Here is a 55,881-nt window from a genome sequence, read left to right as displayed (position 1 = left end):
CGTTCGACCTCGGTCACGACGAGATGGTGCTGGTCAAGGACATCGAGGTGTTCAGCACCTGTGAGCACCACCTGGTGCCTTTCCACGGTGTCGCGCACGTCGGCTACATCCCGGCGACCAGCGGCAAGATCACGGGGCTGTCGAAGCTGGCCCGTCTGGTCGACGTGTACGCCCGGCGGCCGCAGGTCCAGGAGCGACTGACCACGCAGATCGCCGACTCGCTCATGTCGATCCTGGAGCCCCGTGGTGTCATCGTCGTCGTCGAGTGCGAGCACATGTGCATGTCGATGCGAGGTATCCGTAAGCCCGGAGCCAAGACGATCACGTCCGCGGTCCGTGGCCAGCTGCGTGATTCGGCCACTCGTGCCGAGGCGATGAGCCTCATCATGGCGCGTTAGCCGACGCCGGAACGGGGCTGGGAGGGCCCGGCCCCGGCGCGGCGGCGACGAGTCCGGACAGCGGGGGAGTGCGACCCCGGTGAACACATGAACGCTGCCGTCCGGGCGGATTCACCAGGAGCGTCGCCGCGCGCCGGTCCGATGCGCGCGGGAGACCTTCAGGCGGCCTGGGCCCTGTTCCGATCGTCGTCGCCGTCGTCCGGGAGCTTGCAGACCCGCTCGAGGAAGAACGCCGCGGCGACGACCGCGATGCCGGCCAGGACCGCGAAGCCGGCGTAGATGGCCTGATCCCGCCGGGGCGGTACGTCGAGGGAGCCGAGCAGGAAGACGCCCGTGCCGCCGTACATCCCCGCGACCAGGGCGGTGACGAGCGCACTGGCCTGGCCGAAGACCAGGGCGCGCGCCGCCATCATCGGCTCGACGCCCTTCGCTCCGGGGCGCCGTTCCCGCTGGGCGCGCAACCGGGACCGGATCGACAGCGCCGTGGCGAGCAGTACGACGGCGATCACGGCCAGGACGACGGGCGCGGCGAGCGGCACGCTCGGCAGTGTCCCCAGCGAGTTCCAGAGGCGGGCTGCGCCCCAGGACAGCACGCCGGCTCCGGCGAAGAGTCCGGCCAGGAGGCCGAGCCGTAGTTGCTTCACCGAGAGTGCCGCCCTTCGTCGCCGTTGCCCGTGCCGCTCGCCCGGGCGGTTCGCCCGTAGCCGGGGGTCCTTGAGCCTAACGACTACTCGGGCAGGCGAAGTTCCAGGTCGGGCCGGACGAGCACACCCTCGCGGCCGACACCGGTCAGCAGGTCGGCGACGGGCCCGGCGCCGGGCAGCTGGGCCTCCGGGTCCAGGTCGTGCCAGGGGGCGAGCACGAAGGCGCGCTCGCGGGCGCGCGGGTGGGGGAGGGTCAGCAGGGGGTCGTCGGAGACCACCTCGGCGTACGACACGATGTCGACGTCGAGGGTGCGGGGGCCCCAGCGCTCCTCGCGGACACGGTCGAACGCCTCCTCGATGGCCTGGCCGCGTTCCAGCAGGGACGAAGGGGGCAGGGTCGTCTTCACGACGATCACCGCGTTGAAGTACGACGGCTGTGAGCCGGTCTCGACGCCCCAGGGCTCCGTCTCGTAGACCGGGGAGACCGCTTTGACCCGGAGGCCGGGGGTGTCCCCCAGGGCGTCGACCGCGCCCTGGAGCGTCTCCAGCCGGTTGCCCAGGTTGGAGCCGAGGGAGATCACGGCGAGTTTGGGGTTGGAGAGGGTGACGTCTGCCGCGTCGACCTGCTCGACCACGGCGGCGGGAACCGGCTGTACGGTCGGGTCGCTCTGCCCCTCGGCGGAAAATGCGGTCATGCTCGGCTCCGGGTGATGGTGATGGTCACGTCGTCGAAGGGAACGGTGATCGGGGCGTCCGGCTTGTGGACGACGACCTCGACCTCCTCGACCCCGTCGTGCTTGAGGCACTGCTGCGCGATGCGTTCGGCGAGGGTCTCGATCAGGTCGACCGGCTCGCCCCGGACGACACCGACCACCTCTTCCGCGACCACGCCGTAGTGAACGGTCTTCGACAGGTCGTCGGCGGCTGCCGCGGGGCGGGTGTCGAGGCCCAGCACCAGGTCCACGATGAAGGTCTGGCCCTCTTCCCGTTCCCTGGGGAAGACACCATGGTGCCCACGGGCCTTGAGGCCGCGCAGCGCGACACGATCCACGCGAATCACTCCTGCTGTTCGTCGTCTCTGGAGGCACCTGACCGCGTGCGGGCGGAGAAGTGCCGTCTTTCGAATCTACCCGCGTGCACGGACAGCTCCCGCCCGCGGGGGCGCGCGGACCGGCCCGGCAAGGGGTGGGCCGCGTATACCCCGTGATCGGGGTGGGCAATCCCCGTGGCCGGCGCCGTCCGCTCAGGCGGTCGGCTCCTCGTCCTCCTCGTCACCGGTTTCGGCCAGAACGGGGGAGCCGTGGTGCGACCAGAGCTTCCAGCCCTCAGGAGTGCGCCGGAACACGTTGGTGGCCACGACGAGCTGGCCGACGAGCGGGCCGAGTGCGTTGCCCTCCTCCGCGGGGCCACCGCTGAGGATGTTCTCGGTACAGGTCACCAGGGCGGTATCGCCTGTCATCGAGACGCCGACATCGGTCAGGAAGAACTGGATGTACTCGGTGTTCGCCATGATCAGCGCGTAGCTCCGCATCACCTCGCCGCGGCCCGTGAGCACCGGCCAGCCCGGGTGCACACAGGAGACGGTGAGGTCCTCGCCGGGCAGCCACAGGCCGGAGAGCGCGTCGAAGTCGCCGCGTTCCAGCGCTTCGTAGAAGGCGGTGTTCGCCTGCTCGACCGCGGCGATGTCGGCGGCGGCCTCCTCGTGCTCGTCGCGCGCGGCGCTCACGCTGCTCCCTCGACGGCGCGGGCGACCCGCACCGCGTCGGCCGTGGGCCGTACCGCGTGCACCCTGACCGCCCACGCGCCGGCGGCGGCGGAGAGGGCGGAGACCGCGGCCGTCGCGGCGTCCCGCTCGCGGGCGGGCGGCGGGGCCGCGCCCTCGCCTGCCAGGACATGGCCGAGGAAGCGCTTGCGGGAGGCGGCCACGAGCAGCGGTCTGCCCAGAGAGCGGAGCCGGTCGAGGTGCGCGACCAGGGCGAGGTCCTGGGCGGCGTTCTTGGCGAAGCCGAGCCCCGGGTCGATCACCAGCTTCTCGGGGTCCACCCCGCCCTCGATCACGGCCTCCATGCGCTCCCGGAGTTCCGCGACGACCTCGCCGACGACGTCCCCGTACACCGCGCGGCTGTTCATCGACTCGCTGAAACCGCGCCAGTGCATGACGACGAACGGCACCCCGGCGTCCGCGACGACCGGGATCATGCCCGGGTCGGCGAGGCCCCCGCTCACGTCGTTGACCAGGGCCGCACCGGCGGCGACGGAGTGTTCGGCCACGGCGGCCCGCATGGTGTCCACGGAGACGGTGACGCCTTCGGAGACCAGCCCCCGCACGACCGGGATCACCCGCCGCAGTTCCTCGGCCTCGTCCACTCTGCTCGCGCCGGGGCGGGTCGACTCGCCGCCGACGTCGATCAGGTCCGCGCCTTGGTCCATCAGTTCGAGGCCGTGCTTGATCGCTGCCGTGGTGTCGAACCAGTGGCCGCCGTCGGAGAAGGAGTCGGGCGTCACGTTGACGACTCCCATGACCGCACAGCGGTCCCACTCCGGCAGACCCCGCACCGTGCCCCGTCCTCGCAACCTACTCATGCGACCAGCCTAAGGCGCTCCACGGGAAGCCCGCCGCCGTGAGCCCACCGCCCGGTACCCCTTCGCCCCGCGTTCAGCCGGACGGACGGTACGGCGGCCCCGCCGGCGGAGCGGGAGGGCGTCAGTGCGGGCCGACACCCGCCACGGTCTCCACAGCGACCTCGGCGCGCGGCACGTCCTGTGCGTCCGCGTCGATCGAGCGGCGCAGGGCCTCATGGAGCCGGGCAGGCGTCAGCACGCCCAGGAAGCGGCCGGCGCCCTCCTCGTCGATGACGGCGATCCAGCCCGCGTCGTGCTGCAGCATCGTGGCGAAGGCCTGCTTCAGCGGAGCCCCGAGCGGAAGCCACGCCTCCATGCGCCGGGCGTGCTCACGGACCGTGCCCCCGGCCGCTGACGCGTCGTCCGCGGGGATCCAGCCGTGCAGCTGGTCCTGGCCGTCCAGGACGACCGCCCAGCGCGCGCCGTCGGCCCGCAGCCGCTCGGTGGCCTTCGCCAGCGGGTCGTCGAGGTGGACGACAGGCGGCTGGTCCAGGTCGCTCTCCTCGATGGGGGTGACCGAGAGCCGCTTGAGGCCCCGGTCCGCCCCGACGAAGCCGGCGACGTAAGGAGTCGCCGGAGCCCCGAGCACCGTGGCCGGGGTGTCGAACTGTTCGATGCGACCGTGTCCGTACACGGCGATCCGGTCGCCGAGCCGGACGGCTTCCTCGATGTCATGGGTGACGAACAACACGGTCTTGCGGACCTGTGCCTGCAGTTTCAGGAATTCGTTCTGCAGCCTTTCCCGTACGACAGGGTCGACCGCGCCGAAAGGTTCGTCCATCAGCAGAACCGGGGGGTCGGCGGCCAGGGCGCGTGCCACGCCGACCCGTTGGCGCTGGCCGCCCGAAAGCTGCTCGGGATAGCGGCCGCCATAAACGGACGGGTCCAGTCCGACGAGATCGAGCAGTTCGGCGGCGCGCTTCCTGCCCTTTTCCCGTCCCCAGCCCAGGAGATGGGGAACGGTAGCCGTGTTCTCCAGGACCGTCTTGTGCGGGAACAGCCCCACCTGCTGGATCACGTAGCCGATACGGCGGCGGAGCCGGACGGGGTCGATGGAGGATATGTCGTCCCCGTCGAGGAATATCCGGCCGTCGGTCGGTTCGATCAGGCGGTTCACCATTTTCATGGTGGTCGTCTTGCCGCAGCCGGAAGGCCCTACGAGCGTGACCAGTTCACCCTCGGCGACCTCGAAGGAAAGGTCGTCGACGGCGGTGGTGCCGTCCGCGTACCGCTTGGTGACGTGCTCGAAACGGATCATGATTCCCCATTGTGGCGCGGGCTCTGTGAAGGCCATGTTGCCGGAATAAGACAGCCTCGGCGATTGTCGGTGGTCGGGGATAGGGTCACCCAGGACCGGAACCGGATCGGCATCGCGAGGGCAACAGGAGGTGGGGGCGGATGGCCGAGCAGAACTGCCTGGCGACGAACGACTGGATCTGCGGAGAGTATCTGCGCTCCCGCAGCGCCGAGTTGACCGAAGCGACCGTCCAGCACATCTGGATCACGGTGGCTTCCGTGCTGATAGGGCTCGCGGTGGCATTTCCGCTCGCGCTGCTCGCCCGCCGGGGCCGGCATTTCGCGGGCCCCGTGCTGGGCCTGACCACAGTGCTCTACACGGTGCCGTCGCTGGCGATGTTCTCGCTGCTGCTGCCGCTCTTCGGGCTGTCCGCGGCGCTCGTCGTCACCGGACTGGTGCTCTACTCGCTGACCATCCTCGTCCGGAACATCCTGGCGGGACTCGAAGCGGTCCCGCAGGAGTCCAGGGAAGCCGCGAAGGGCATGGGATACGGGCCCGTCCGGCTCCTCTGGGAGGTCGAGCTCCCGCTCGCCCTGCCCGCGCTGATGGCAGGGCTGCGGATCGCCACGGTGTCGACGGTCGCGCTGACCACGGTCGGCTCCCTCGTCGGCAAGGGTGGCCTCGGCAATCTCATCGAGGACGCGCTGCCGAGCTTCTTCAAGGCCCAGGTACTCACCGCGTCCGTGCTCTGCGTGCTGCTCGCGGTGGCCGCCGACCTGCTGCTTCTCGGCGTGCAACGCCTGCTCACGCCCTGGACCCGGATACGGCCGCCCGCCGGGGCGGGCATCGCGAAGACGGAGGCCGGCTGACCCATGGGAGTCGTCGAAGAGGCATGGGTCTGGCTCACCACCGGAGCCAACTGGTCGGGGGACGGCGGGGCGGGACACCGGCTGGCCGAGCATCTCTACGTCAGCGGGACAGCCCTCGCGGTGGCCTGCGTCATCGCCCTGCCCGTCGCGCTGTATCTCGGGCACGTGGGCAAGGGGGGCGCGCTCGCCGTCAACCTCTCCAACGTGGGCCGGGCGGTCCCGGTGTTCGCGGTGCTGGCGCTGTTCATGATGACGCCCCTGCGCAACTCCGGCTATCTGCCCACGGTCATCGCGCTGGTGCTCTTCGCCGTCCCCCCGCTGTTGACCAACGCCTACGTCGGGATGACGGAGGTGGACCGGTCGGTGCTGGAGGCCGCGCGGGGGATGGGGATGTCCGGCGCGCAGCTCTTCCTGCGGGTCGAGCTCCCCCTCGCCTACCCGATGATCATGAACGGCCTCCGGTCCGCCGCCGTACAGGTGATCGCCACCGCCTCGATCGCGGCGATGGTCGGCCTCGGGGGCCTCGGCCGGATCATCACCGCCGGATTCAACACCTACGACACCGCCCAGGTCTTCGCCGGCGCCGTACTGGTCGCCCTCCTGGCCCTGGTGGTGGAGGGCGTACTCGTGGCGCTCGACCGGCTGCTGTCGCCCCTGCGCCGCCGCCGGACCGTATGAACGCGCCGGCTTTTCGCACTGTGCACACCATTTTTCGCGGACGGAGAACAACATGAGCAGGACCTCGCGCATAGCGGGTGCGGTCATCGGAGCGGTCGCGCTGGCAGGGTCGCTCGCCGCCTGTGGCGGCGACAGCCTGGAGAAGGAGAAGGGCGGCTCGGACACGGGTGCCGGTGCCGACTCCAAGAAGGGCTCGCTCGTCGTGGGCGCCGCCGGCTTCACCGAGTCCAAGGTGCTCGCCGAGCTCTACGCCCAGGTCCTGGGCGACGCCGGATACGACACCTCGGTCACCACGGTCAAGAACCGCGAGCTGTACGAGCCGTCGCTGGAGAAGGGCGAGATCGACGTCGTCCCGGAATACGCGGCGACCCTCGCCGAATTCCTCAACGCCAAGGTCAACGGAGCGGAGGACGCGGCCAAGAAGCCGGTGGCCTCCGGTGACGTGAAGGCCACCGTCACAGCTCTGGAGAAGCTCGCCACCCCGCTCGGACTGAAGGTCCTTCCGGCGGGCAAGGCGGTCGACCAGAACGCCTTCGCGGTGTCGAAGGAATTCGCCGACAAGAACAGCCTCACGACGCTTTCCGATCTCGGCGCCTCGAAGATCAAGGTGAAGATCGCGGCGGGCGACGAATGCGAGGTGCGCCCGTTCTGCGCGCCCGGGCTGAAGAAGACGTACGGCATCGACGTCACCGGGATCGACCCCAAGGGGGTCGGCACGCCGCAGTCGAAGCAGGCCGTCAAGGACGGCAAGGACCAACTGGTCCTCACCACCACCACGGACGCCGTGCTCGACTCCTACGGGCTGGTGTTCCTGGAGGACGACAAGAAGCTGCAGAACGCGGACAACGTCCTTCCGGTACTCAATGCCAAGGACGCGGGCGCGCCGGAGATCGCCGAGGCGCTCGGGAAGCTCACCGACGCACTCACCACGCAGGACCTCGCGGAACTGAACCGCAAGGTCGACGCGGAGCGCGCGAAGCCCGCGGACGCGGCTGCGGAGTATCTCCGGTCGAAGGGCCTGATCAAGAAGTAAAAAGGCGCCCCGGAGGGTCACTTGAGAGGCCGCCAGGTAACCGGCGGGGAACAGATTGCCGGGCGGCCTCCCACGTGACCCGTACGCACGGTAAATTTCGGGCCATGCCACGAGGACGCCACCGCCATTCGCCGCCGCTCCACAGAATCCTGCCCCCCGCCGTGGTGGCCGGAGTTCCGGTCGTCTGCGCCGTCGGCGCCTGGCTCCTCGCGGATCCTCTGCCCCTGCGCGCCCTGGTCGCCGTGACCGCGGCCGCCGCCGTCACCGGCGCCTGGATGATGCGCAGCTGGGACCGGGCCGCCGGGCTGCGCGTCGCGGAGCTGACCCGTGCCCGGACCAGCGACGAGTGGAAGACCGAGGAGCGCATAGCCGAACTCGAGGCGGACCTCGAGGAATCACGGGAACTGCGCACCCGGCTGGAGACCAAGCTGCGCCGCAAGCGCGTGGAGCTCGCCGGGCTGCGGGGCGAACACGCCGCGCTGCTGCGCCGGTACGCCAACGCCGAGACGGAGCGGGCCAGTGCGCTGGAGGGCCGCAGGCAGCTCGCCATCGAGGCGTCCGCCCCGCGTGAGCTCCTGCCCGCGCGGTCCACTCCGACGCCGGGCGCGTATCTTCGGGCGGCCCAGGCCCTGCGCGACCTGAGCCGCAATGCCGCGCTCCAGGAGGCGCGCCGCACGGCCGAGGTGGCGCGGCAGCGCGACATCGCGGAGCGGTCCGCCGAACGGGACCCGGAGGGCGACGGCCCGAAGGGGAAGCACGCGGCGGTCGCCGGAGCGGGTGATCTCCAGCACCGCCGTCAGCAGACCGCCCTCACCGCACCGAAGCTGTCTCCCGTACGCACGCCCCGGGCCGCCGCCGCGGCGTCCGCCGTCGTCCCGTACGCCGCCGCGCGCCGTCATCTCGTCCCGCAGGGCAGCTTCGACTTCTTCGGCACGCAGAAGGCGGACGCCGCGATCGAGTCCGTGCAGAACGAGGACCTCGCGGACGTGGTGGGCGAGGAGGCGCTGGCGGCGCACCGCACGGGCTCGGCCGAGAACCGCGCCGTCGGCAAGGTCATCGATCTGACGGCGCACGACGAGACCGAGCAGTTGGACGTCGTCGGACTGCGGAGTGCGGTCTCGTCGTAGACGCACGGTCCCGGGCCGGGCCCGTGGGCCGCGGCTACTTGTCGATGTCCCCGACGACGAAGAAGAGCGAGCCCAGGATCGCCACCATGTCGGAGACGAGCGTCCCCGGCAGGAGCTCGGTGAGTGCCTGGATGTTGTTGAACGAGGCAGAGCGCAGCTTCAGCCGGTACGGCGTCTTCTCGCCCGTCGACACCAGGTAGTAGCCGTTGACGCCCAGCGGGTTCTCGGTCCACGCGTAGGTGTGGCCTTCGGGGGCCTTGAGCACCTTGGGCAGCCGCTGGTTGATGGGCCCGGGCTCCAGTCCCGCCATCCGGTCCAGGCAGGCGTCGGCGAGGTCCAGCGCGTTGTGCGTCTGCTCCAGCAGGCACTCGAAGCGTGCCAGGCAGTCGCCCTCGGTCCGGGTGACGACCTCGAGGGTGTCCCGCAGTTCCCCGTACGCGAGATACGGCTCGTCGCGCCGCAGGTCGAAGTCGACGCCGGAGGCCCGGGCGATCGGTCCGGACACCCCGTACGCGTGCACAGCCTCGGGGGACAGGACACCCACCCCTCGGGTGCGGCCCCGGAAGATCTCGTTGCCGAGCACCAGCCCGTCGTACACGTCCATCCGCGAGCGCACCGACGCCACGGCGTCCCCGGCCCGGCCGAGCCAGCCCGCCGGCAGGTCCTCCTTGAGGCCGCCCACCCGGTTGAACATGTAGTGCATCCGGCCGCCGGAGACCTCCTCCATGACGGCCTGGAGTTCCTCGCGCTCCCGGAACGCGTGGAACATCGGGGTGATCCCACCGAGTTCGAGCGGGTAGGAGCCGAGGAACATCAGATGGTTGAGGACCCGGTTCAGCTCCGCCAGCAGCGTCCTCGTCCAGACGGCGCGCTCGGGTACCTCCATGCCGAGCATCCGCTCGACGGCCATGACCACGCCGAGCTCGTTGGAGAAGGCCGACAGCCAGTCGTGGCGGTTGGCGAGCATGATGATCTGCCGGTAGTCCCTGGCCTCGAAGAGCTTCTCGGCGCCTCGGTGCATGTAGCCGATGACGGGCTCGGCCTGCTGGATCCGCTCGCCGTCCAGGACGAGCTTCAGGCGGAGCACACCGTGGGTGGAGGGGTGCTGGGGACCGATGTTCAGCACCATGTCGGTGCTCTCCGCCGCGCCGCCGATGCCGATCGTCGTCTCCGTCATGCCGGACAGTATCCCCCTTCACGGTCCGGGACCCGATGCCGCAGCCAGCCGAAGTCGCCCAGCCCGCCCCGCGCCGTGAGCTCCGCGGCCTCCCCGGCCGACGCGAGCGCCCGCACATAGCCCGCGGGATCGGCCGACGCCTGTGCCAGCGGCGGTCGTTCGCCGCTGACACCCAGTTCCCGCAGCGCCGTCCGCTGGTCCAGGAGCCCGGCCACGCCGTCGGCTGCCGCCGCGCAGGCGTCGAGCGCCACGTGCGAGGTCAGGTCGCAACTCCCGTCGGGGACCGGCGGCACCTCACGGCCGGCACGGAATCCGGTCAGCGTCCCGAACGGCGGCCGTGACGCCCTCACATGCGCGTAGTCCACCGCCACCGCGGTCCCGCCGGCGAGCGAGGCGACGGCCCGTGCCCAGGCCTCGTCGCGGGGCCGGCCGATCTCCGCGCGGTCACCGGGCCGGGACAGCGGCCACCAGCGGCTCAGCCACCGGGCGTCCGCCCCGGTCACCGGATCACCGAGCCGCTCGGCGCCGTCGGCCCTCCGTACGAGGACGTAACGGGCAGTCCCGTCCGCGTCGGCCTCCGCGATGTCCGTCGGGACGTTGTCCAGCCACTCGTTGGCGAACAGCAGTCCCCGCACGCCCTGCGGGAGTTCGGCACACCACTCGACGGCCGGGTCCAGGCCGGGCGGGCGCGGGGCGAGCTCCACGGCGTACGGCCGTACGGTGAGGCCGGGGGCCAGGGTTTTGTCCCGCAGGGCCTCGAGCACCCCGGTCAGCAGTTCGCCGCGGCCCGCGCCCACGTCCACCAGGGCGACCGAGTCGGTGCCGAGCTCCCGCGCCGTGCCGGCCAGCAGCCGGGCGACCGCGGTGGCGAACAGCGGGGAGGCGTGCACCGAGGTGCGGAAATGGCCTCCGGGGCCCTCGGAGCGAAGGTAGAACCCCTCTTCCCCGTACAAAGCGGTCTCGGCGGCTTCCCGCCAGCGGCACCAGTCATCCGTCACGTGGGCAAGTCTCCACCTTGGGGAGTACGGTCCCAGGACCCGGATCGAACCTTCGGCTGACCCGGGCACCGATCAGGTGTCCCTACGCTGGGTGACGTGCAGCGCTTCTACGATTTCATCCGCAGACACCCGACGGGCGTCGACATCCTCTGGGCTGTCCTCCTCCTCGGGTTCTCCGGCGTGTCCATCGTGACCGACCAGGCCGGTGCCGGGCTGGAGCGCGTCGCCGGGGTGCCGATCGCCGTCGGTCTGTCCGTCGTGGTCGCGCTGCGCCGCCGTGTGCCGGAGAGGATGCTGCTGCTCGCCATCGTGATGGGTCTCGCGCAGCTGCTGCTCGGAGTGCGGCCGGACGTGGCGGACTTCGCCATGCTGGTGATCACGTACACCGTGGCCACGGTGGGGGAGCGCCGGGCGTCCCGGCTGGCCCTCGGGTGCAGCCTGGTCGCGGCGGGGATCTCACGTCTGCGCTGGCCCGACGAAGCGCCTTACGGCGGCTGGGCGCAGACGCTGGGCTATGTCGTCATCATGACCGTGCCCTTCGTCCTGGCCTGGGTGCTCGGCGACTCCATACGCACCCGGCGGGCCTACTTCAGCCAGCTGGAGGAGCGGGCCGCCCGGCTGGAGCGGGAGCGCGAGGCGCAGTCGAAGGTCGCCGTCGCCGCCGAACGGGCCCGTATCGCCCGCGAACTGCACGACGTCGTCGCGCACAACGTCTCGGTGATGGTGGTCCAGGCCGACGGCGCCGCGTATGTCATGGACTCGTCCCCCGACCAGGCCCGGCAGGCGCTGGAGACGATCTCTGGCACCGGCCGCCAGGCACTCGCCGAGATGCGGCGGCTTCTCGGCGTGCTGAGGACCGGAGATGCCGAGGAGAGCGGGGAGTACGTCCCCCAGCCCGATGTCCAGCAGATCGAGGAACTCGTCGGCAAGGTCAGGGAGACCGGCCTCGCGGTCGACTTCAGGATCGAGGGCACACCGCGTCCACTGCCGAGCGGGGTCGAGCTGACCGCGTACCGCATCGTCCAGGAGGCGCTCACCAACACCCGGAAGCACGGCGGCCCGGACGCCGGCGCGAGCGTACGGCTGGTCTACTTCGACGACGGGCTGGGCCTGCTGGTCGAGGACGACGGCCGCGGCTCACCGCACGAGCTCTACGAGGACGGCGGGGCCGACGGCGCGGGACAGGGGATGATCGGCATGCGCGAGCGGGTCGGCATGGTCGGCGGCACGCTGGACGCGGGCCCGCGCCAGGGCGGCGGCTTCCGGATCAGCGCCCTGCTTCCGCTCAAGCCGGCCAACCAGTGACCGAAGGACGGGAACCCATGGCGATCCGCGTAATGCTCGTGGACGACCAGGTGCTGCTGCGCACCGGATTCAGGATGGTGCTCGCCGCCCAGCCGGACATGGAGGTCGTCGCGGAGGCGGGCGACGGGGCCGAGGCGGTCGAGGTCCTGCGCTCCACGGCCGTCGACGTGGTGCTGATGGACGTACGCATGCCACGGCTGGACGGTGTCGAGGCGACCCGGCGCATCCGCGCGCGGACCGATCCGCCCAAGGTGCTGATCCTGACCACGTTCGACCTGGACGAGTACGCGTTCTCCGGTCTGAAGGCGGGCGCCAGCGGCTTCATGCTCAAGGACGTCCCGCCCGGCGAGCTTCTCTCCGCCATCCGCTCGGTTCACAGCGGCGACGCCGTCGTGGCGCCCTCCACGACCCGCAGGCTGCTCGACCGGTTCTCGCCGATGCTGCCGAGCGGCAGGAAGGAGCCGGAGCACAAGCACATCGAGAAGCTGACCGGTCGTGAGCGCGAGGTGATGCTGCTGGTCGCCCAGGGTCTGTCGAACGGCGAGATCGCGGGCCGCCTGGTGCTGTCCGAGGCGACCGTGAAGACCCACGTGGGCCGCATCCTCACCAAGCTGGGCCTGCGCGACCGCGTCCAGGTGGTCGTCCTCGCGTACGAGACCGGGCTGGTCAGGGCCGGCGGAACGGGCTGACCCCCAGGCCACGCGGCCGCCGGAGGTCACCGCAGGACGCCCTCCAGGAAGTCGCTGCCCAGGCGTGCCACCACCGTCAGGTCCAGCGAGTGCAGGACGTACCGGCCGCGCCGGCGGGTGGTGACCAGGCCCGCCTTCTTGAGCACCGCCAGGTGGCGGGAGACCTCGGGGGACGTGATGCCGTGCGAACCGGCGAGCTCCCCGGTGGTGTAGGGGGAGCGGGCCAGGTTGCGGCAGATCCGCATCCGCAGGGGGTGGGCCAGGGCCTCCATCCGGAGCTGGAGCAGCTCGACGGAGGCGGGGGAGGGCAGCTCGGGGCGGTGCACCGGGTAGACGATCACGGGACGCCAGCCGGGGGCGTGCAGCACCGTCAGGTGCGGCCAGCCGAAACTGGTCGGGATGAGGGTCAGACCGGTGCCCGTCGCCGATGCCGTCGCCTCGGTCAGCTTGTCGGCGCTGATCCTGCCGGTCTCCTCGTCCAGCGACAGGGCGGCGGAGACCGCGCCGAGGGCCGCGCCGACCCCCTTGCGCCGCAGCACCTCGGTCTTGTGCCGGGCGTCCGCCGCCAGCTGGACCTGGGCCCGCCGCCAGGTGTCTGCGAAGAACGCCTGGTCGCAGTCCTCGAGGAGACGCCGGACCCAGCCGCGTACGGAGGCGGGGTCGGCCAGGAGCTCACGGGTGAAGTCCACCTGCCTCGGTCCCCGGGCGGCTGCCATGTCGAGCGCGCGGGCCCGCATCCCGGCGTCGGCGAGCGGGGAGGGCGCCCCCGTCCCGTACAGGCTCGAGCAGGTGAACTCCAGCGCGGCCGAGACGAACCGCTCGTCGTCGAGCCTGTCCAGGACGTCCAGGTCCTCGGCGAGGGTCGAACCGGTCCTGCCGTCTCCGCCGCGTACACCGGCGAACGGCATGAAGATGTCCGAGAACGTGGTCCGCCACAGGAACCCCGCCTCGTGCAGCCGGTCCGCGAGGTCCGGCTCGAGGGCCGCGGAGGTCGCCGTCGCCCAGCCGTGCAGGCCCGGGTGGTGCCCGGGCTCGGAGAGCGCGTGAAGGGCGAGTCCCAGCTCCGCCAGGGGAGAGGTCTCGAAAACTATGCGCTCGGGGGGCAGGCCCGCGATGTCGATATGCACGCTCACCGCTCCATGGTGCGGGTGCGGGGGCGGCAGCGGGTTCCACTTGACGGGGGCCGTCAATCCACGGGCGTGCCCGCCGGTCCGGGGTCACGCTGGATGCATGGACATCGTTCAGCAGCACATGCTCGACAGCTGCCGGGCCGCGCAGCACGGTGAGGGGCCGCCCCCGCTGCCCGGTTCACATGACCGGGAGATCCTGCGCATGATCCGAAGGCGTATCCGCGCCTGGACGGCCGCACACCGGCCGCCCCTCCCCTGAAGCGGCCGCGCGCCGGAAGTCCGCGGCGCCCGTGACGCAGGCGCTCCGGACGCTTGAGTCCCCGAAGGGCTTCAGGCCAGTCGCCCCACGAAGTCCGACACCGCGTCCCGTACGTCGTCGGCCGTCCACTCCAGCCCCGGCGCCGCCACCGTGACCTCGGTGAACGAGAGCCCGGGCGGTCCCGCCGGAGCCGGGGACCAGTGGCGGAAGAGGGTTACGCCCGTCTCCTCGGCCTGCCGCACCGATGCCTCGTCCAGCACGTCCGCGGCGTACGGCAGCCACACGTGGAACTGGTGTGTGTGGGGCGGCTCGGGGTGAACCCGGAACCATGGCACCGCCAACCCGGCGAAGCCCTCCGCCAGTGCCCCGGCGACCGTCTTCGCCTGTGCCACGTAGGACGGCAGCCTCGGCAGCTCCCGCTCCAGGCCGAGCAGGGCGGACAGGGCCGCCGGGTACTGCTGGAAGATTTGGCCGCCGTACCGGTGGCGCCAGGTCCTCGCCTCCTCGACGAGCGACTCGGGGCCGGCCAGCACCGCTCCGGACAGGCCGTCCAGGGACTTGTAGAACGACACGTACACGCTGTCGGCGAGTGCCGCGATCTCCGGCAGGCCGCGCCCGAAGTGCGAGGCGCACTCCCAGAGGCGCGCTCCGTCCAGGTGCACCACCGCGTCCCGCTCCCGCGCGGCGGCCACGACGGCCTCCAGCTCCTCCCAGGAGGGCAGGACGAAGCCGGCGTCCCGGAGCGGCAACTCCAGCATCAGGGTGCCGAACGGTTCGGGGAGGTCCCGGACCTCCTCCGCGGTCGCCTGCCGGGGCGCGGTCGTCGGGTGCACCGTGCGCAGCCCGCTCACCGACGCGAGCGCGCCGCGCTCGTGCACCTCCGGGTGGGAGAGCGGATGCAGGGCCACGACCGGACTGCCCGTGCGCCCCGCCCAGCACCGCAGCGCGATCTGCTGGGCCATCGTCCCGGTCGGGAAGAACGCGGCGGCCTCCATGCCCAGCAGTTCCGCCGTGCGCCGCTCCACCTCGGCGACGACCCCGTCGCCGTACAGATCCGTCCAATCGTCCAGGTCGTGGACCGTGCCGGCGTCGGCGGCCAGTGCGGCCAGCCGTTCGGCCAGTGTGTGGTTCGCGGACATCCGTGCCAGCACCTTCGTCGACCCCTTCCACGCGGTCAGTGCACGGTGCCGTTGCTTCTGCTCGTCGGTGTTTCCCATGGGACGATCATCGCCCGGGCCACAGGCGCCGCACACCCGGATTTCTCCGGCGTCAGAAGTTATCCACAGGATGTGGACGGCCGGTGGGCATGCCGAAACGCTGGCGTAGCATGCAGAGAAGTCGTCCGGTACCCCCCGCGGACTGGAACGGAAGGCCGTAGCCGCGTGAACGCATCAATCTCCAAGGAAGCCCTCGACGCGAGGGACCGCCCCGCCCGCCTCACCGTCGGCGTCGTCGGCGCCGGCCGGGTCGGCCCCGCCCTCGCCGCCGCCCTGCAGCTCGCCGGGCACCGCCCGGTCGCGGTGTCGGGTGTCTCCGACGCATCGGTGCGCCGGGCAGCAGCACTGCTCCCCGACGTCCCCCTGGTCACCCCCGCCGAGGTCCTCGCACGCGCCGAGCTCGTGCTGCTGACCGTCCCCGACGACGCGCTGCCCGGTCTGGCCGAAGGTCTCGCCGAGACCGGCGCCGTGCGGCCGGGCCAGCTGCTCGTCCACACCTCCGGGCGGTACGGGACGAAGGTGCTCGACCCCGCGCTGCGGGCAGGCGCCCTCCCCCTCGCCCTGCATCCGGCGATGACCTTCACCGGCAGCTCGGTCGACGTCCAGCGGCTGGCCGGCTGCTCCTTCGGGGTCACCGCCCCCGAGGAGCTCAGGCTCGCCGCCGAGGCGCTCGTCATCGAGATGGGCGGTGAGCCCGAATGGATCGCCGAGGAGTCCAGGCCGCTCTACCACGCGGCACTCGCCCTGGGAGCGAACCACCTGGTCACCCTCGTCGCGCAGTCGATGGACCTGCTCCGCCAGGCGGGCGTGGGCGCTCCCGACCGGATGCTCGGCCCTCTGCTCGGGGCCGCGCTCGACAACGCCCTGCGCTCCGGTGACGCGGCGCTGACCGGCCCCGTCGCCCGGGGCGACGCGGGGACGGTGTCCGCGCACATCCGGGAGCTGCGGGCGCACGCCCCGCAGACGGTGGCCGGATACCTCGCCATGGCGCGCGCCACGGCTGACCGGGCGCTGGACCACGGCCTGCTCAAGCCGGAGTTCGCTGAGGATCTCCTCGGCGTCCTGTCCGACAGCGGCGCCGTGGCCGGAACGAACGGAAGACACGGCCCGGACGAGTCCGGACCGGGGGAGAAGCGATGAACACCGCACCCGCCACCCTGCTGCGCTCCACCGCCGAGCTGAACGCCCTCGGCCGGTCCGCCGGGGCGCGCCGCTCCGTCGTGATGACGATGGGCGCGCTCCACGACGGCCACGCCACCCTGATCCGCGCCGCGCGGGCCGCCGCGGGACCGGGCGGGCAGGTCGTGGTCACCGTCTTCGTCAACCCGCTCCAGTTCGGCGAGGCCGCCGATCTCGACCGTTATCCCCGCACTCTCGACGCCGACCTCGCCGTCGCCTCCGAGGCGGGCGCCGACGCGGTCTTCGCCCCCTCCGCCGACGAGGTCTATCCCGGCGGTGAGCCCCAGGTCAGGATCACCGCGGGGCCCATGGGCGAGCGACTGGAAGGAGCCGCCCGCCCCGGGCACTTCGACGGCATGCTCACCGTCGTGGCCAAGCTCCTCCACCTCACCCGGCCGGACGCGGCGTTCTTCGGCCAGAAGGACGCCCAGCAGCTGGCACTGGTCCGCCGCATGGTGCGCGACCTCAACTTCGGCATCGACATCGTCGCGGTGCCGACCGTCCGCGATCCGGACGGTCTCGCCCTCTCGAGCCGTAACCGCTTCCTCTCCGCCGAGGAGCGCCGGACCGCGCTGGCCCTGCCCCGGGCCCTGTTCGCCGCACGCGACCGGCTGGCCGCTCAGCAGACGCTCCACGCCCGCGCCCGGACGGTCCCGGACCGTGGGGGCCGGGCCGCCGCACTCAACCGGCTGGGAGAGGCCCGTGCGGCCGCCGACACGCAGGCCGTGGCGCTCGCCCGGCCGACCGTCGTGCCCGCCGCGGTGCTGGCCGCCGCACGATCCGTCCTGGACGAGGCGGCCGGGGAAGAGGTGCCCCTCGCCCTGGACTACGTGGCGCTCGTGGACCCGGCGGACTTCACCGAGGTCCCCGACGGCCGTGTCAGCGGTGAGGTGGTCCTCGCCGTCGCGGCGCGGGTGGGAGCCACCCGCCTGATCGACAACATCCCGCTGACCCTCGGAGCCCTCACATGACCGGCATACGGCTGAACGCACCCGCCCCCGGCTGGGCCATCGACGCGGACGTGGTCGTGGTCGGCTCCGGCGTGGCAGGTCTCACCACAGCACTGCGCTGTGCCGCGGCGGGCCTCGCGACCGTCGTCGTCACCAAGGCCCGTCTCGACGACGGCTCGACCCGCTGGGCCCAGGGCGGCATCGCAGCCGCGCTCGGCGAGGGCGACACCCCCGAGCAGCACCTCGACGACACCCTGGTCGCCGGGGCCGGCCTGTGCGACGAGACCGCCGTGCGCACCCTGGTCTCGGAGGGCCCCGGCGCCGTACGCAGACTGATCGACACCGGCGCGCACTTCGACACCACCGACACCGGGGCGATCGCGCTGACCCGCGAGGGCGGCCACCACCGCCGCCGCATCGCGCACGCGGGCGGCGACGCGACGGGTGCCGAGATCTCCCGTGCCCTGGTCGAGGCGGTCCGCTCGGCCGCCCTGCGCACCATCGAGAACGCGTTGGTCCTGGACCTGCTCACGGACGCCGAAGGCCGTACCGAGGGCGTCACCCTGCACGTCATGGGCGAGGGGCAGCACGACGGGGTCGGCGCCGTCCGCGCCCCGGCCGTGGTGCTCGCCACCGGCGGCATGGGCCAGGTCTTCTCCGCCACCACCAACCCGCCGGTCTCCACGGGCGACGGGGTGGCGCTCGCGCTGCGGGCGGGCGCGGAGGTGTCGGACCTGGAGTTCGTCCAATTCCATCCGACCGTCCTGTTTCTGGGCGCCGGTTCCGAGGGCCAGCAGCCGCTGGTGTCCGAAGCGGTAAGGGGCGAGGGCGCCCATCTCGTCGACGCCTCCGGCACCCGCTTCATGCTCGGGCAGCACGAGCTGGCCGAACTGGCGCCGCGCGACATCGTCGCCAAGGCCATCACCCGCCGGATGCACCTGCTGGGCGCCGAGCACATGTACCTCGACGCGCGCCACTTCGGTGCCGAGATGTGGGAGCAGCGCTTCCCGACGATCCTCGCCGCCTGCCGCTCGCACGGCATCGATCCCGTCACGCAGCCGATACCGGTGGCCCCCGCCGCGCACTACGCCTCGGGCGGTGTGCGTACGGACCTCCGCGGCCGTACGACGGTCCCCGGCCTGTACGCCTGCGGCGAGGTCGCCTGCACGGGTGTGCACGGTGCGAACCGGCTGGCGTCCAACTCCCTCCTGGAGGGCCTGGTCTTCGCCGAGCGCATCGCGGCCGACATCGTGGGCGGGCCCCGGACCGGCTCCGGGGACGCCCCCCGGCGCACGCCCGTGGCGGACGCGGCCGCAACCCACACCGTCCCGCTGCTCACGGCGGAGTCCCGGACGGCGATCCAGCGGATCATGACCAAGGGCGCGGGGGTCGTCCGCTCCGCCGACAGCCTGGCGGCCGCGGCCGGTGAGCTGGAGGAGCTGCAGCGTGCCGCGGACGCCGCCGGGGAGGACGGTCCGAAGGACGCCGTGCCAGGGGTGGAGGCGTGGGAGGCCACGAATCTGCTCCTCGTGTCACGGGTGCTGGTCGCCGCCGCCCGTGCGCGGGAGGAGACCCGCGGCTGCCACTGGCGCGAGGACCGCCCTGACCGCGACGACACCGCGTGGCGCCGCCACCTAGTCGTCCGTACCGCCCCCGGCGAGCCGCCCGTCGTCCGCACGACGGACAGTGCCGCGTTCCCGCCCGTACGTCCCGGAGACCCGGCAGACTCCGCAGACACAGCGCTGTCCGAACCGTCCGGCAGTCCCCGCACCAACCCCGCCGACGCCCCCGAGGAGCCGTAACCGTGAGCACGCCCGAAGAGAATCCGCGCCCCACACCCGTGGACGTACCGCTGATCCACATCGGCGTACCCGCCGAATCCGGGGGCGGCTGCGGCGACGGCTGCGGCTGCGGCGACGGTTACGACCCCGACGGCCTGGAGTGCGGTCTCGACCCTGCCCTGGCCCAGCTCCTGGCCGACGCCGGACTGGACCCGGTGCAGGTCGAGGACATCGCCCACGTCGCGATCGAGGAGGACCTGGACGGGGGCGAGGACGTCACCACCGTGGCGACCGTCCCGGAGGACTCCGTCGCCACCGGTGACTTCACCGCGCGTGAGGCAGGCGTCGTTGCGGGTCTGCGTGTCGCCGAGGCCGTCCTGTCCATCGTCTGCACCGACGAGTTCGAGGTCGAGCGCCACGTCGAGGACGGCGACCCCGTCGTCCCCGGACAGAAGCTGCTGACGGTCACCACCCGCACCCGCGACCTGCTCACCGGCGAGCGCAGCGCGCTCAACCTGCTCTGCAGGCTCTCCGGGATCGCGACCGCGACCCGCGCCTGGGCCGATGTGCTCGAAGGCACGAAGGCGAAGGTCCGGGACACCCGGAAGACCACTCCGGGGCTGCGCGCGCTGGAGAAGTACGCGGTGCGTTGCGGAGGCGGGGTCAACCACCGGATGTCGCTCGTGGACGCGGCGCTGGTCAAGGACAACCACGTCATCGCGGCGGGCGGCGTCGCCGAGGCGTTCACACGGGTCAGGAAGACGTTTCCGGAGCTCGCGATCGAGGTCGAGGTCGACACCCTGGAGCAGGTCCGCGAAGTGCTCGACGCGGGTGCCGACCTCATCCTGCTGGACAACTTCACGCCGTCGGCGACGGCCGAGGCGGTCGCCCTCGTCGGTGGCCGTGCGGTGCTGGAGTCCTCGGGCCGGCTGTCCCTCGACTCCGCCCGCGCCTACGCCGAGGCCGGCGTGGACTACCTGGCCGTCGGCGCCCTGACGCACTCCTCGCCGATCCTCGACATCGGCCTGGACTTCCGTGACACCGCGGCGGAGACGTACGGGGCCGGCGCCTGATGCTGCTCACCATCGACGTCGGCAACTCCCACACCGTCCTCGGCCTGTTCGACGGCGAGGAGATCGTCGAGCACTGGCGGATCTCCACCGACGCCCGCCGCACCGCCGACGAGCTGGCCGTCCTCCTCCAGGGCCTGATGGGCATGCACCCGCTGCTCGGTGTCGAACTCGGCGACGGGATCGAGGGCATCGCGATCTGTTCGACCGTCCCCGCCGTTCTGCACGAGCTCCGCGAGGTCACCCGCCGCTACTACGGCGACGTCCCGGCGGTCCTCGTGGAGCCGGGCGTCAAGACGGGCGTGCCGGTCCTCACGGACAACCCGAAGGAGGTCGGCGCGGACCGCATTATCAACGCGGTCGCCGCCGTCGAGCTCTACGGCGGCCCCGCCATCGTCGTCGACCTCGGCACGGCCACGACCTTCGACGCGGTCTCCGCGCGGGGTGAGTACACGGGCGGGGTGATCGCGCCGGGCATCGAGATCTCCGTCGAGGCCCTTGGAGTGAAGGGCGCCCAGCTCCGCAAGATCGAGCTGGCGCGGCCCCGCAGTGTGATCGGCAAGAACACCGTCGAGGCCATGCAGTCAGGCATCGTGTACGGCTTCGCCGGTCAGATCGACGGCGTGGTCGAGCGCATGAAGAAGGAGCTGGCGGCCGATCCCGACGAGGTCACCGTCATCGCGACCGGGGGCCTTGCTCCGATGGTGTTGGGTGAGTCCTCCGTCATCGACGAGCACGAACCCTGGCTGACGCTCATCGGGCTGCGCCTCGTCTACGAGCGCAACATCGCCAGGATGTAGACGCGCCCGTAGCCACCTGCGGGAACGACTCGGCGGCCCGGCGCCCGACGCCGCGCCGCCGAGCGGTTAGTTAAGCGGATTTTGTCCATTTAGCACGTATTGTCGCGTCATGCCCACGCCCTACGGATCACGCGGCGGCATGGCGTTCAGCGCGGACGAGCTCCGGGTGCTCCGACGCGCTCTCGCCAACGCCCTCCACCCCACGCCCCTGCCGGAAGAGGATGTCCAGGACTGCCTGCGCCTCGCGGGCGCGGTGGACGAGGCGGTGAGCGAGGCGGGTCGGCTGCGCACCTTCCTCCTCGCCGATCTCGCCCGCTACCGCGACGCGCTCCCCGGCTCGCTCAGTGGCTATCTGGAGCTCCTCCAGGACGCCCTCGCGGCCGGCTACGACCCGCGCCCCGACGACCTCGCCGCCCTGCGCGCCCAGCGTGCGGGGCCGGTCGCCGCGGCCCTGCTGGAGCGCTGCCAGGTGCTTGCCGAGCGCTCGGTGCGGGCTCGTCTCGCCGGCCGTGCCGTGTCCGTCACGGCGCCCGCACCGCGCAGCAGGCTGCTGGCCCTCCCCGGGGGCCTGTCGGCGGCCAAGGAGCCCGAGCGGCCGAAGGTCCCGTCGAAGCCCGCCGTGCCGGCTCGCCCGGCGGCCCCGGGCGAGCGCCCGATGCCCAAGCCGTCCGAGGTCTTCCCGCCCCGGCGCAGGCCCGCGCCGGCGCCCCCGCCCGAGGAGCGCGCCGTCTCCTGAGCGGTCCTGGGTCCGGAGGAGGGGTGCCCGGGAGTGGCCGGAATGCCGGGCTCGCTACCCTGGACGGCATGGACTACGTATCCGCGCTCGTTCCCCCCGTGGTGATGGCCGTCTTCTTCATCGGCCTCGTCAGGACGATCATCAAGAGCCAGGGCGGGCCGAACAAGGCCAAGGAGGACGCCGCCGTGGACGCGGCGCTCGCCCGTGCCGAATCGGTCAAGCAGGTTCCGCGGCCCGAGGGCGTCTGACCCGGACCGAGCACGAAGGGCGCACGGCTTCTCCGGAGCTGTGCGCCCTTTTGCCATCCCTGAATTATCCCATTCCCGGACATATAGCACTAAGGTGATGCTGTGCCTCGCCAATTGGGAGAGCTGGAAGACGCCGTGATGACACGGGTCTGGCAATGGAACCGCCCGGTCACCGTGCGGGAAGTTCTCGAGGATCTTCAGCGGGAGCGGTCCATCGCCTACACGACCGTGATGACGGTAATGGACAATCTCCATCAGAAGGGCTGGGTGCGCCGGGAAGTGGACGGCCGGGCATATCGATATACGGCGGTCTCCACCCGCGCCGCATACTCGGCCGCACTGATGAACGAAGCCTGGTCGCAGAGTGACAACCCCGCGGCGGCGCTGGTCGCCTTCTTCGGCATGATGTCCGCAGAGCAGCGCGAGGCTCTCCGGGATGCGATCCGCGTCGTCTCGCCGACCTTCCCCGAACCGGCCGGGAGTCGTCCCGATGACGGGACCGCGGCCGATGAAGCACCGCCGGAGAGCGGGCGATAGCGTCGGGGGATGTCCTCAGAGCAGCCGCAAACCGAGCACCGTACCGAGTCGCAAACCGGAGCCCATAGCCGACCGGAAACCCGATCTCGCGCAGATGTTCATACCGGCCCGTCGGTAAATAAACCGGCCATCACCGTCCGCCGCGCCAGGACCAGCGATGTCGCGTCCGTACGCGGGCTCCTCGACGGCTACGTCTCCGAAGGCATCCTGCTCGACAAAGCGACGGTGACCCTTTACGAGGACATCCAGGAGTTCTGGGTGGCCGAACGCGACGAGGACGCCCGAGTCATCGGCTGCGGCGCACTGCACGTGATGTGGGAAGACCTCGCCGAAGTCCGTACTCTCGCCGTGGATCACGGCATCAAGGGCGCCGGAGTGGGACACCAGGTCCTGGACAAGCTCTTGCAGACCGCGCGCTGGCTCGGTGTCCGCCGAGTTTTCTGCCTCACGTTCGAAGTCGACTTCTTCGCCGCGCACGGCTTCACGGAGATCGGGGAGACTCCGGTCGACGGAGATGTCTACAGCGAGCTGCTGCGTTCCTATGACGAGGGTGTCGCAGAGTTCCTGGGTCTCGAACGAGTGAAGCCGAACACCTTGGGCAACAGCCGGATGCTTCTGCACCTGTGAACGGCTGAAGTCGCCGGAACCCTATGTCCGAATCGCGCATGTTTCCCGTGCTCTTGTGCGCCTGAACCTCTCCCGGGGGTTTGTGTTTTCCGGAGAAAAGCGGTTTCCTTTCCGCGTACTCAATTTTTCGATGAAAGGAAATCCGGTGGCACAGAAGGTTCAGGTCCTTCTTGTTGATGACCTCGACGGCGGCGAGGCGGACGAGACCGTGACGTTCGCTCTGGACGGCAAGACGTACGAGATCGACCTCACCACGGCCAACGCGGACAAGCTGCGCGGCCTTCTCGAGCCGTACACCAAGAGTGGGCGTCGCACCGGTGGCCGTGCCGCCACGGGTCGTGGCAAGGGCCGCGCGGTTACCGGTGGCAACAAGGACACGGCCGAGATCCGTAGGTGGGCGCGAGAGAACGGCCACAACGTGAATGACCGCGGCCGCGTTCCCGCGGAGATCCGTGAGGCTTACGAGAAGGCCAACGGCTGACCTGTCGGCCGATGGGTCCACAGGCACGTCCTGGCATGCGCCAGCCTGGCACGGTGGCATTCCGTCGCCGCCGCGTCCACGAGTCGTACGAGATCGGGAGCATCCCCACCCCTGCTCCCGAGGCCGCCCAGGGCCGGGAGCGTCCGTTCCGCCTCCTTGCGCGATCCGGGGGGCCGCAGCCAGAACGCGGCCCCCGGCGAGCCCGCCGTCCTGCCCGGCGGTACGGGAGCCGTGATGTGCCCGCCGCTGCCGATCGCCGACAGGTCGAGGGCGATTCCGCCCCACTCCAGCCAGGCGAGCAGTCCCGGCAGCTCGTCGGCGGTGCCCGCGGCCACCAGCAGCCGCATCCGCCGACCCTCCAGTGCCACCGGGCCGGCGCGTCCGATCCGACGCAGCGCCGCGTGGCCTGCCGCGGCGGGCAGCTCGAGCACGTCGAAGCTCAGCCCGGTCGGTAACCGCACGGGCGCCGTACCTGCCGTGGCCCAGCCGAGCTCGCGGGCGTACCACTGCGCGCGGTCGTCGGATTCCTTCGACGAGCGGGGAGGCGGGACGAGGGTGGCCATGTCCGATGAACCGCCGAAACACCCGTGAGGTTACGCACCGTTCGTGATCGAATCCTCTGCGTGTCCATGGCGGGGGCGTGCGGAAGCGTCCGGCGGCGCGAAGTTGTTCGCCCGTAGCGGAGGAAACAGGGGTGCGCCGCATGGACTGTCAGTGAGTGCGGGTAAGACATGCCTAGTGGGAAGGGGCGACACGCGGGCAAAAACGTCTCACGTTCGCCATCGGCGTACTGGCGAAAGGGCTATCTGCCTGGCCTGCGGGAACATCGTCTCGCACCATCGGGTTGGAGCAGTTGTCGGCGTTCGGGGCAGGAGGCCTTCGCGGGTGTCGGCAGTTGAAATGAGCGGTCCCCGCTTGCGGGACTAAGCTGCGGAAGGACAGGGAGGGGACCGACCCCTTACTGCCTGACCGCTCTGAGGAGCGATTAACGATGTTCGAGAGGTTCACCGACCGCGCGCGGCGGGTTGTCGTCCTGGCTCAGGAAGAAGCCCGGATGCTCAACCACAACTACATCGGCACCGAGCACATCCTCCTGGGCCTGATCCACGAGGGTGAGGGTGTCGCCGCTAAGGCCCTGGAGAGCCTCGGGATTTCGCTCGAGGCGGTCCGCCAGCAGGTGGAGGAGATCATCGGTCAGGGCCAGCAGGCCCCGTCCGGACACATCCCCTTCACTCCCCGGGCCAAGAAGGTCCTGGAGCTGTCGCTCCGCGAGGCACTTCAGCTCGGCCACAACTACATCGGCACCGAGCACATCCTGCTCGGCCTGATCCGCGAGGGCGAGGGCGTCGCCGCCCAGGTCCTCGTGAAGCTGGGTGCCGACCTGAACCGGGTGCGGCAGCAGGTCATCCAGCTGCTCTCCGGGTACTCGGGAGGCAAGGAGGCCGCCACAGCGGGCGGCCCCGCGGAGGGCACACCCTCCACGTCCCTGGTGCTCGACCAGTTCGGCCGGAATCTCACCCAGGCCGCTCGCGAATCCAAGCTCGACCCGGTCATCGGGCGCGAGAAGGAGATCGAGCGGGTCATGCAGGTGCTGTCCCGCCGTACGAAGAACAACCCGGTTCTCATCGGCGAGCCCGGCGTCGGCAAGACGGCGGTCGTCGAGGGCCTGGCCCAGGCCATCGTCAAGGGCGAGGTGCCCGAGACCCTCAAGGACAAGCACCTCTACACCCTTGACCTCGGCGCCCTGGTGGCGGGTTCCCGCTACCGAGGTGACTTCGAGGAGCGCCTGAAGAAGGTCCTGAAGGAGATCCGCACCCGCGGCGACATCATCCTGTTCATCGACGAGCTCCACACCCTGGTGGGTGCGGGTGCCGCCGAGGGCGCGATCGACGCGGCGAGCATCCTCAAGCCCATGCTGGCGCGGGGCGAGCTCCAGACCATCGGCGCCACGACGCTCGACGAGTACCGCAAGCACCTGGAGAAGGACGCCGCGCTCGAGCGCCGCTTCCAGCCCATCCAGGTCGCGGAGCCGACGCTGCCGCACACCATCGAGATCCTCAAGGGTCTGCGTGACCGTTACGAGGCCCACCACAGGGTCTCCATCACGGACGAGGCGCTGGTCCAGGCCGCCACCCTGGCCGACCGCTACATCTCGGACCGCTTCCTGCCGGACAAGGCGATCGACCTGATCGACGAGGCCGGTTCCCGGATGCGTATCCGCCGGATGACCGCGCCGCCGGACCTCCGCGAGTTCGACGAGAAGATCGCGGGCGTCCGCCGCGACAAGGAGTCGGCGATCGACTCCCAGGACTTCGAGAAGGCAGCTTCGCTCCGCGACAAGGAGAAGCAGCTGCTGGCGGCGAAGGCCAAGCGGGAGAAGGAGTGGAAGGCCGGCGACATGGACGTCGTCGCCGAGGTCGACGGCGAGCTCATCGCCGAGGTCCTGGCAGCCTCCACCGGTATCCCGGTCTTCAAGCTGACGGAGGAGGAGTCCTCGCGTCTGCTGCGCATGGAGGACGAGCTCCACAAGCGCGTCATCGGCCAGAAGGACGCCATCAAGGCCCTCTCGCAGGCGATCCGTCGTACGCGAGCCGGTCTGAAGGACCCGAAGCGCCCCGGTGGCTCGTTCATCTTCGCCGGCCCGTCCGGTGTCGGTAAGACGGAGCTCTCGAAGACGCTCGCCGAATTCCTCTTCGGTGACGAGGACGCGCTGATCTCCCTCGACATGTCGGAGTTCAGCGAGAAGCACACGGTTTCCCGCCTCTTCGGCTCGCCCCCCGGTTATGTGGGTTACGAAGAGGGTGGCCAGCTCACCGAGAAGGTGCGCCGCAAGCCGTTCTCCGTCGTCCTCTTCGACGAGGTCGAGAAGGCCCACCCCGACATCTTCAATTCCCTGCTCCAGATTCTGGAGGACGGTCGTCTGACCGACTCCCAGGGTCGGGTCGTGGACTTCAAGAACACGGTCATCATCATGACGACCAACCTCGGGACCAGGGACATCTCCAAGGGCTTCAACCTGGGCTTCGCGGCTCAGGGCGACGTCAAGACGAACTACGAGCGGATGAAGGTCAAGGTCAACGAAGAGCTCAAGCAGCACTTCCGGCCCGAGTTCCTCAACCGTGTCGACGACACGGTGGTCTTCCACCAGCTCACCGAGGAAGACATCATCCAGATCGTCGACCTGATGGTCGACAAGGTGGATGAGCGCCTCAAGGACCGCGACATGGGCATCGAGCTCAGTGCCGAGGCCAAGTCGCTCCTGGCGAAGAAGGGCTACGACCCCGTGATGGGCGCCCGGCCGCTGCGCCGGACGATCCAGCGCGAGATCGAGGACATCCTCTCCGAGAAGATCCTCTTCGGCGAGCTGCGTCCCGGTCACATCGTGGTCGTGGGCACCGAGGGCGAAGGGGACGAGAAGAAGTTCTCGTTCCGCGGTGAGGAGAAGTCGGCACTGCCCGACGTCCCGCCGATCGAGCAGGCAGCGGGCGGCGGTCCGAACCTGACGAAGGAAGCGTAGGGCGCGTAGCGCCTGAGCGTTGAAGGGGCTGCCCCGGACCGGCCACGGTCCGGGGCAGCCCCTTCTTCCGTTCGCGGGGCCGGGTCCGGGGCCGCCGAGTCCGGACCCGGCCCGGCGAGGAGCGCACGGGCCCGGTGTCCCTCTGCCGGGGAGGCGAGGCGGCTGTGCCCGGTGCGGGCACGGCCCGACGCGGCCCCGGCCGGGGGCCACGGCAGGCGCGCTGGCGGGCCGCACACGATCCGCCTGCTGCCGTAACTGCCCGGCTGCTGCTGTGTCGCTGTGTCGCTGTGTCGCCGTGCTGCCGTGATGCCCGTGTCATGCGGCTGCGGCTGCGGGCTGGGTGTCACCGTGCTGCCGCAGGATCTGTCGTGCCGTGCCGAGCAGCAGTTCCCTGGCCGTGATCGGCCCGCCGTGCTGACCGGCAGGGGCGCTGGGGCCGGACCGCCGTCAGGCCGGCGTGTACGGGCCCGGCGGGCAGGGGACGTCACCGCCTCGGGCCCGGCCGGGCAGGGGACGTCACCGCCTCGGGCCCGGCCGGGCAGGGGACGTCACCGCCCGAGTCCGCCGTGGCGTACTCGGGCCTCCACCCTCCGGACGTCATACCGGCCTTCCCGTCGTGGCGCCGCACCACCGGACCCGGGCTCAGGGCGCTCTCGGGAGCTGAGAGGGCTGCCCCGCCCTCACGGGAGCCGCGCCCCGCCAGGAGCCTCCCCGGCGACGCAGCCGGACCTGCGCGGGGCGCCGAGGTGTGGCCGGTCCGCGCGGACGCCGGGCCTCCGTCGCCCGAGCGAGACCCCTGACGCACCGCCGTCGAACGCCGGTTCCGCGCGGTGACGGCCCACGGTGCCGAAGGTCCCGAAACGGACAGGCTTCCGGCCCACCGCCGGTGACAAGGCGCACAGGCTCTCGGAGGCCAACTACGCGTCTTAGGAGAAGTGGGGGTGACCGGCCCCGGGACCTTGGACCCGCCCCGACGAGACTTTCGGCGCTTAAGGGCGATATGCCGCCTTTTCTGGCCCCCGTCCCGGGAGGGTGACTCTGGAACAGGGGCTAAACCCGGATCACCGAAAATCCCCGCAAGATCATCATCGGTCGGCGGCCCGGGTGACGCACCGAATTCCCGACCCCCCGACTACGGCTTTTGATCGTAGATGGGTGGTTTGGGCGTTGCCGGGGGTGCGGGTTACCAAGGTGGAGCAAGCCCGGTCGAGCACCGGGTCCCAGTCACCCCGGAGGTTCTCCCGTATGTCGAAGCGCGTTACGTTCCAGCACTCCCGCCGCCCGTCCATGTCCCGCGTCAGTGGCGCCGTCGTGGCCGCCGGCCTGGGTGCGTCGATGGTGTTCGGTGCGGGCGCGGCGTTCGCGTCCGGCACGACGGACACCGCGGCCCGCGCCGCCGCGACCGCCGCCGACTCCGTCGCCCTGCAGGCGACCGCCCAGGGCAAGGCCGCCGAGAAGGCGAAGGCGGACAAGGCCGAGAAGGCCGACGCCAAGAAGAAGGCGGCCGCAAAGAAGAAGGCCGCGGCCAAGAAGAAGGCCGCTTCGTGGGAGGCCCCGGTCAGCCACTACGAGCTGAGCGCCACCTACGGCACGGGCGGCGACCGCTGGGCCAGCAAGCACTCCGGTCAGGACTTCGCGGTCCCGATCGGCACCAAGGTCGAGGCCGCGCACTCCGGCCGCGTCGTCAAGGCCGGCCCGAACGGCGGCGGCGACGGTCCCGCGTACGGCAACGCGATCGTGATCAAGCACGCCAACGGCAAGTACTCGCAGTACGCGCACCTGTCCAAGATCGACGTCAAGATCGGCGACCGCGTGAAGACGGGCGACAAGATAGCCCTCTCCGGCAACACCGGAAACTCCAGCGGCCCGCACCTGCACTTCGAGATCCGGAACTCGCCCAACTACGGTTCCGCGCTCGACCCGGTGTCGTACCTGAAGTCCGTGCACGTCCACATCTGACGCACATCCCGCAGCCGCCGGGTCAGGCGGTGGGCCCCGGGTCATGGGCCTTGGTCACCAGTTCGAAGGCGACCTCGAGAGCAGCCTCGCGCTTCTCCTCGGGGTCGCCTTCGGCGTCTCTGAGAGCCAGCATTCCGGCGTGCATCGCGAAGAGCGCGGTGAAGCAGCGCACCTGGTCGGTCAGCGGGGCCTCGGGGTCCTTGATCAGGTCCACCAGGGCGACGACCCTGCTCTTCATGGTGTGGCCGATGCTCAGCTCGCGTACCGTCGCCTGGTTCTCCTGCATGAAGACGAAGAGCGGCGCGGCGGCCCGCAGGGCCTCGCTGTAGCGGACCAGGATCTCCTTCTTGGTCTCCAGGGTCCGCGGCTGCTCCTTGCCCCACTCCAGGATCTCCTCGACCGGCCGGTTCAGGTCGTCGAAAATGCTGGTGAGGATGTCTTCCTTGGTCTTGAAGTGGTAGTACAGCGCCGCCTTGGTGACCTGCAGCTGCTCGGCGATCTCGCGGAGCGAGGTCTTCTCGTACCCCTGCTCGGCGAAGAGTTCCAGGGCGACGTCCTGAATGCGCTGGCGGGTGTTGCCCCGGCGCTGCTGCGGCGTGCTGCCCATGCGACTCTCCAAAGAACTTACTTGACGCCCGGCTAGTTACGGGTCTACTTTCCTCAGTGTAGCCAACTAGCCGGGCGGCAAGTAAGTGCCGGGTCGGTGGCAGACCAGGCATTCAGGGGATCAGGGGAACACGGCATGACGGAACTGAAGAAGGCGACGGCCACCTCGGCCGGGCCACAGGGGCGCAGCGTCAGGGTGGTGGTCCTCGCTCTGATGATCACGATGCTGCTGGCCATGCTCGACAACCTCATCGTCGGCACCGCCATGCCGACGATCGTCGGTGATCTGGGCGGCATGGAGCACCTGTCCTGGGTGGTGACGGCCTACACCCTCGCCACGGCGGCCTCCACCCCCATCTGGGGCAAGCTCGGTGACCTCTACGGACGCAAGGGCATCTTCCTCACGGCCATCGTGATCTTCCTGATCGGCTCGGTGCTGAGCGGAATGGCCCAGGACATGGGCCAGCTGATCGGGTTCCGTGCGATCCAGGGCCTCGGCGCGGGCGGCCTGATGGTCGGCGTCATGGCGATCCTCGGTGACCTGGTGCCGCCGCGGGAGCGGGGCAAGTACCAGGGCATGATGGCCGGCGTCATGGCTGTCGCCATGATCGGCGGACCGCTCGTCGGCGGAGCGATCACCGACCACCTGGGCTGGCGCTGGAGCTTCTACATCAATCTGCCGCTGGGCGCGGTCGCACTCGCCATGGTCACCGCGGTGCTGCACCTGCCCGTCAAAAAGCGGTCGACGGCCAGGGTCGACTACCTGGGCGCCGCGCTCCTCACCGTGGGCATCACCGCGATCGTGCTGGTGACCACCTGGGGCGGTACGGAGTACGCCTGGGACTCGGCCGTGATCATGGAGCTCATCGCGCTCGGCGTGGCCTCGCTCGTCGGCTTCCTCTTCGTCGAGACGAGGGCGGCCGAACCGATCATGCCGCTGCACATCTTCCGCAACCTCAACTTCAGTCTCATGTCGGTGATCGGCTTCATGGCCGGCTTCGTGATGTTCGGAGCGGTGCTCTTCCTCCCGCTCTACCAGCAGTCCGTCCAGGGGGCGACCGCGACCAACTCCGGCCTGCTGCTCCTGCCGATGCTGCTCTCGATGATGATCGTCTCGCTCGTCGCGGGGCGGATCACCACGAGCACAGGCAAGTACAAGATCTTCCCGATCCTGGGCAGCGTCCTGATGGTCGCGGGGCTGTTCCTGCTGGCCACCATGGACACCGCCACCACACGCTTCACCTCCGGCGTCTACATGGCGGTGCTGGGCGCAGGCATGGGCTTCCTGATGCAGATCACGATGCTCGTCGCCCAGAACAGCGTCGAGCTCAAGGACATGGGCGTCGCCTCGTCCGCGACCACCCTCTTCCGCACGCTGGGCAGCTCCTTCGGCGTCGCGATCATGGGTGCGCTGTTCACCGGGCGGGTGCAGGACGAGATGGCGGCGCGCGGAGGCGGTGGAGCGATGGAGCAGTCCGCGCAGCTGGACGCCACGAGCCTGGCGAAGCTGCCGGACGCCGCTCGTGAGGCGTACGAGTACGCCGTGGCCTCGGGGACGCACATCGCCTTCCTGGTGGGCGGCTCCGTCGCGGTGGTGTCCCTGGTGGCGGCGTTGTTCGTCAAGGAGGTCCCGTTGCGCGGCACGGTGAAGCCGACCGCGTCGTCGGAGGGGGACGGCGACGGCACGGCGTCCTCCCTGGCCGCGGCCAAGAAGGCGCAGGCCGTCTGAACCGCCACTGGCGCGGGTGGGCCCCGGAGACGGCACGACGTCTCCGGGGCCCACCCCTTTCCTCCCTCAGTCCGTTCCCGCCTGCCGCAGGACGGGAAAGCTGCCGGTGTTCGTCGGCGCGTGTTCGGGCAGCCACAGCACGGCGACCGCCCCGCCCGTGCCGCCGCCCAAGTCGCCGACGGGGCCCGCGTTGCGGAACGTCAGCCTGGCCCCGAGGACCCGTGCCTGCCCCGCGGCGATGGTCAGCCCCAGACCGTGACCGCGACCGGCCCGGTCACTGCTGCCCGTACGGAAGCGGCTCGGCCCCTCCCGCAGCAGTGCCTCGGGGAAACCGGGCCCGTGATCGCGGACCCGCACCACCCGGCCCTCGACCGTGACCTCGACCGGTCCGGCCCCGTGCTTGGCGGCGTTGCCCAGCAGATTGCCCAGGACGCGTTCCAGCCGCCGTGGGTCGGAGGAGACCCAGGACTCGTGCACCACCCGCACCGTGATCTCGGGGTCCAGCAGCCGGATCCGCCGGCTCACGAACTCGCCGAGCTGCAGCTCCTGCAGCTCGGCCCGCTCCGAGGCGCTGTCCAGTCTGGCCACCTCCAGGACGTCCTCGACCAGCGTCCGCATCGCCTGGGCCCGGTCCCGTACGAGCTCCGTGGGCCGCCCCGGGGGCAGCAGCTCGGCCGCGGTGAGCAGCCCTGTCACCGGGGTGCGCAGTTCGTGGGCGATGTCCGCGGTGACCCGGCGTTCCGCCTCGATGCGCTCGTTCAGCGCGTCGGTGAGCGCGTCCACGGCCCGGGCGAGCTCATCGGTTTCGTCCCGTACGACCCCGCCGACGGCCTCCCGCACGCGTACCTCCGTGTTGCCCTGGGCGACCTTGCCGGCCGCTGCCGCCGCCTTGCGCAGCCTCCTGGACAGCTGGCCGCCGATCAGGACGCCCAGTGCGCAGCCGCCGAAGACGACCGAGACCGAGCCGATGACCAGCGCCCGGTCGAGGTCGCCCATGATCGTGGTGCTGCGGTCGGCGAAGCGGGTGTGCAGGGACAGGACGTCGCCGTTGGCGAGCGGGACGGCCGCCCAGACGTCCGGTACCCCGTCCGCGTTCTCGTCGACGTGGGTGGCGCGCCGGTTCTCGCGGGTCTGGTCGCGCAGGCTCGCCGGCAGCGACGGATCGTTGATCTTGGCTCCGAACTTCGGCAACGGTTTCTGCGTGTTCGTCGCCTCGTACAGCCGCTGGGCGAACAGCAGCCGCTCCAGCTGCACCTCACGCGCGTTCTCCAGCATCGAGACGCGGGCCGCGTTGTGGACGACGAGGCTCAGCGCGAGGGCGATGAGCGCGCCGACGGCGGCGATCGCGATGCTGATCTTCCAGCGGACACCGGTCCGCAGCGCCAGCCGCCTCATGCGCGCAGCTTGTAGCCGAAGCCGCGGACCGTCTCGATCCGGTCCTGCCCGATCTTGGTGCGCAGCCGCTGTACATGGACGTCGACGACACGGGTGTCCCCGCCCCAGCCGTAGTCCCAGACCCGCTCCAGGAGCCTGTCCCGGGAGAGCACCGTGCCGGGCGCCGAGGAGAATTCGAGCAGCAGCCGCATCTCCGTCGGTGTCAGACCCACGTGCGCGCCCGCCCGGCTCACCTCCATGCCCTCGGTGTCGATCTCCACGTCGCCGAAGACGAGCACCCCGCTCGGCACGTCCGGCTCCCCGCCGTTCCCGGCGGGTGTTCCGCCCGTACCCGCCGCGTGGCCGAAGCGCCGCAGCACGGCGCGGATGCGGGCGACGAGCACCGCACCGTCGAACGGCTTGGTGACGTAGTCGTCGGCCCCGGCCTCCAGGCCGAGGACCACGTCGATCGCGTCGGCCCGTGCCGACAGCATGATCACGGGAACGGTCGACTCGTCGCGGATGCGCCGGCAGAGGCTGACCCCGTCCAGGCCCGGCACCATGACGTCCAGCAGCGCGATGTCCGGACGGTCCGTCCGGAACGCCTCCAGACCCAGCAGGCCGTCGGGCACCGCGGTGACCGTGAAGCCGACCCGCTCCAGGGCGAGCTGGGTGGCCTCGCGGATGACGTCGTCGTCCTCGACGAAGAGGACATGGGTCTCGGCCATGCGAGCGGCTCTCAGTTCTGCGTCGTCTGGGGTGCGGGGAGGGCTCCCTCCCCGCTGCCGACGGCCCGGTTGAAGACGTTGTGCACCCGGTCGGTCTCGGAGAACCGGCCTGCGGTCCAGTGGTAGGTGACGACGTCCTCGCCCGAGGGGTACGCGACCGAGTCCTTCGACCCGTACACCTGCGTCGTCACCACCAGATCACCGCGGTCGATGGTGCCGTAGACCGCGGGCACCTCTGAGGCGAAGACGTTCCCGTACGAACCGTCGGAGCGACGCTGGTAGACGTACGTTCCGACGCCGACCGAATCACCGCAGGTCATCACGTTGACCACGACGTCGGTGGCCGAGCCGTCGGTGACTGTCCCGTAGGAGGTGTCGACCGGGTACTCGTCACCGGCGCAGGGCTTCAGGTCCTCCTTCAGCTGCCGGCTCACCTCGGGGTCGTCCTTCAGGAGCGTCACGGCGTCGACCCTGGGGGTGGGCTTCGCCGTCCCGGTGGCAACAGCGTTCGACGGCGTCGACCCGGCGACCTGCTGGGTGCTCGCCGGGCCCTCGTCGCGCGTGCCCGTGCCACCGGCGGAACAGCCGGTGCAGAGCAGCATGAAGGCGGCGAGCCCGGCCGCCGCCGTGCCACCCGCCGCCAGGCCGGCCCCGAGTCCCCCGGGGCCGGTCGTGCCCCTTCCACTGCCTCTCAGGCCGCGCACCGCTCTTGCCCCCGCTCGTCATGACGCCTGTTCCGCTGCGAAGGTATCCGCGCGAGTGTCTCCTCGGCCTCACGGCTCCGGGCCGCACGGTCCTCCAGCTCCTGGCGCAGTCGTGCCAGGGCGCGGTGCAGCGTGCTCTTCACCGTACCGGCGGACATGCCGAGCGCCGCGGCCGTCTCCTCCGTGCTCATCTGCTCCCAGTGTCGCAGCACGACGACGCTGCGCTGCTTCGGAGCCAGGACCCCGAGGACGTCCATGAGGAGGGCGCGGTCGGCGCGCTGTTCGGCGCCGTCGTCGACGCTCGCGTCGGGGAGCTGCTCGGTGGGCACCTCGTCGAGCTTGCGGGCCCGCCACCACTCCGTACGCGTGTTGATCATGACGCGGCGCAGGTAGGCGTCGGCGAGGGACTTGTCGGCGATGCCGTCCCAGCGGCCGAGGGTGCGCACGAGAGCGGTCTGCAGCAGGTCCTGCGCGTCCACGGGATCGGGTACGAGCCGACGTGCGCTGCGCAACAGCGCGTCCTGCCGGGTCCGTACGTACTCCTCGAATCCGAGCACCTCGCCCTGCGCCATCACAACCGCCTCCGCCGTGGTTCCCCGTATACCGCCGTCGGCCGGGTGGACCCCTTCCGACGTCCGGTGACGTTACGGAGGCGTTGTCACGAGGGTGTGCGGAGCAGCCGTACGCGAACGCACGGCTGCCCATCGGTTGTGTAACAGCCGTGGACAGCCGTGCGCCGGACGCGCGGGTCACGTCATGGGCAGCCGGTACCGGCCGTTCGCCAGGGGTTCGACCAGGCCGTCGGCGACGAGCCCGTCCAGGGCGCGCGCCCGCTGCACGGGCTCCTCCCACACCGAGTCCAGCGCGGACTGCGGCACCGGCGTGACCGCGTCACGCAGCACCGCGAGCAGCCGGCCCCGCACCTGCCGGTCCGTACCGGCGTAGGTCTGGCCGCGGCGCGGCGGTCCCTGGTGGGCGGGCTTGCCTGCCAGCCGCCAGGCGCACTGTCCGGCGATCGGGCAGCGCGTGCAGTCCTCGCTCTTCGCCGTGCACACGAGAGCGCCGAGTTCCATCGTGGCCGCCGCCCAACTGGCGGCGCGCCCCTCCTCCTCGGGGAGCAGGGCACGGGCGAGCTTCCGCTCGGCCGCGGTGGTCGCGTTCGGCGGGTACTGGATACCGGTGGCGGCCCTGGCGAACACCCTGCGGACGTTCGTGTCCAGCACCGCGTGGCGCTGCCCGTAAGCGAACGAGGCCACGGCCGCCGCCGTGTACTCCCCGATCCCCGGCAGCGCCAGCAACTGCCCGTGCTCACTCGGTACGTCGCCGCCGTGCCGTTCCGCTATCGCCTGTGCCGCCCCGTGCAGTCGCAGCGCGCGCCGCGGGTAGCCGAGCCGGCCCCAGGCGCGGACGGCTTCGCCCGGTGCGTCGGCGGCCAGGTCGGCGGGGCGCGGCCAGCGGGCCATCCACTGTTCGTAGACCGGAAGGACTCGGTTCACCGGGGTCTGCTGGAGCATGAACTCGCTCACCATCACACCCCAGGCGCCCGCTTCGGGGCGGCGCCAGGGCAGGTCGCGGGCGTGCTGCTCGAACCACCCGATGACGGGCGTATGGAGGGAAGTGGGGGTCGTCTGTGTCGCAGTCGTTGCAGTCATCGCATGACGATCCTGGCACGGAAGCCGGGATGTCGGGCACGGCTCCAGGTGTGTCGGTCCGGGTGGGGGCTCTATGAGTGATAAAGCCACCCGTTCTGTCCCTTCGCGCGGCGCGGACGCACCCGATCCGGTGGAAAACGGCCGGAAGCGCCCGGAGCGGACCGCCGCATGATGATGATCCGGAAAACTTGTCGATCAGAGCGGCGGTTGTGGGCCGGAGTTGGGCGGGAACTCTCGTACAGTTCGGTCCGTGGGTTCTATGCGCAATCCGGTCGGTCCGCTTCCCTCCAGCATCTACTGGCGTCGGAGAGCGGTAGCGGTTCTCGTGATCGCGCTGCTCGCGGCGCTGGTCGCGTGGGCCGTCACCTCGGGTGGCGGCAGCGGCGGCGGACAGGACGACGGCAAGCCGGGGGACTCCGATCCCGCGCCGTCCATCACCCCCGGGCCCTCGAGCTCCGGCCCCGACCTCGGCCAACCGCCCGGCGGGCGCGACGAGTCGGAGGGCTCCGGCACGGACGGGGGCTCCGGCGAGGACGCCGGGGGTACGGGCGAGGACGCCGGGGGCACCGGAGCGGGCGGCTCGGCAGGGTCGGCCGGGTCGGACGCAGGGGGAGCGGGCGGCTCCGCGTCAGCGGGTCCGGGCGCGGGCACGACCGGCGGAAGCACGGGCGGCCAGCAGGTACCGGCGGGCTCGTCACTCCCCAACTGCACCTCCGCCGCGCTGCGGTTGAGCCTGAAGACCGACAACAGCTACGGACCCGACGACAAGCCGGTGTTCCGGCTGAGCGCCAGGAACACCTCGGCCACCGACTGCAAGGCCGACTTCGGCCCGAAGAGCGCGGTGCTCACGGTCACCGAAGCGGGCGAGGACGACGAGAAGGTGTGGTCCACCAAGGACTGCCCGAAGGCCGGCGCCCTCTTCCTGAGGATCCCGGCGGGAGCGACAGTCGTCCACACCGTGAAGTGGGACCGCAAGGGGAGCGCACCCGGGTGTGCGACACCGCCCGTCCGGTCCGCGGCCCCGGGGACGTATCTGCTGGAGGTCAGGGTGCCGGGCGAGACCGTCCAGCCTGCCTCGTTCGTGCTGGCCAAGGACTGACGGCCGCGCAGGGCGCCGGCCCTGCGGCGGGCCAGCCTCCGCCGCCCGGAGGCGGCGTGCACCGGCGGTTCCCTCCCGGCCGGCTGCCCGGGGAGACCCGTCGGAGGGCAGCCCTCAGACGTACCTCTCCAGGATCGACGACTCCGCCAGCCGCGAGAGTCCCTCCCGCACGCTCCGGGCCCGCGCCTCGCCGACCCCGTCCACGGCCTGGAGGTCGTCGACGCTCGCGGCGAGCAGCTTCTGCAGGCCGCCGAAGTGTTCCACGAGCCGCTCGATGATCGTCCCGGGCAACCGCGGGACCTTCGCGAGGAGCCGGAAACCCCGCGGGGAAACCGCCGAGTCCAGCGTCTCCGGCGAACCGCTGTAGCCCAGTGCCCGTGCCACGACGGGAAGTTCGAGCAGCTCGGTGTGGGTGAGCGTGTCGAGCTCGGCCAGCGCCTCCGTGACCGTGCGGGACCGCTTCGCGGTCGGCTCGGGCACGTAGTCGCGCACGACCAGCTCCCGCTCGGGCTCCACACCGGCGATCAGCTCGTCCAGCTGGAGTGCCAGGAGCCGTCCGTCGGTGCCGAGCTCCACCACGTACTCGGCGATCTCGGTCGCGATCCGGCGCACCATCTCCAGCCGCTGCGAGACGGCCGTCACGTCCCGGACCGTCACCAGGTCCTCGATCTCCAGCGCGGAGAGGGTCCCGGCGACCTCGTCCAGCCTGAGCTTGTAGCGCTCCAGGGTGGCGAGTGCCTGATTGGCGCGCGACAGGATCGCGGAGGACTCCTCCAGGACCCGGCGCTCCCCGTCCACGTACACCGCGATCAGGCGCATCGACTGGGAGACCGACACCACCGGGAAGCCGCACGCCTTGGAGACCCGGTCCGCCGTGCGGTGACGGGTGCCCGTCTCCTCGGTGGGGATGGAGGCGTCCGGAACCAGCTGGACGCCGGCCCGCAGGATCTTGGTCATGTCCTTGTCGAGGATCATTGCGCCGTCGAGCTTGCACAGCTCACGCAGGCGCGTCGCGGCGAACTCCACGTCGAGCACGAATCCGCCGGTACACATTGATTCGACGGTCTTGTCCATGCCCAGGACGATCAGTCCGCCGGTGTTGCCGCGCAGAATGCGCTCCAGGCCGTCGCGGAGGGCCGTTCCGGGCGCGACCGCGCTCAACGAGGCACGCATCAGCGCCTCGTTGCCCGTGCCTTGGCCGGACTTTCCGGGCGATGCTGCCCGGTCGTTGGCTGCCACTGCACTCCTCCGGTCACAGGTCGGCGGTGCCCTCGCGTCCCTCGTACCGTTCGTACGGGCGGGCGAGACCAGGGCAAAGTCTACCGGCGTGCGCCGTCGTCCTGTGGTCCGTCCGGCCGAGACCGGCGGGGGAGGACTCTCAGGGCGTCACCCATGTCGGCCACCTCCGTGACCTTCATGCCCGCCGGGACCTGCCCCGGGTCCCTCGGGACCAGGGCGTGCTTGAACCCGAGACGGTACGCCTCCGCCAGCCTGCGCTGGACCCCCGTCACCCTCCTGACCTCCCCGGCGAGGCCCACCTCACCGATCGCGACCAGGTTCTTCGGCAGCGGGGTGTCACTGGCCGCACTGGCCAGCGCGAGGGCGATCGCGAGGTCCGCGGCCGGTTCCGTGAGCTTCACGCCGCCCACCGTCGCGCTGTAGATGTCCCGCTTGCCGAGCGCGCTGATCCGGCCGCGCTGTTCCAGGACGGCCAGCATCATCGAGACCCTGGAGGTCTCCAGGCCCGAGGTCGTGCGCCTGGGCGAGGGGATCTGTGAGTCGACCGTCAGGGCCTGGACCTCGGCGACGAGGGGGCGCTTGCCCTCCAGGGTGACCGTCAGGCACGTGCCGGGGACGGGCTCGTCGCGACGGGTGAGGAAGAGTCCGGAGGGATCGGCGAGGCCGGTGATGCCCTCGTCGTGCAGCTCGAAGCAGCCGACCTCGTCCGTGGCGCCGTACCTGTTCTTGACGCCCCGTACGAGACGGAGGCGCGCGTGCCGGTCGCCCTCGAAGGACAGCACCACGTCGACCAGATGCTCCAGGAGCCGCGGCCCCGCGATGGCGCCGTCCTTGGTCACGTGGCCCACCAGGAGCGTCGACATGCCGCGCTCCTTCGAGGCCCTGATGAGTGCTCCCGCGACCTCGCGGACCTGTGCCATGCCGCCGGGTGCGCCGTCGATCTCCGGAGAGGCGACCGTCTGCACCGAGTCGAGGACGAGGAGGGACGGCTTGACCGCGTCCAGATGGCCCAGGACGGCGGAGAGGTCGGTCTCGGCGGCCAGGTACAGGTGGTCGTTGATCGCCCGGATCCGGTCGGCCCGCATCCGCACCTGGCTGGCGGACTCCTCGGCCGTGACGTAGAGGGTGCGGTGGTCGTCGCTCGCGGCCTTGGCGGCGACGTCCAGCAGGAGCGTCGACTTGCCCACGCCCGGCTCTCCCGCGAACAGCACGACTGCACCCGGCACGAGGCCTCCGCCGAGCACCCGGTCCAGCTCGCCGACCCCGGTCGAGCGCGCGGTCGCCTGTCGGCTGTCGACCTGGCCGATCGGCAGGGCCGCGGTGGAGACCCGCCCCGCGGCCGTCGTGCGGATCGCGGGGGCGCCGCCGAACTCCTCGACCGTCCCCCATGCCTGGCACTCCGGGCAGCGGCCCAGCCATTTGGCGGTCGTCCAGCCGCATTCGGTGCAGCGGTAGGACGGCCTGTCCTTCGCGGATTTCGTACGGGCAGCCATGGCGTCACCGTATAGGTGATGTCTGACAGCACCGGTCGCGGGCACGGGAGCCGAACATGTGCCCGATGCGGTAATTCCGGAGGAATACGGGATTCCTGTCCCCTTTCGGGTGAGCCTGTCACCCGTAAGGATTAAATGTCGCACTGTGCTCTCGGGGTTCCGCCCACAACTGCCTACGGTCGCCAGGTGACGAGCAGCAGGCTGGAGACCCACACCCACACCACCGGCGCACACCGGGCGCACCGTCGCGAGGCCCGCCCGTCGGCGCAGCGATCGCCCGCACGTTACGAGCCGTACCTCGACGGCCTGTTCACCTACTGCCTCTCCGTGCTCTGCGACCACGAGGCGGCCACCGACGCCCTGGGCTCGGTCCTCGCGATCGCCGAGCGGCAGGAAGGCCGGTGCCCCGCGGCCGAGGAGGAACGTAAATCCTGGCTGTACGCCCTGGCCAGGTGGGCGTGCCTGCGGGCGCTCACCGAGCAGCGGCGTGGACGTCAGGCGCACCGGCGTCCGACCGCCCGGCGTGAGAGCGCCCGCGCGGCGGGAAGCCGGGGAGCCCACGGAGCTCCGGAGGAGGCCGCCGAGCCCGGCCGCCCCACGGAGTCACCGGCGGCCGAGGCGCGCCGCCGCGAGCTCGCACAGCTGGCCTGGCCCGAGGCCGCGGGCACCACCCCCGAGCAGCGCGAGGCGCTCGAGCTCGCCGTGCGCCACGGGCTCACCCCGCGCGCCGTCGCCGCGGTCCTCGGCCTCGACCCGGGAAGCACCCGGGAGCTCCTGGCCGGTGCGGCCTGCGAGGTGGAGCGCACCCGTGCCGCCCTCGCCGTCGTCGGGACGGGGGACTGCCCCGTCGTCGCCCGGCTCGGCGGCGCACGTCAGATGCTGCTCTCCTCGACCCTGCGCCGGGAGCTCGTCCGGCACGTCGACGACTGCCCCCGCTGCCGCCGCGCCGCCGAGCGGGCCGGCGCGGCCGGGCCCTGGCCGGGTGCGACCGTCACCCCGGCCGCCGCTCTCCCCGTCGTCGAGGCGCCGCGGCCCTCGGTGCAGGTCGCCCTGACACACGCCCGGCGCTCCCGGGCCGGCGCCCCGCGCTTCGGCCGGACCGGCTTCCCGATGGACCCCAAGGACCACGCCGCGCGCCGGGACCGACTGCGCGCCCGGGTCGTGACGACGACGGTCGTGGCGACGGTCGTCGCCGCCCCGGTGATCGCCCTGTGGGCCGCATACCGGGGCGCGCCGCTGACCGGCGAGGGCCGCGACACCTCGATCACCGCGACGGACGTGGACGGGGAGCCCGGAGACGGCTCCGACCCGTACGACCACTACGAGAACGCGGGCAACGCCAGCCCCGACGGGCGCGACGGTTTCACCGACGGAGCCCGCAGCCCGGACGTCTCCGCCGAGGTCGTCAGCCTCGGTGCCGGTCCGGACGGAGCGGCCTCCCTCGCGGTCTCGGCCCGCTCGTCGGGCGGCCGTACGACGATCACCCTGACCACGGGCGGCGAGGAAGCCGTCACCTGGTCCGCCCGGGCGGACGCCCCATGGCTGCGCCTGAGCCGTACGTCCGGCACCGTCGCCCCCGGCCGGAGCGTCACCTTCTACGTGTTCGTGGACCGCGGGGCCGAGCCGAGGGGCCCGTGGAGTGCCCGTGTCCTGCTCGCCCCCTCGGGTTCCGCGGTCGCGATCACCGGCTACGGGTCCACGGCTCCCGGCCCCGGCAGCCCGCAGCCGTCACCGGACCCGTCGGGGCCCCCGAGCACCACGCCGTCGTCCCCGCCGCCCTCGGCGAATCCCACCCCGGACCCCACGGACCCGTCCGGGACCCCTACGGACCCGCCGGACCCGACGCCCACGCCGACGGACACACCGGGCCCCACGCCGTCACCGACGGACGGACCCTCCGCACCCGGTCCGTCGTCCGGATCTTCCCCGGACCCCGGCGAGCCCTCCGGGCCGGCAGGCTGACGCCGAACGGGAGACGGAGGGGGCTCCGGGCCCCCGGTACCCGCCCCCGCCTCGTACGTCCCGCCGTCTCAGGCCGGGTCGGCCGGGTGCGGGGCCATGGGCAGCAGCGACGCCAGCCGCTGCTCACACAGCTCGGCCAGCCGGTCGTAGGCCTCCTTGCCCATCAGCTCGGTGAGCTCGGGGCGGTAGGACACGTAGACCGGGTCACCGGCCCCGTGCGCGGACGTCGCCGACGTGCACCACCAGTGCAGATCGTGGCCGCCCGGGCCCCAGCCCCGGCGGTCGTACTCCCCGATCGAGATCTGGAGCACGCGCGTGTCGTCGGGCCGTTCGATCCAGTCGTACGTGCGGCGGACCGGCAGCTGCCAGCACACGTCCGGCTTGGTCTCCAGCGGCTCCTTGCCCTCCTTGAGGGCCAGGATGTGCAGCGAACAGCCCATACCGCCCGCGAACCCCGGGCGGTTCTGGAAGATGCAGGAACCCTCCCAGCGCCGCGTCTGGCGCTCGCCGTCCTCGTCGACGCCGACCCATCCGGTCTTCGTGCCGACGTCGTGGAACTGCCACAGCTCCGGTGTGAGCCGTGCCACGTGCCCGGCCACCCGCTTCTCGTCGTCCTTGTCCGAGAAGTGAGCCCCCAGCGTGCAGCAGCCGTCGTCCGCGCGGCCGGCCTGGATGCCCTGGCAGCCGCTCCCGAAGATGCAGGTCCACCGGGACGTCAGCCAGGTCAGGTCGCAGCGGAACACCTGCTCGTCGTCGGCGGGATCGGGGAACTCGACCCAGGCCCGAGCGAAGTCGAGCCCCTTCTCGTCGGGCCCGTGGGGCCCCGTAGCTTCCGGCTGCTGCGTCTCCTGCTTCGAGTTACGCAGCTTCTTCGTGGCTTTGTCCGGCTTCGCCTTTTTCGTCTTTGGCACGTGCCCAGAGTAAGCCGCAGTAGCGTTCCCCCATGAGACTCGGAGTCCTCGACGTGGGGTCGAACACGGTGCATCTGCTGGTGGTCGACGCGCACCCCGGCGCCCGCCCGCTGCCCGCCCACTCGCACAAGGCGGAGTTGCGGCTCGCCGAACTCCTCGACCCGGAGGGGGCGATCGGTCCGGAGGGCGTGGACCGACTGGTGACGACGGTCGCCGACGCCCTCCGGGCGGCCGAGGACAAGGGCTGTGAGGACGTGCTGGCCTTCGCCACCTCCGCCGTGCGTGACGCGGGCAACGCGGACCAGGTGCTGGCACGCGTGCGGGACGAGACCGGTGTCGCCCTCGCGGTCCTCAGCGGTGAGGAGGAGGCCCGGCTGACCTTCCTGGCCGCCCGCCGCTGGTTCGGCTGGTCCGCGGGGAAGCTGCTGGTCCTGGACATCGGCGGCGGTTCGCTGGAGGTCGGCTACGGGATGGACGAGGAGCCGGACGCCGCCGTCTCGCTGCCGTTCGGCGCCGGCCGCCTCACCGCGGCCTGGCTGCCGGGCGATCCGCCGGACGCGACGGCCGTACGGGCGCTGCGCCGCCACGTACGCGCCGGGATCGCCCGTACGGTCGGCGAGTTCACCCGGCTGGGGCCGCCCGACCACGTCGTCGGGACCTCCAAGACCTTCCGCCAGCTCGCCAGGATCACGGGCGCCGCCCGCTCAGCCGAGGGGCTGTACGTGCAGCGCGTCCTCACCCGCAAGGCGCTGGAGGAGTGGGTGCCCAAACTGTCGGCGATGACCGTCGCGCAGCGGGGGAACCTGCCCGGGGTCACCGAGGGGCGCGCCGCGCAGCTCCTGGCCGGGGCGCTCGTCGCCGAGGGCGCGATGGACCTGTTCGGGGTCGAGGAACTGGAGATCTGCCCCTGGGCGCTGCGCGAGGGGGTCATCCTGCGGCGCCTCGACCACCTGCCGTCGCAGCAGGCTGCCCTGGCCTGAGCACGGCCCGCCCGCCTCATGGTCCTTCTCACTTGTCGCCGGGTTCCTTCGGCGTCGCGTTCCGCTGCCCGTACCCTGTCCACGTGGCAGAACCAGTGGTGCGCATCCCGGATGCGAAGGTCGCCCTGTCGACGGCCTCCGTCTATCCGGAGTCGACGGCGACGGCCTTCGAGATCGCCGCGCGCCTGGGCTACGACGGTGTCGAGGTCATGGTCTGGACCGACCCCGTCAGTCAGGACATCGAGGCGCTGAAGCGGCTGTCGGACTACCACCAGGTGCCGATCCTGGCCGTCCACGCGCCCTGTCTGCTGATCACCCAGCGGGTCTGGTCCACCGATCCGTGGGTGAAGCTCCAGCGGGCCAGGGCCGCGGCGGAGAAGCTGGGCGCGTCGGCGGTCGTCGTCCACCCGCCGTTCCGGTGGCAGCGCAACTACGCCCGCGACTTCGTGTCGGGCATCTGGCGCATGGCGGACGAGACCGATGTGCGCTTCGCCGTCGAGAACATGTACCCCTGGCGCTACCGGGACCGCGAGATGCTCGCGTACGCCCCCGCCTGGGACGTCAGCAACGACGACTACCGGCACTTCACCGTGGACCTCTCGCACACCGCGACCGCGCGAACCGACAGCCTTGCCATGGTGGACCGGATGGGCGACCGGCTCGCCCACGTCCACCTCGCCGACGGCAGGGGCTCCAGCAAGGACGAGCACCTGGTGCCCGGCCGGGGCGACCAGCCGTGCGCGGAACTGCTGGAGCGGCTGGCCCGTACCGGCTTCGACGGGCATGTGGTCATCGAGGTCAACACCCGCCGCGCCATGTCGTCGGCCGAACGCGAGGCCGATCTCGCGGAGGCGCTCGCCTTCACCCGGCTCCACCTGGCGTCGTCGGCGCAGGCGCCCCGGCCGTGACCGCCGGCGCCGACGGCCCGACCCCCCGGCGCAGGGGCCGCCCCTCCCGTACGACGCGCACCGACGGCCCCGACGCGCGGACCCGGATCCTGGAGGCGGCCCGCACGGAATTCGCCGAGCGCGGCTACGACAGGACGTCGGTCCGTGGCATCGCCAGGGCCGCGGACGTCGACGCCGCGCTGGTCCACCACTACTTCGGTACGAAGGACGAGGTCTTCGCCGCGGCCATCGAGCTCTCCTTCGAACCCGCGCTCGTCGTCCCCGACGTCCTGGGCGGCTCCCCGGAGGACATCGGGGAGCGGCTGGCCAGGTATTTCATCGGCGTGTGGGAGGACCCGGCGTCCCGCGCGCCGCTCCTGGCGATCCTCCGCTCCGCACTCACGCACGAGGCGGCGGCGAAGGTGCTGCGCGGCTTCGTGCTGCGCAGGCTGCTGGAGCGGATCGCGGCGGACCTCGACGTGCCCGACCCGACCTTCCGTGCGGAACTCGCGGCCTCGCACATGATCGGTATCGCGATCCTCCGGTACGTGATCCGGGCGGAACCCCTGGCGTCGGCGGACCCGGAGAAGATCATCGAGATGGTCGCACCCACGCTCCAGCGCTATCTGGGCGACCGGTGATCCAGGTCCTGCCTGTGTGACCGCTGTGCCGGCGGCTTCACAACGATGTCGCGAATCGGTATCAGCCGCGGGCGTGGCCGAATTCCGATGGTTGGCTGTGCGGGATCAAGCGAGCCGGACGTACGTGACGAACGACAAACGGGGGAGACGGCCATGGCCACTCGAGATGTACGCGGACCTGACGGGCGCGGGGCGGACGGCGCCCTGCCCCGCCGGAGGCTGCTGCGGATGGCCGGCGCGGGACTGGGCCTCGTCCTGGCCGGGGCGGTGACGACGGCGTGCGGACCCGAGGAGGCCGACGCCGCCGGCGGTGCCGGAAATCCCAAGCCCGGCGGGAGCGGCAAGGGAGGCGGGGACGCGTTCACCACACCGCCCGCCGGGACCGCACCGCGCGCCCTGTGGCAGGAGAAGACCGGGGTGGGCTCCCTCGGCAGCGACGAGGTGCTCGCCGTCGTGGGGAACGTGGTGCTGCTCGCCGACGACCCCCTGACCGCACGGGACCTCGCCACCGGCAGGAAGCTGTGGTCACTGCCGGGTGCCGCCCAGCCGGGCGCGCGGCTGATCATGGGTGGGGACACGCTCTATCTGGCCAGCGGCGAGTACGACGGCGATCTCGTGGGCCTCGACCCGGCCACCGGCAAGGAGACCTGGCGCAGCCGCCTGGACGGCCGGTACGCCCAGCCCCGGCCCATCGGTGCCGACACCGAACGCGTGTACGTGATCGCGGGCATCCTGGAGAAGGACCTCAGCTCCCGGACCAACGTGATCGCCGCCATCGACATCCGTACGGGCAAGGCCGTCTGGAGCGAGAGGCGCGACACCGGAACCGAGGAGTCCGGCCTCACCGCGGCGCTGCTCGGTGAGCGTCTCGCCTACACCGACCACCGCGAGAACCTGACCGTCCGCGACACCACGACCGGACGGCAGCTGTGGTCGAAGAAGATCAGCAGGTCCAACTTCGAGAGGATCGACGTCCACGACGGGGCGGTCTTCGTCGCCGACGGCAGGCACCTGCGCTCGTACGCCCTGGACGACGGTGCCGAGCGCTGGGCGCTGGAGACCGAGGAGTTCGACACGTTCAACGGGCCGACCGTCCTCGAAGGGGTGCTCTACGCCTCGGACAGTGCCCACGCCCTGTGGGCCGTCGATCCCGCCACCGGCAAGCGGCGGTGGCACAACGCCGACCTGCTGGAGGTCTCGGTCCCGCTCCAGTTCGCCAAGGTGGGGGACACCCTCTACGGCGCGACGGAGTTCGACGAGGACGGCGGCGTCCAGGCCTACGACGCGGGTGACGGGAAGCTCCGCTGGACCTTCAACGACGGCTCGGGGTCGATCGACCCGTGGTACATGGTCTCCGGCGGCAAGCGGCTGGCCGCCCTCCACGGCAGTCGACTGCTGGCGCTTCCGGCGGTGTGACCGGGCCGCTGGGAGGGGCGGGCGGTACCTCTCCCTGCCCGCCCACTGAGCATGCCGTCCCGAATTCCGGACAGGATGTCCAGATCTTGGCACCGGAGGCGTACGCTCAAAGGCAGTCTTTTCTGTCGAAGGAGCGAGAGTCGATGCCGCAGCTGAGGTCCCGCACTGTCACCCACGGCCGCAACATGGCGGGCGCCCGCGCCCTTATGCGGGCGTCCGGCGTAGCCAGTGAGGACATTGGCAAGCCGATCATCGCGGTGGCCAACTCCTTCACCGAGTTCGTCCCGGGCCACACCCACCTCGCCCCCGTCGGCCGGATCGTCTCCGAGGCGATCAAGGCGGCGGGCGCGGTGCCCCGCGAGTTCAACACCATCGCGGTGGACGACGGCATCGCCATGGGGCACAACGGCATGCTCTACAGCCTGCCCTCCCGCGACCTCATCGCGGACAGCGTCGAGTACATGGTCGAGGCCCACTGCGCCGACGCCCTGATCTGCATCTCCAACTGCGACAAGATCACCCCCGGCATGCTGATGGCCGCGATGCGCCTCAACATCCCCACGGTGTTCGTCTCCGGCGGTCCGATGGAGGCCGGCAAGGCCACCCTCGTCGACGGCACGGTCCGCAAGCTCGACCTGGTCAACGCCATCAGTGACGCGGTCGACGAGAGCATCTCCGACGAGGACATCCTCCGCATCGAGGAGAACGCCTGCCCCACCTGCGGCAGCTGTTCGGGCATGTTCACCGCCAACTCGATGAACTGCCTCACCGAGGTGCTCGGCCTCTCCCTCCCCGGCAACGGCTCGGTCCTCGCCACGCACACCGCCCGCAAGGCGCTGTACGAGGACGCGGGCCGCACGGTCGTCGACATCACCCGGCGCTACTACGAGCAGGACGACGAGACGGTCCTGCCCCGGGCCATCGGCACCCGCGCCGCCTTCGACAACGCCATGGCGCTCGACATCGCCATGGGCGGCTCGACCAACACGATCCTCCACCTGCTCGCCGCGGCGCAGGAGGCCGAGCTCGCCTACGACCTGGACGACATCAACGAGGTCTCGCGCCGCGTGCCCTGTCTGTCCAAGGTCGCCCCCAACGTCGCACCCGGCGGCACGTACTACATGGAGGACGTCCACCGGGCCGGTGGCATCCCCGCCCTCCTCGGCGAGCTGCACCGCGCCGGTCTCCTCAACGAGGACGTGCACTCGGTGCACTCCGACACCCTCGCCGAGTGGCTGAAGAACTGGGACGTCCGCGGCGGCTCCCCGTCGCCCGAGGCCGTCGAGCTCTGGCACGCGGCTCCCGGCTGTGTCCGCTCGGCGACGGCCTTCTCGCAGTCCGAGCGCTGGGACACCCTGGACCTGGACGCCGCCGGCGGCTGCATCCGCGACCTGGAGCACGCGTACTCCAAGGACGGCGGTCTCGCGGTCCTCAAGGGCAACCTCGCCGTGGACGGCTGCGTCGTGAAGACGGCAGGCGTCGACGAGTCGATCTGGACCTTCGAGGGCCCGGCCGTCGTCTGCGAGTCGCAGGACGACGCCGTCGACAAGATCCTCCGCAAGGAGATCAAGGACGGCGACGTCGTCGTCATCCGCTACGAGGGCCCGCGCGGCGGCCCCGGCATGCAGGAGATGCTCTACCCCACCTCCTTCCTGAAGGGCCGGGGCCTCGGCAAGACCTGCGCACTCGTCACGGACGGCCGGTTCTCCGGCGGCACCTCCGGCCTCTCCATCGGGCACGCCTCGCCCGAGGCGGCGTCCGGCGGCACGATCGCGCTGGTGGAGGACGGCGACCGGATCCGGATCGACATCCCGAACCGTTCGATCGAGCTGCTCGTCGCCGACGAGGACCTCGCCGCCCGCCGCGAGGCGCTGAACGGCGTGTACGCGCCGAAGAACCGCGACCGCAAGGTCTCGGCCGCTCTCCGCGCCTACGCGGCGATGGCCACCAGTGCCGACCGTGGCGCCGTCCGCGACGTCTCCAAGCTGGGCTGACCCTCGGCGTCCGGCCCCGTCCCCGGTCTCACCAGCGGGCGGGGCCGTCCGCGTCCACTGCGAAGACGGAACCGTCCGGCGCGGTGCCGATCACGCTCCGGCCCAGGACGACGGGGGCCGGCAGCGAGGAGGCGTGGCTGAGCTTCCCGTCCCTCAGCCGGGGGCGCGTCTGGCCGAGCAGCGTTCCGCGCTCCGTGTCGACGGCGAGCAGCCGCCCGTCGGTGGCGGAGAAGTACAGCCGGCCGCCCGGTCCGAGTACCGGCGCCGACGTCATTCCGACCGACGTCTCCAGCCGCCACAGCTCGGCAGGCCCGGCGTCCGTACGGACATCGAGGGCGAGCAGCGTCCCGCCGCGCTCCAGCAGCAGGGCGGTGTCCCCGTCCACCACGGTCTCCGGTGCGTTCATCCGCAAGGGCAGCGGGATGCGGGTCGCGCTCCGCGTCTTCGGGTCGTAGCGGACCAGGGCGGTGGTCTGGGACCGCTCGTTCATGGCGGTCAGAAGGAGTGCCCCGTCCGATGTCCCGGCCGGTGTGAGGATCCCGTCCAGCCCGCGCTGCCAGACCGTGTCGCCGGTCCCCGCGTCGACGGCCGTGACCAGGGTGGTGGCCCCCTGCGCGGAGCTCTCGTACACGTACGCGAGACCGGTCCCGGCCTCGTACGGCGCGTAAGCCGGATTCACGTGCCCCGGTACGGTGCGCCGCCAGCGGGATTCACCGGTCGCCGCGTCGAGTGCCTCGAGCGTCCCGTCCCGGCGGACCGCCAGCAGGACGTCGCCGGCCGGGACGGGGGCGTCGGTGTAGGCGGAGAGGTCCGTGTGCCACATCTCCGTGCCCTTGCCCGGGGAGTACGCCCGGAACTCCTCGCCCACCACGACGTGGGCGGCCTCGCCGGACATCGCGGCCCCGGACACCGGGGCCGGTGACGTGTCCCGGTGCGACCAGACCACCCGGCCGTCCGACGCGTCGAGCCGGGCCAGGCCGAAACCGGCGGAGACGCAGTACAGAGCGGAACCCGAACCGGCGGGCCCCGGCGCGCAAGACGGCGTGGCCCCGCCCGGTGAGCTCAGCGGCGTACGCCAGGGCGTGAAGGCCGCAGCGCGGCCTTCGTGCGCACCGTCAGTCGGCGCGGGCGCCCCGGAGCCGCCCCGCGCCGCGGCGGCCCAGAGACCTCCGGCCACCAGCAGCAGCGCGGTGGCCACGACCGTGAGCCGGCGCCGCCTGCCGGGTCCCTCGGTCGTCCCGGGCCCCGAGGGCAGGCCGTCCCCCGCCCGCACATGCGTGGTGGCCCCCTCCTTGTCCGCCGCTCCGGACTCCACGGCGAGCGGCCTGCGCTGGACGGGTATGAAGGCGGCCGCCTCGTACGACGGGGGGTGCAGCGCGGCCATGATCTCGTCCGGGGTGGGACGCTCCGCGGGATCCTTGGCCAGGCATCGCCCGACCAGGGGCGCGAGATCCGCCGGTACGCCGGCGAGATCGGCCTCGTGGTGCACCACCTGGTAGGCGACGAGGTACGGGCTGTCCGAGTCGAAGGGCCCCCGGCCCGTCGCCGCGTGCACCAGCACCGCCCCGAGCGCGAACACGTCCGCGGCCGGCCCCACCTCACGGGGCCGCTGGAACTGCTCGGGCGCCATGTAAGGGGGCGAGCCGATCAGCTTGCCCGTCTCCGTGCGGAGGTCACTGTCGTACGGCCGGGAGATCCCGAAGTCGATGACCTTGGGCCCGGAGTCGGGGAGCAGTACGTTGCTCGGCTTGAGGTCCCGGTGGATGACACCGGCCCGGTGGATGTCGCGCAGTGCCTCGGCCAGCCCGGCCGTGAGCCTGCGCAGCTCGGCGGGGCTCATCGGCCCGTTCCGCTTCACCTGTGCGGAGAGCGTCGGGCCGGGCACGTACAGGGTGGCCATCCAGGGCAGCGCGGCTGCCGGATCGGCGTCCACGACCGGCGCCGTGAAGGCCCCGCTGACCCGTCGGGCGGCCGCGACCTCCTGCCGGAAACGCGCTCTGAACTCCGGGTCCGCCGCGTACTGGCGGTGCACCACCTTCACCGCGAGCTGCAACCCGGAGGCGGAGCGCGCCAGGTGTACGACACCCATGCCGCCCGCTCCGAGGCATGCCTCGAGCCTGTACTGCCCGGCGTACTCAGGATGCTCCGCTTCCGGATGTGATCCGGTCCCTCGCAGCGGCGGCATCGCCCACCCCCGTGTGTTCGTGCGCAAGCGCGACGCACGGAGCCTAGTCGATGGTGCGTGCGAGGAGAGGGGGGCTTGTTAGCCTGCGCGTCACACGCATTGCTTTCAACGGGGGAGGCCCTCATGGGTGTTGAAGAGAACAGCGCCGGCACAGTCACCACGGACACCGAGGGGGTCGCCGCGGAGGAGGCGACGACGCTCGCCGCGGACGCCTTCGTCTACCCGATCGCGCCCGGCTACCGGGTCAACGTCCGCAGGGGGCCCGGCACGCAGTACGGGATCGTCAGGACCCTGCCCTACGGGATGAGCGTCCCGGTGTACTGCCAGAAGCCGGGGGAGCGGGTGTCCGGTCCGTACGGCACGTCGAACCTCTGGGACAACATCGCCAACGGACAGTTCGTGTCGGACGCCTACGTCCAGACGGGCAGCGACGGCTACGTCGCTACGCGCTGCGACTGACGCAGACGGCGCGCGTTCGGGGATAATCGGTTCCGTGAGCGAGAAGAGCGAAGCCCCCGGAACGTCCTCGGCCGCGTCCACGGGCGGCACCACGCCGGGGCCGCAGCCCGAAGCCCTCCGTTTCTTCGGAACGACCTGGGTCGACCACGACGGTGGGTACGGGCTGCGGCGCGTGGGCGCCGCCCTCGGCTCGCTCGTCGCGGCCGTCGCCGCGTGCTTCGTCCTGCGCTTCGCCTACCAGGGCCTGGAGATCGCCGAGGTCGGCAGCCTCGTCGGCATGCTCGTCGTGCTGATGTTCGCCGTCTGCAGCGCCGTCGCCTTCCGCAAGACCTGGGAGGGCTTCACCCGCCGGCCCGCCGACCCGGCCCACGAGGACAGGCTGCGCGGCCTCAAGGCGATCGGCTTCATCGGTTCGATCCTCGCCTACTTCATCCGCTCGCTGCGGGAGGCACCGGGCGAGGGACTGCGGCGCAAGGAGTACGAGACCGCGCTCGCCCAGTACGTGAAGCGCCGCTCGTCCCGGACCGGCAACCCCGCCGCCCGCAAGGGCGCCAAGGCGAAGCGCTCCGGGCGCGGGTAGTGCGGTAATTCCACCCCGTGCACAGGCGTGCGCGGGCTTGTGCGGCACAACCACCCCGCGCACGGCTGGGCGCGGGCACGATGAACCCATGTCTGCATCCGTGCCCCGAGCCCTCTCGTTCGACAGCGCCGCCGCCCTCTACGCGGCGTCGCGACCCGGATACCCACCTGAACTCCTGGACACCGTCGAGGAGTTGACCGGCCGCCCGCTGAGCGGCGCCCGCACCGTCGATGTCGGCGCGGGAACGGGCATCGCCACCCGGCTGCTGCACGCGCGCGGCGCCCGGGTCACCGCCGTCGAGCCGGGCCCCGGCATGGCGGGGGAACTGGGCCGAACGCTGCCCACCGTGCCCGTCGTCCGGGGGGACGGCAACCGCCTCCCCCTCGCCACCGCGTCGGCCGATCTGATCACCTACGCCCAGGCATGGCACTGGACCGACCCCGACCGGGCACTCCCCGAGGCGCTCCGCGTACTGCGCCCGGGCGGCGCGCTGGCGCTCTGGTGGAACGTCTCCGACTACTCCGTCCCCTGGGTCGTGGACCAGGGCGAGCGGCTGCGCCGTTACCTCGGCGGGGGCGACAGCGCCCACGGCACACCGGGCGGCGCCGATTCACGGAACCTCACCCAGCTGTCCGGCGGCGGCTTCGCGCAACGGCTGCTGCGGTGGTCCCGGGCGGTGTCCGTCGACGCGCATCTCGCCAACCTCGCCACCCACTCCGCCTTCCTCGTGCTCGGCGCGGCAGGTGAGCGGTCCACCCGCCGGTTCATGGACCAGGAGCGCGGCCATCTGGCCGCCGTGTTCCCCGACGGCACGGTCGAGGAGCGGTACGTGGTCGAACTCGGTGTGCTGGTCCGCTGAACCTGCGTGCCGGGAACGCCGCGTCCCTTGACGCGGCTGCTTGGGCGGGATCAATATTCATCACATGATGAATATTCCGCGCACTGCGGACGCGAACGCCGTCGAGGCCCGTGGCCTCACCGTCGTGCGGGGAGACCGCACGGTCCTGCGCGGCCTCGACTTCACCGTCGGGCCGGGCAGGATCACCGGCCTCCTCGGCCCGTCCGGCTGCGGCAAGTCCACGCTCATGCGGGCCGTCGTCGGAACCCAGGCCAAGGTGACGGGAACCCTCGACGTCCTCGGCCGCCCCGCCGGCCATCCGGCCCTGCGGCCACGCGTCGGCTACGTCACCCAGGCGCCGTCGGTCTACACCGACCTCACCGTGCGGCAGAACCTCGACTACTTCGCGGCCGTCCTTCGGCCGGGACGCACCCAGCGCGCCTCCCGCGAGGAGGCCGTCACCCGCGCCGTCGGTGACGTCGACCTCACCCGCCACGCGGACTCCCTCGCCGGGAACCTCTCGGGCGGCCAGCTCAGCCGCGTCTCCCTGGCCGTCGCACTGCTCGGCACCCCCGAGTTGCTGGTCCTCGACGAGCCGACCGTCGGCCTCGACCCCGTACTGCGCCGCGACCTGTGGAACCTCTTCCACACCCTTGCCGCCGACCGCGGCACCACGATCCTCGTCTCCTCCCACGTCATGGACGAGGCCGAGCGCTGCCACCGGCTGCTGCTCATGCGAGAGGGCGGGATCCTCGCCGACGACACACCCGACGCCCTCCGCGCCCGTACGGGCTCCTCCACCGTCGAGGAGGCGTTCCTCCGCCTGGTGGACGAAGCCGCACAGGACGAAGCCGCCGCCGGCCGGGAGACGACCCGATGAGTACCGACACGCCCGCAATCTCCCCGGCCCGGACCCTCGCCACCGCAGGACGCGTCCTGCGCCAGCTCCGCCACGATCCCCGCACCGTCGCGCTGATGCTGTTCGTGCCGGTCCTGATGATCACGCTGCTGCGCTACGTCTTCGACGGCGACCCGGGCACCTTCGACGCCATCGGCGCGTCGCTGCTCGGCATCTTCCCGCTCATCACGATGTTCCTGGTGACGTCGATCGCCACCCTGCGCGAACGCACCTCGTGCACCTTCGAACGTCTCCTCGCCCTGCCGCTGGGCAAGGGTGATCTGATCGCCGGATACGCGTTGGCCTTCGGCGCCGTCGCCGTGGCCCAGTCCCTCCTGGCCACCGCGATGTCCCTCTGGGTGCTCGGACTGGATGTCGTCGGCTCCCCCTGGCTGCTGCTTCTGGTCGCCCTGCTCGACGCACTCCTCGGCACGGCACTCGGCCTGTTCGTCTCGGCCTTCGCCGCGTCCGAATTCCAGGCGGTCCAGTTCATGCCCGCCGTGATCTTCCCGCAGCTGCTGCTCTGCGGACTGTTCACACCGCGCGACCAGATGCACCCCGTGCTCGAAACCGTCTCCGACGTGCTGCCGATGTCGTACGCCGTCGACGGGATGAACGAGGTCCTCATCCGGACCGAGATCACCGGCGACTTCTACCGCGACGTCCTCGTCGTCGCCGGCAGCGCGCTGCTCGTCCTCTGCCTGGGCGCGGCCACACTCAGGCGCCGCACCACCTGACGGTGCGGTGCGAGGATGACGGACCACCACGTACCGCCACCCGGAGGATGAACCGCATGACCCAGACAGTCGCAGTCCTCGGCACAGGAAAGATCGGCGAGGCGCTGCTCAGCGGCATGATCCGGGCCGGCTGGCGGGCCGGTGACCTGTTGGTGACCACCCGCCGCCCCGAGCGCGCCGAGAAACTACGCACCCGATACGGCGTCGAGGCCGTCACCAACGCCGAGGCCGCCAAGAGCGCCGACATCCTGATCCTCGCGGTCAAGCCCCAGGACATGGGCCGGCTCCTGGACGAGCTCGCCCCCCACCTGAGCCCCGACCGCCTGGTCATCAGCGCCGCCGCCGGGATCACCACCGGGTTCATCGAGGACAGCCTCGCCACCGGCACCCCGGTCGTACGCGTCATGCCGAACACCCCGGTGCTGGTGGACGAGGGCATGTCCGTCATCTCCGCGGGCAGTCACGCCACCGCCGAGCACCTCGGCCACGCCGAGTCGATCTTCGGCGGCGTCGGCAAGACGCTCCGGGTCCCCGAGTCCCAGCAGGACGCGGCGACCGCGCTGTCCGGCTCGGGTCCCGCGTACTTCTACTTCCTCGTCGAGGCGATGACCGACGCCGGCATCCTGCTCGGTCTGCCCCGAGCCCAGGCCCATGACCTGATCGTCCAGGCCGCCATCGGAGCGGCCGTCATGCTCCGGGACAGCGGCGAACACCCGGTCAAGCTCCGCGAGGCCGTGACCAGCCCTGCCGGCACGACCATCAGTGCCATCCGGGAGCTGGAGAACCACGGCGTACGCGCCGCCCTCATCGCGGCGCTCGAAGCCGCCCGCGACCGCAGTCGTGAGCTGGCCACGGGCAACGGCTGACCTGCGGGCATCCCACCGAGGTCTCAGCTCCCACGCTCCTGGACCCGCCGCCGTGCGACGTCACTGCGGCGGGCACGCGGCCCACGGCCCGGGGTGAGTCGGAGGGGGTTGACACGCCCTACTCCGAACCGTAGTGTCCTCCGAGTTGTCCGACGTGAGCGTCGACTCCGGTCGGTCCCCGGGCAGCGATTCCGCAGTAACCACTCAGAACGAGCGACTTCTGTCGTGCGTTTATGGGTGCGCACGTGCGAAATGAGGAATCAGTGTTCGAGGGCGACCCGATTAGCGTCGGGGCCGGGGATTCCGCTAATGTCTCACTCGTCGGAACGGCCGAAGGGCCGGGAGGACGAACCCCGCTGACCGGGGATCAGGCCCGAAAGGATCTGATAGAGTCGGACTCGCCGGAAAGGGAAGCGCGAAAGCGAAGAACTGGAAAGCGAAAAGGTAGGAACCCGCTTCGGCCGGGAATCGGACACGAAAGAGTCTGATAGAGTCGGAAAAGCAAGAACAGAAGGGAAGCGCCCGGAGGGCCCCGGTGAAACGGGACCGAAGGAAGCGTCCGTTCCTTGAGAACTCAACAGCGTGCCAAAAGTCAACGCCAAATATGTTGATACCCCGGCCCACTTCGGTGGGTT

The 55,881-nt window shown here is 71.3% G+C and carries 55 protein-coding genes (1 of these 55 only partly in view); 34 read left to right on the top strand and 21 right to left on the bottom strand.

Going from position 1 to position 55,881, the window contains the following annotated elements; translation table 11 throughout:
- On the top strand, positions 1 to 398 hold the 3' portion of the coding sequence (gene folE / locus ABZ441_RS08265) for a GTP cyclohydrolase I FolE (protein WP_358969950.1). Its footprint begins 208 nt before the window's first position; the window shows 398 of its 606 coding nt (coding positions 209-606); its start codon lies beyond the left edge, outside the window; the stop codon is at positions 396 to 398.
- Between the two features lie 158 nt (positions 399 to 556).
- Here the strand turns inward: folE and ABZ441_RS08260 are convergent, their stop codons facing one another.
- From ABZ441_RS08260 to ABZ441_RS08235, 6 genes are all read right to left on the bottom strand, one after another.
- Positions 557 to 1,042, bottom strand: coding sequence for a DUF3180 domain-containing protein (locus ABZ441_RS08260; protein WP_358969702.1), 486 nt, complete (start codon positions 1,040 to 1,042; stop codon positions 557 to 559).
- 83 nt (positions 1,043 to 1,125) lie between these two features.
- Positions 1,126 to 1,737, bottom strand: a complete 612-nt coding sequence (gene folK / locus ABZ441_RS08255) for a 2-amino-4-hydroxy-6-hydroxymethyldihydropteridine diphosphokinase (protein WP_358969701.1) — start codon at positions 1,735 to 1,737, stop codon at positions 1,126 to 1,128.
- Positions 1,734 to 2,093, bottom strand: coding sequence for a dihydroneopterin aldolase (gene folB / locus ABZ441_RS08250; RefSeq protein ID WP_205018817.1), 360 nt, complete (start codon positions 2,091 to 2,093; stop codon positions 1,734 to 1,736). The genes folK and folB overlap by 4 nt, the downstream gene beginning before the upstream one ends.
- Positions 2,094 to 2,285: 192 nt before the next feature.
- Positions 2,286 to 2,768, bottom strand: a complete 483-nt coding sequence (locus tag ABZ441_RS08245; protein WP_358969700.1) for a nuclear transport factor 2 family protein — start codon at positions 2,766 to 2,768, stop codon at positions 2,286 to 2,288.
- The gene (gene folP / locus ABZ441_RS08240) at positions 2,765 to 3,625 is read right to left on the bottom strand and encodes a dihydropteroate synthase (RefSeq protein ID WP_358969698.1); all 861 of its coding nucleotides are present in this window, start codon (positions 3,623 to 3,625) and stop codon (positions 2,765 to 2,767) included. The genes ABZ441_RS08245 and folP overlap by 4 nt, the downstream gene beginning before the upstream one ends.
- A gap of 121 nt (positions 3,626 to 3,746) precedes the next feature.
- The gene (locus tag ABZ441_RS08235) at positions 3,747 to 4,922 is read right to left on the bottom strand and encodes a betaine/proline/choline family ABC transporter ATP-binding protein (RefSeq protein ID WP_358969696.1); all 1,176 of its coding nucleotides are present in this window, start codon (positions 4,920 to 4,922) and stop codon (positions 3,747 to 3,749) included.
- Between the two features lie 140 nt (positions 4,923 to 5,062).
- On the opposite strand from ABZ441_RS08235, the gene ABZ441_RS08230 reads away from it, so the two are divergent.
- From ABZ441_RS08230 to ABZ441_RS08215, 4 genes are all read left to right on the top strand, one after another.
- Positions 5,063 to 5,770 (top strand): ABC transporter permease, encoded by a 708-nt coding sequence (locus ABZ441_RS08230; RefSeq protein ID WP_358969694.1) that lies wholly within the window; start codon positions 5,063 to 5,065, stop codon positions 5,768 to 5,770.
- Between the two features lie 3 nt (positions 5,771 to 5,773).
- A complete protein-coding gene (locus ABZ441_RS08225; protein ID WP_358969692.1) occupies positions 5,774 to 6,448 on the top strand; it encodes an ABC transporter permease in 675 nt (224 codons plus the stop codon).
- 52 nt (positions 6,449 to 6,500) lie between these two features.
- Entirely contained in the window at positions 6,501 to 7,481 is a 981-nt protein-coding gene (locus ABZ441_RS08220) for an ABC transporter substrate-binding protein (protein WP_358969690.1), read from the top strand.
- A gap of 104 nt (positions 7,482 to 7,585) precedes the next feature.
- Positions 7,586 to 8,608, top strand: coding sequence for a hypothetical protein (locus tag ABZ441_RS08215; protein ID WP_358969689.1), 1,023 nt, complete (start codon positions 7,586 to 7,588; stop codon positions 8,606 to 8,608).
- A 34-nt stretch (positions 8,609 to 8,642) separates the two neighbouring features.
- Here the strand turns inward: ABZ441_RS08215 and ABZ441_RS08210 are convergent, their stop codons facing one another.
- Both ABZ441_RS08210 and ABZ441_RS08205 read right to left on the bottom strand, forming a co-directional pair.
- Positions 8,643 to 9,785, bottom strand: coding sequence for an NADH-quinone oxidoreductase subunit D (locus ABZ441_RS08210; protein ID WP_358969687.1), 1,143 nt, complete (start codon positions 9,783 to 9,785; stop codon positions 8,643 to 8,645).
- A complete protein-coding gene (locus ABZ441_RS08205; protein WP_358969685.1) occupies positions 9,782 to 10,783 on the bottom strand; it encodes an SAM-dependent methyltransferase in 1,002 nt (333 codons plus the stop codon). Before ABZ441_RS08205 ends, ABZ441_RS08210 begins: the two co-directional genes overlap by 4 nt.
- A 96-nt stretch (positions 10,784 to 10,879) precedes the next feature.
- Between ABZ441_RS08205 and ABZ441_RS08200 the strand changes: the two genes are divergently transcribed.
- Both ABZ441_RS08200 and ABZ441_RS08195 read left to right on the top strand, forming a co-directional pair.
- The gene (locus tag ABZ441_RS08200) at positions 10,880 to 12,088 is read left to right on the top strand and encodes a sensor histidine kinase (RefSeq protein WP_358969684.1); all 1,209 of its coding nucleotides are present in this window, start codon (positions 10,880 to 10,882) and stop codon (positions 12,086 to 12,088) included.
- Between the two features lie 17 nt (positions 12,089 to 12,105).
- Positions 12,106 to 12,777 (top strand): response regulator transcription factor, encoded by a 672-nt coding sequence (locus tag ABZ441_RS08195; RefSeq protein ID WP_358969682.1) that lies wholly within the window; start codon positions 12,106 to 12,108, stop codon positions 12,775 to 12,777.
- Positions 12,778 to 12,803: 26 nt separating this feature from the next.
- Here the strand turns inward: ABZ441_RS08195 and ABZ441_RS08190 are convergent, their stop codons facing one another.
- Positions 12,804 to 13,904 carry a DUF5937 family protein gene (locus ABZ441_RS08190; RefSeq protein WP_358969948.1) on the bottom strand — a complete coding sequence of 367 codons (1,101 nt, stop codon included), beginning with the start codon at positions 13,902 to 13,904 and terminating at the stop codon, positions 12,804 to 12,806.
- 103 nt (positions 13,905 to 14,007) lie between these two features.
- Between ABZ441_RS08190 and ABZ441_RS08185 the strand changes: the two genes are divergently transcribed.
- Complete coding sequence (locus ABZ441_RS08185; protein WP_358969680.1) at positions 14,008 to 14,166, top strand: hypothetical protein; 159 nt, start codon at positions 14,008 to 14,010, stop codon at positions 14,164 to 14,166.
- 71 nt (positions 14,167 to 14,237) lie between these two features.
- Here ABZ441_RS08185 and ABZ441_RS08180 read toward each other — a convergent pair whose 3' ends face one another.
- Positions 14,238 to 15,383 (bottom strand): beta-eliminating lyase-related protein, encoded by a 1,146-nt coding sequence (locus ABZ441_RS08180; protein ID WP_358969678.1) that lies wholly within the window; start codon positions 15,381 to 15,383, stop codon positions 14,238 to 14,240.
- Between the two features lie 165 nt (positions 15,384 to 15,548).
- On the opposite strand from ABZ441_RS08180, the gene ABZ441_RS08175 reads away from it, so the two are divergent.
- From ABZ441_RS08175 to ABZ441_RS08130, 10 genes are all read left to right on the top strand, one after another.
- On the top strand, positions 15,549 to 16,523 hold the full coding sequence (locus ABZ441_RS08175; RefSeq protein WP_358969676.1) for a DUF2520 domain-containing protein: 975 nt from the start codon (positions 15,549 to 15,551) through the stop codon (positions 16,521 to 16,523).
- The gene (gene panC, locus ABZ441_RS08170) at positions 16,520 to 17,533 is read left to right on the top strand and encodes a pantoate--beta-alanine ligase (protein WP_358969675.1); all 1,014 of its coding nucleotides are present in this window, start codon (positions 16,520 to 16,522) and stop codon (positions 17,531 to 17,533) included. Before ABZ441_RS08175 ends, panC begins: the two co-directional genes overlap by 4 nt.
- On the top strand, positions 17,530 to 19,314 hold the full coding sequence (locus tag ABZ441_RS08165) for an L-aspartate oxidase (RefSeq protein WP_358969673.1): 1,785 nt from the start codon (positions 17,530 to 17,532) through the stop codon (positions 19,312 to 19,314). Before panC ends, ABZ441_RS08165 begins: the two co-directional genes overlap by 4 nt.
- 2 nt (positions 19,315 to 19,316) lie before the next feature.
- Positions 19,317 to 20,366 carry a carboxylating nicotinate-nucleotide diphosphorylase gene (nadC, locus tag ABZ441_RS08160; protein WP_358969671.1) on the top strand — a complete coding sequence of 350 codons (1,050 nt, stop codon included), beginning with the start codon at positions 19,317 to 19,319 and terminating at the stop codon, positions 20,364 to 20,366.
- Complete coding sequence (locus ABZ441_RS08155) at positions 20,366 to 21,163, top strand: type III pantothenate kinase (protein WP_031091045.1); 798 nt, start codon at positions 20,366 to 20,368, stop codon at positions 21,161 to 21,163. The genes nadC and ABZ441_RS08155 overlap by 1 nt, the downstream gene beginning before the upstream one ends.
- A gap of 139 nt (positions 21,164 to 21,302) precedes the next feature.
- Positions 21,303 to 21,899, top strand: a complete 597-nt coding sequence (locus ABZ441_RS08150) for a hypothetical protein (protein ID WP_358969946.1) — start codon at positions 21,303 to 21,305, stop codon at positions 21,897 to 21,899.
- Between the two features lie 68 nt (positions 21,900 to 21,967).
- A complete protein-coding gene (locus tag ABZ441_RS08145; protein ID WP_205018800.1) occupies positions 21,968 to 22,147 on the top strand; it encodes a hypothetical protein in 180 nt (59 codons plus the stop codon).
- 102 nt (positions 22,148 to 22,249) lie between these two features.
- A complete protein-coding gene (locus tag ABZ441_RS08140; protein ID WP_358969668.1) occupies positions 22,250 to 22,684 on the top strand; it encodes a BlaI/MecI/CopY family transcriptional regulator in 435 nt (144 codons plus the stop codon).
- Positions 22,685 to 22,813: 129 nt separating this feature from the next.
- Positions 22,814 to 23,311, top strand: coding sequence for an amino-acid N-acetyltransferase (locus ABZ441_RS08135; RefSeq protein WP_078597586.1), 498 nt, complete (start codon positions 22,814 to 22,816; stop codon positions 23,309 to 23,311).
- 145 nt (positions 23,312 to 23,456) lie between these two features.
- Entirely contained in the window at positions 23,457 to 23,792 is a 336-nt protein-coding gene (locus ABZ441_RS08130; protein WP_205018798.1) for an Lsr2 family protein, read from the top strand.
- Here the strand turns inward: ABZ441_RS08130 and ABZ441_RS08125 are convergent.
- Positions 23,771 to 24,355, bottom strand: coding sequence for an SCO3374 family protein (locus tag ABZ441_RS08125; RefSeq protein ID WP_358969667.1), 585 nt, complete (start codon positions 24,353 to 24,355; stop codon positions 23,771 to 23,773). The genes ABZ441_RS08130 and ABZ441_RS08125 overlap by 22 nt on opposite strands.
- A gap of 428 nt (positions 24,356 to 24,783) precedes the next feature.
- On the opposite strand from ABZ441_RS08125, the gene ABZ441_RS08120 reads away from it, so the two are divergent.
- Together ABZ441_RS08120 and ABZ441_RS08115 are read left to right on the top strand one after the other, a co-directional pair.
- Positions 24,784 to 27,309: an ATP-dependent Clp protease ATP-binding subunit gene (locus ABZ441_RS08120; RefSeq protein WP_205018796.1), complete on the top strand. Its 2,526-nt coding sequence runs from the start codon at positions 24,784 to 24,786 to the stop codon at positions 27,307 to 27,309.
- A gap of 1,245 nt (positions 27,310 to 28,554) precedes the next feature.
- Positions 28,555 to 29,268, top strand: coding sequence for a M23 family metallopeptidase (locus tag ABZ441_RS08115; protein ID WP_358969664.1), 714 nt, complete (start codon positions 28,555 to 28,557; stop codon positions 29,266 to 29,268).
- A gap of 22 nt (positions 29,269 to 29,290) precedes the next feature.
- Here ABZ441_RS08115 and ABZ441_RS08110 read toward each other — a convergent pair whose 3' ends face one another.
- Positions 29,291 to 29,875 carry a helix-turn-helix domain-containing protein gene (locus ABZ441_RS08110; protein ID WP_358969662.1) on the bottom strand — a complete coding sequence of 195 codons (585 nt, stop codon included), beginning with the start codon at positions 29,873 to 29,875 and terminating at the stop codon, positions 29,291 to 29,293.
- A 135-nt stretch (positions 29,876 to 30,010) separates the two neighbouring features.
- Here ABZ441_RS08110 and ABZ441_RS08105 point away from each other — a divergent pair, with 135 nt between their 5' ends.
- Positions 30,011 to 31,603 (top strand): MDR family MFS transporter, encoded by a 1,593-nt coding sequence (locus ABZ441_RS08105; RefSeq protein ID WP_358969660.1) that lies wholly within the window; start codon positions 30,011 to 30,013, stop codon positions 31,601 to 31,603.
- Positions 31,604 to 31,669: 66 nt separating this feature from the next.
- On the opposite strand, the gene cseC is transcribed toward ABZ441_RS08105, so the two are convergent.
- From cseC to ABZ441_RS08080, 5 genes are all read right to left on the bottom strand, one after another.
- Positions 31,670 to 32,998, bottom strand: coding sequence for a two-component system sensor histidine kinase CseC (gene cseC / locus ABZ441_RS08100; protein ID WP_358969658.1), 1,329 nt, complete (start codon positions 32,996 to 32,998; stop codon positions 31,670 to 31,672).
- On the bottom strand, positions 32,995 to 33,705 hold the full coding sequence (cseB, locus tag ABZ441_RS08095; protein WP_358969656.1) for a two-component system response regulator CseB: 711 nt from the start codon (positions 33,703 to 33,705) through the stop codon (positions 32,995 to 32,997). The genes cseC and cseB overlap by 4 nt, the downstream gene beginning before the upstream one ends.
- Before the next feature lie 11 nt (positions 33,706 to 33,716).
- A complete protein-coding gene (locus tag ABZ441_RS08090) occupies positions 33,717 to 34,307 on the bottom strand; it encodes a hypothetical protein (RefSeq protein ID WP_358969945.1) in 591 nt (196 codons plus the stop codon).
- 89 nt (positions 34,308 to 34,396) lie between these two features.
- Complete coding sequence (locus ABZ441_RS08085) at positions 34,397 to 34,981, bottom strand: SigE family RNA polymerase sigma factor (protein WP_358969654.1); 585 nt, start codon at positions 34,979 to 34,981, stop codon at positions 34,397 to 34,399.
- Between the two features lie 177 nt (positions 34,982 to 35,158).
- Positions 35,159 to 36,061 carry an A/G-specific adenine glycosylase gene (locus tag ABZ441_RS08080; RefSeq protein WP_358969653.1) on the bottom strand — a complete coding sequence of 301 codons (903 nt, stop codon included), beginning with the start codon at positions 36,059 to 36,061 and terminating at the stop codon, positions 35,159 to 35,161.
- 259 nt (positions 36,062 to 36,320) lie between these two features.
- On the opposite strand from ABZ441_RS08080, the gene ABZ441_RS08075 reads away from it, so the two are divergent.
- A complete protein-coding gene (locus tag ABZ441_RS08075; protein ID WP_358969943.1) occupies positions 36,321 to 37,160 on the top strand; it encodes a hypothetical protein in 840 nt (279 codons plus the stop codon).
- A gap of 114 nt (positions 37,161 to 37,274) precedes the next feature.
- Here ABZ441_RS08075 and disA read toward each other — a convergent pair whose 3' ends face one another.
- Complete coding sequence (gene disA, locus ABZ441_RS08070) at positions 37,275 to 38,399, bottom strand: DNA integrity scanning diadenylate cyclase DisA (RefSeq protein ID WP_358969651.1); 1,125 nt, start codon at positions 38,397 to 38,399, stop codon at positions 37,275 to 37,277.
- An 80-nt stretch (positions 38,400 to 38,479) separates the two neighbouring features.
- Positions 38,480 to 39,892, bottom strand: coding sequence for a DNA repair protein RadA (radA, locus tag ABZ441_RS08065; RefSeq protein WP_358969649.1), 1,413 nt, complete (start codon positions 39,890 to 39,892; stop codon positions 38,480 to 38,482).
- Positions 39,893 to 40,027: 135 nt separating this feature from the next.
- Between radA and ABZ441_RS08060 the strand changes: the two genes are divergently transcribed.
- Positions 40,028 to 41,854 carry a hypothetical protein gene (locus ABZ441_RS08060; RefSeq protein WP_358969648.1) on the top strand — a complete coding sequence of 609 codons (1,827 nt, stop codon included), beginning with the start codon at positions 40,028 to 40,030 and terminating at the stop codon, positions 41,852 to 41,854.
- A gap of 68 nt (positions 41,855 to 41,922) precedes the next feature.
- Here the strand turns inward: ABZ441_RS08060 and ABZ441_RS08055 are convergent, their stop codons facing one another.
- Positions 41,923 to 42,765 (bottom strand): hypothetical protein, encoded by an 843-nt coding sequence (locus ABZ441_RS08055; protein ID WP_358969646.1) that lies wholly within the window; start codon positions 42,763 to 42,765, stop codon positions 41,923 to 41,925.
- Between the two features lie 32 nt (positions 42,766 to 42,797).
- Between ABZ441_RS08055 and ABZ441_RS08050 the strand changes: the two genes are divergently transcribed.
- The 5 genes from ABZ441_RS08050 to ilvD all read left to right on the top strand — a co-directional run bounded on the left by ABZ441_RS08050 (position 42,798) and on the right by ilvD (position 48,683).
- Positions 42,798 to 43,745, top strand: a complete 948-nt coding sequence (locus tag ABZ441_RS08050) for a Ppx/GppA phosphatase family protein (protein ID WP_358969645.1) — start codon at positions 42,798 to 42,800, stop codon at positions 43,743 to 43,745.
- Positions 43,746 to 43,828: 83 nt separating this feature from the next.
- A complete protein-coding gene (locus ABZ441_RS08045; RefSeq protein WP_358969643.1) occupies positions 43,829 to 44,653 on the top strand; it encodes a sugar phosphate isomerase/epimerase in 825 nt (274 codons plus the stop codon).
- Positions 44,650 to 45,273, top strand: coding sequence for a TetR family transcriptional regulator (locus tag ABZ441_RS08040; protein ID WP_358969642.1), 624 nt, complete (start codon positions 44,650 to 44,652; stop codon positions 45,271 to 45,273). The genes ABZ441_RS08045 and ABZ441_RS08040 overlap by 4 nt, the downstream gene beginning before the upstream one ends.
- 153 nt (positions 45,274 to 45,426) lie before the next feature.
- Positions 45,427 to 46,689 carry a PQQ-binding-like beta-propeller repeat protein gene (locus ABZ441_RS08035; RefSeq protein ID WP_358969640.1) on the top strand — a complete coding sequence of 421 codons (1,263 nt, stop codon included), beginning with the start codon at positions 45,427 to 45,429 and terminating at the stop codon, positions 46,687 to 46,689.
- A gap of 143 nt (positions 46,690 to 46,832) precedes the next feature.
- A complete protein-coding gene (gene ilvD, locus ABZ441_RS08030; RefSeq protein ID WP_358969638.1) occupies positions 46,833 to 48,683 on the top strand; it encodes a dihydroxy-acid dehydratase in 1,851 nt (616 codons plus the stop codon).
- 28 nt (positions 48,684 to 48,711) lie between these two features.
- On the opposite strand, the gene ABZ441_RS08025 is transcribed toward ilvD, so the two are convergent.
- Positions 48,712 to 50,868, bottom strand: a complete 2,157-nt coding sequence (locus tag ABZ441_RS08025) for a PQQ-binding-like beta-propeller repeat protein (RefSeq protein ID WP_358969941.1) — start codon at positions 50,866 to 50,868, stop codon at positions 48,712 to 48,714.
- A gap of 123 nt (positions 50,869 to 50,991) precedes the next feature.
- Between ABZ441_RS08025 and ABZ441_RS08020 the strand changes: the two genes are divergently transcribed.
- The 6 genes from ABZ441_RS08020 to proC all read left to right on the top strand — a co-directional run bounded on the left by ABZ441_RS08020 (position 50,992) and on the right by proC (position 55,246).
- Entirely contained in the window at positions 50,992 to 51,327 is a 336-nt protein-coding gene (locus ABZ441_RS08020) for an SH3 domain-containing protein (protein WP_358969636.1), read from the top strand.
- Between the two features lie 34 nt (positions 51,328 to 51,361).
- Positions 51,362 to 51,907 (top strand): hypothetical protein, encoded by a 546-nt coding sequence (locus tag ABZ441_RS08015; RefSeq protein WP_358969634.1) that lies wholly within the window; start codon positions 51,362 to 51,364, stop codon positions 51,905 to 51,907.
- Between the two features lie 88 nt (positions 51,908 to 51,995).
- Positions 51,996 to 52,766, top strand: coding sequence for a class I SAM-dependent methyltransferase (locus ABZ441_RS08010; protein ID WP_358969632.1), 771 nt, complete (start codon positions 51,996 to 51,998; stop codon positions 52,764 to 52,766).
- Between the two features lie 64 nt (positions 52,767 to 52,830).
- Positions 52,831 to 53,625: an ABC transporter ATP-binding protein gene (locus tag ABZ441_RS08005; protein ID WP_358969630.1), complete on the top strand. Its 795-nt coding sequence runs from the start codon at positions 52,831 to 52,833 to the stop codon at positions 53,623 to 53,625.
- Positions 53,622 to 54,380, top strand: a complete 759-nt coding sequence (locus ABZ441_RS08000; RefSeq protein ID WP_358969628.1) for an ABC transporter permease — start codon at positions 53,622 to 53,624, stop codon at positions 54,378 to 54,380. Before ABZ441_RS08005 ends, ABZ441_RS08000 begins: the two co-directional genes overlap by 4 nt.
- Positions 54,381 to 54,436: 56 nt before the next feature.
- Positions 54,437 to 55,246, top strand: a complete 810-nt coding sequence (proC, locus tag ABZ441_RS07995; RefSeq protein WP_358969626.1) for a pyrroline-5-carboxylate reductase — start codon at positions 54,437 to 54,439, stop codon at positions 55,244 to 55,246.
- The last annotated feature ends 635 nt before the right edge of the window (positions 55,247 to 55,881 follow it).

Origin of the sequence: Streptomyces sp. NPDC005752 (assembly GCF_040630715.1) — a bacterium.
In the GTDB taxonomy this organism is placed as follows: Bacteria; Actinomycetota; Actinomycetes; order Streptomycetales; family Streptomycetaceae; genus Streptomyces.
Note: the sequence above shows the minus strand (reverse complement) of the source record. Positions and strands in the feature narration are given on the sequence as shown.

Bases quoted from the DNA above. Each gene is read 5' to 3' on its own strand.
- ABZ441_RS08105 (WP_358969660.1), top strand. From the start codon at position 30,011: ATGACGGAACTGAAGAAGGCGACGGCCACCTCGGCCGGGCCACAGGGG.
- folK (WP_358969701.1), bottom strand. From the start codon at position 1,737: ATGACCGCATTTTCCGCCGAGGGGCAGAGCGACCCGACCGTACAGCCG.
- ABZ441_RS08080 (WP_358969653.1), bottom strand. From the start codon at position 36,061: ATGACTGCAACGACTGCGACACAGACGACCCCCACTTCCCTCCATACG.
- ABZ441_RS08210 (WP_358969687.1), bottom strand. From the start codon at position 9,785: ATGACGGAGACGACGATCGGCATCGGCGGCGCGGCGGAGAGCACCGAC.
- cseC (WP_358969658.1), bottom strand. From the start codon at position 32,998: ATGAGGCGGCTGGCGCTGCGGACCGGTGTCCGCTGGAAGATCAGCATC.
- cseB (WP_358969656.1), bottom strand. From the start codon at position 33,705: ATGGCCGAGACCCATGTCCTCTTCGTCGAGGACGACGACGTCATCCGC.
- ABZ441_RS08120 (WP_205018796.1), top strand. From the start codon at position 24,784: ATGTTCGAGAGGTTCACCGACCGCGCGCGGCGGGTTGTCGTCCTGGCT.
- ABZ441_RS08020 (WP_358969636.1), top strand. From the start codon at position 50,992: ATGGGTGTTGAAGAGAACAGCGCCGGCACAGTCACCACGGACACCGAG.
- ABZ441_RS08150 (WP_358969946.1), top strand. From the start codon at position 21,303: ATGGCGTTCAGCGCGGACGAGCTCCGGGTGCTCCGACGCGCTCTCGCC.
- ABZ441_RS08185 (WP_358969680.1), top strand. From the start codon at position 14,008: ATGGACATCGTTCAGCAGCACATGCTCGACAGCTGCCGGGCCGCGCAG.
- ABZ441_RS08220 (WP_358969690.1), top strand. From the start codon at position 6,501: ATGAGCAGGACCTCGCGCATAGCGGGTGCGGTCATCGGAGCGGTCGCG.
- radA (WP_358969649.1), bottom strand. From the start codon at position 39,892: ATGGCTGCCCGTACGAAATCCGCGAAGGACAGGCCGTCCTACCGCTGC.
- ABZ441_RS08165 (WP_358969673.1), top strand. From the start codon at position 17,530: ATGACCGGCATACGGCTGAACGCACCCGCCCCCGGCTGGGCCATCGAC.
- ABZ441_RS08195 (WP_358969682.1), top strand. From the start codon at position 12,106: ATGGCGATCCGCGTAATGCTCGTGGACGACCAGGTGCTGCTGCGCACC.
- ABZ441_RS08010 (WP_358969632.1), top strand. From the start codon at position 51,996: ATGTCTGCATCCGTGCCCCGAGCCCTCTCGTTCGACAGCGCCGCCGCC.
- ABZ441_RS08025 (WP_358969941.1), bottom strand. From the start codon at position 50,868: ATGCCGCCGCTGCGAGGGACCGGATCACATCCGGAAGCGGAGCATCCT.
- ilvD (WP_358969638.1), top strand. From the start codon at position 46,833: ATGCCGCAGCTGAGGTCCCGCACTGTCACCCACGGCCGCAACATGGCG.
- ABZ441_RS08005 (WP_358969630.1), top strand. From the start codon at position 52,831: ATGATGAATATTCCGCGCACTGCGGACGCGAACGCCGTCGAGGCCCGT.
- ABZ441_RS08145 (WP_205018800.1), top strand. From the start codon at position 21,968: ATGGACTACGTATCCGCGCTCGTTCCCCCCGTGGTGATGGCCGTCTTC.
- ABZ441_RS08085 (WP_358969654.1), bottom strand. From the start codon at position 34,981: ATGGCGCAGGGCGAGGTGCTCGGATTCGAGGAGTACGTACGGACCCGG.
- folP (WP_358969698.1), bottom strand. From the start codon at position 3,625: ATGAGTAGGTTGCGAGGACGGGGCACGGTGCGGGGTCTGCCGGAGTGG.
- ABZ441_RS08225 (WP_358969692.1), top strand. From the start codon at position 5,774: ATGGGAGTCGTCGAAGAGGCATGGGTCTGGCTCACCACCGGAGCCAAC.
- ABZ441_RS08075 (WP_358969943.1), top strand. From the start codon at position 36,321: ATGCGCAATCCGGTCGGTCCGCTTCCCTCCAGCATCTACTGGCGTCGG.
- ABZ441_RS08215 (WP_358969689.1), top strand. From the start codon at position 7,586: ATGCCACGAGGACGCCACCGCCATTCGCCGCCGCTCCACAGAATCCTG.
- ABZ441_RS08035 (WP_358969640.1), top strand. From the start codon at position 45,427: ATGGCCACTCGAGATGTACGCGGACCTGACGGGCGCGGGGCGGACGGC.
- proC (WP_358969626.1), top strand. From the start codon at position 54,437: ATGACCCAGACAGTCGCAGTCCTCGGCACAGGAAAGATCGGCGAGGCG.
- ABZ441_RS08050 (WP_358969645.1), top strand. From the start codon at position 42,798: ATGAGACTCGGAGTCCTCGACGTGGGGTCGAACACGGTGCATCTGCTG.
- ABZ441_RS08180 (WP_358969678.1), bottom strand. From the start codon at position 15,383: ATGGGAAACACCGACGAGCAGAAGCAACGGCACCGTGCACTGACCGCG.
- panC (WP_358969675.1), top strand. From the start codon at position 16,520: ATGAACACCGCACCCGCCACCCTGCTGCGCTCCACCGCCGAGCTGAAC.
- ABZ441_RS08110 (WP_358969662.1), bottom strand. From the start codon at position 29,875: ATGGGCAGCACGCCGCAGCAGCGCCGGGGCAACACCCGCCAGCGCATT.
- ABZ441_RS08155 (WP_031091045.1), top strand. From the start codon at position 20,366: ATGCTGCTCACCATCGACGTCGGCAACTCCCACACCGTCCTCGGCCTG.
- ABZ441_RS08000 (WP_358969628.1), top strand. From the start codon at position 53,622: ATGAGTACCGACACGCCCGCAATCTCCCCGGCCCGGACCCTCGCCACC.
- ABZ441_RS08125 (WP_358969667.1), bottom strand. From the start codon at position 24,355: ATGGCCACCCTCGTCCCGCCTCCCCGCTCGTCGAAGGAATCCGACGAC.
- ABZ441_RS08230 (WP_358969694.1), top strand. From the start codon at position 5,063: ATGGCCGAGCAGAACTGCCTGGCGACGAACGACTGGATCTGCGGAGAG.
- ABZ441_RS08235 (WP_358969696.1), bottom strand. From the start codon at position 4,922: ATGATCCGTTTCGAGCACGTCACCAAGCGGTACGCGGACGGCACCACC.
- ABZ441_RS08115 (WP_358969664.1), top strand. From the start codon at position 28,555: ATGTCGAAGCGCGTTACGTTCCAGCACTCCCGCCGCCCGTCCATGTCC.
- ABZ441_RS08090 (WP_358969945.1), bottom strand. From the start codon at position 34,307: ATGCTGCTCTGCACCGGCTGTTCCGCCGGTGGCACGGGCACGCGCGAC.
- ABZ441_RS08060 (WP_358969648.1), top strand. From the start codon at position 40,028: ATGTCGCACTGTGCTCTCGGGGTTCCGCCCACAACTGCCTACGGTCGC.